The sequence below is a fragment of the Shewanella sp. 30m-14 genome (assembly GCF_052977125.1).
Genome location: NZ_JBRILW010000006.1, coordinates 115343 through 173013 on the forward strand (window position 1 = coordinate 115343; position 57671 = coordinate 173013).

General features: G+C 43.7%; 44 protein-coding genes (2 of these 44 running past the window's edge). 24 read left to right on the forward strand and 20 right to left on the reverse strand.

Annotated features, from left to right (window positions below; all coding sequences use genetic code 11):
- The 4 genes from ACVBIU_RS06580 to nrfD form a co-directional block, all read left to right on the forward strand.
- On the forward strand, positions 1–826 hold the 3' end of the coding sequence (locus ACVBIU_RS06580) for a sensor histidine kinase (protein ID WP_447163343.1). It extends 965 nt beyond the left edge of the window; the window shows 826 of its 1791 coding nt (coding positions 966–1791); the start codon falls outside the window, past its left edge; it ends in the stop codon at positions 824–826.
- A gap of 376 nt (positions 827–1202) precedes the next feature.
- Positions 1203–3479, forward strand: coding sequence for a thiosulfate reductase PhsA (phsA, locus tag ACVBIU_RS06585; protein WP_447163344.1), 2277 nt, complete (start codon positions 1203–1205; stop codon positions 3477–3479).
- Between the two features lie 12 nt (positions 3480–3491).
- Positions 3492–4064 (forward strand): 4Fe-4S dicluster domain-containing protein, encoded by a 573-nt coding sequence (locus ACVBIU_RS06590; RefSeq protein WP_447160097.1) that lies wholly within the window; start codon positions 3492–3494, stop codon positions 4062–4064.
- Positions 4061–5008 (forward strand): NrfD/PsrC family molybdoenzyme membrane anchor subunit, encoded by a 948-nt coding sequence (gene nrfD / locus ACVBIU_RS06595; protein WP_447160096.1) that lies wholly within the window; start codon positions 4061–4063, stop codon positions 5006–5008. The genes ACVBIU_RS06590 and nrfD overlap by 4 nt, the downstream gene beginning before the upstream one ends.
- A gap of 729 nt (positions 5009–5737) precedes the next feature.
- Here nrfD and ACVBIU_RS06600 read toward each other — a convergent pair.
- Positions 5738–6493: a DedA family protein gene (locus tag ACVBIU_RS06600; RefSeq protein ID WP_447163345.1), complete on the reverse strand. Its 756-nt coding sequence runs from the start codon at positions 6491–6493 to the stop codon at positions 5738–5740.
- 525 nt (positions 6494–7018) lie between these two features.
- On the opposite strand from ACVBIU_RS06600, the gene ACVBIU_RS06605 reads away from it, so the two are divergent.
- Positions 7019–7498: a DUF2127 domain-containing protein gene (locus tag ACVBIU_RS06605; protein ID WP_447163346.1), complete on the forward strand. Its 480-nt coding sequence runs from the start codon at positions 7019–7021 to the stop codon at positions 7496–7498.
- Positions 7499–7601: 103 nt separating this feature from the next.
- Here ACVBIU_RS06605 and ACVBIU_RS06610 read toward each other — a convergent pair whose 3' ends face one another.
- Positions 7602–10025 (reverse strand): PilZ domain-containing protein, encoded by a 2424-nt coding sequence (locus ACVBIU_RS06610; protein WP_447163347.1) that lies wholly within the window; start codon positions 10023–10025, stop codon positions 7602–7604.
- A 164-nt stretch (positions 10026–10189) separates the two neighbouring features.
- On the opposite strand from ACVBIU_RS06610, the gene radA reads away from it, so the two are divergent.
- Positions 10190–11563 carry a DNA repair protein RadA gene (radA, locus tag ACVBIU_RS06615; protein WP_447160092.1) on the forward strand — a complete coding sequence of 458 codons (1374 nt, stop codon included), beginning with the start codon at positions 10190–10192 and terminating at the stop codon, positions 11561–11563.
- Positions 11564–11823: 260 nt separating this feature from the next.
- Here radA and ACVBIU_RS06620 read toward each other — a convergent pair whose 3' ends face one another.
- Positions 11824–12189, reverse strand: coding sequence for a PilZ domain-containing protein (locus tag ACVBIU_RS06620; RefSeq protein WP_447160091.1), 366 nt, complete (start codon positions 12187–12189; stop codon positions 11824–11826).
- A gap of 175 nt (positions 12190–12364) precedes the next feature.
- Complete coding sequence (locus tag ACVBIU_RS06625) at positions 12365–12910, reverse strand: YgjV family protein (protein ID WP_447160090.1); 546 nt, start codon at positions 12908–12910, stop codon at positions 12365–12367.
- Positions 12911–13376: 466 nt separating this feature from the next.
- Between ACVBIU_RS06625 and ACVBIU_RS06630 the strand changes: the two genes are divergently transcribed.
- Both ACVBIU_RS06630 and ACVBIU_RS06635 read left to right on the forward strand, forming a co-directional pair.
- Complete coding sequence (locus ACVBIU_RS06630) at positions 13377–14618, forward strand: DEAD/DEAH box helicase (RefSeq protein ID WP_447163348.1); 1242 nt, start codon at positions 13377–13379, stop codon at positions 14616–14618.
- 386 nt (positions 14619–15004) lie between these two features.
- Positions 15005–16363 carry an NCS2 family permease gene (locus tag ACVBIU_RS06635; protein WP_447160088.1) on the forward strand — a complete coding sequence of 453 codons (1359 nt, stop codon included), beginning with the start codon at positions 15005–15007 and terminating at the stop codon, positions 16361–16363.
- Between the two features lie 143 nt (positions 16364–16506).
- Here ACVBIU_RS06635 and ACVBIU_RS06640 read toward each other — a convergent pair whose 3' ends face one another.
- The 4 genes from ACVBIU_RS06640 to ACVBIU_RS06655 all read right to left on the reverse strand — a co-directional run bounded on the left by ACVBIU_RS06640 (position 16507) and on the right by ACVBIU_RS06655 (position 22601).
- Complete coding sequence (locus ACVBIU_RS06640) at positions 16507–18255, reverse strand: GNAT family N-acyltransferase (RefSeq protein ID WP_447163349.1); 1749 nt, start codon at positions 18253–18255, stop codon at positions 16507–16509.
- Positions 18256–18301: 46 nt separating this feature from the next.
- A complete protein-coding gene (locus ACVBIU_RS06645) occupies positions 18302–19186 on the reverse strand; it encodes a UDP-2,3-diacylglucosamine diphosphatase (protein WP_447163350.1) in 885 nt (294 codons plus the stop codon).
- Between the two features lie 157 nt (positions 19187–19343).
- Positions 19344–20699, reverse strand: a complete 1356-nt coding sequence (locus ACVBIU_RS06650; RefSeq protein ID WP_447160085.1) for a YjiH family protein — start codon at positions 20697–20699, stop codon at positions 19344–19346.
- 357 nt (positions 20700–21056) lie between these two features.
- A complete protein-coding gene (locus ACVBIU_RS06655) occupies positions 21057–22601 on the reverse strand; it encodes a methyl-accepting chemotaxis protein (protein ID WP_447163351.1) in 1545 nt (514 codons plus the stop codon).
- A gap of 414 nt (positions 22602–23015) precedes the next feature.
- On the opposite strand from ACVBIU_RS06655, the gene ACVBIU_RS06660 reads away from it, so the two are divergent.
- Entirely contained in the window at positions 23016–23651 is a 636-nt protein-coding gene (locus ACVBIU_RS06660) for a DUF998 domain-containing protein (protein WP_447160083.1), read from the forward strand.
- A 33-nt stretch (positions 23652–23684) separates the two neighbouring features.
- Here ACVBIU_RS06660 and ACVBIU_RS06665 read toward each other — a convergent pair whose 3' ends face one another.
- Entirely contained in the window at positions 23685–24542 is an 858-nt protein-coding gene (locus tag ACVBIU_RS06665; protein ID WP_447160082.1) for a U32 family peptidase, read from the reverse strand.
- Positions 24543–24551: 9 nt separating this feature from the next.
- A complete protein-coding gene (ubiU, locus tag ACVBIU_RS06670) occupies positions 24552–25553 on the reverse strand; it encodes a ubiquinone anaerobic biosynthesis protein UbiU (RefSeq protein WP_447160081.1) in 1002 nt (333 codons plus the stop codon).
- A 132-nt stretch (positions 25554–25685) separates the two neighbouring features.
- Between ubiU and ubiT the strand changes: the two genes are divergently transcribed.
- Positions 25686–26198, forward strand: a complete 513-nt coding sequence (gene ubiT, locus ACVBIU_RS06675; RefSeq protein WP_447160080.1) for a ubiquinone anaerobic biosynthesis accessory factor UbiT — start codon at positions 25686–25688, stop codon at positions 26196–26198.
- 288 nt (positions 26199–26486) lie between these two features.
- Here the strand turns inward: ubiT and ACVBIU_RS06680 are convergent, their stop codons facing one another.
- The 3 genes from ACVBIU_RS06680 to ACVBIU_RS06690 all read right to left on the reverse strand — a co-directional run bounded on the left by ACVBIU_RS06680 (position 26487) and on the right by ACVBIU_RS06690 (position 31273).
- Complete coding sequence (locus tag ACVBIU_RS06680; RefSeq protein WP_447163370.1) at positions 26487–28241, reverse strand: pseudouridine synthase; 1755 nt, start codon at positions 28239–28241, stop codon at positions 26487–26489.
- A 238-nt stretch (positions 28242–28479) separates the two neighbouring features.
- Positions 28480–28737 carry a YfhL family 4Fe-4S dicluster ferredoxin gene (locus ACVBIU_RS06685; RefSeq protein WP_012156237.1) on the reverse strand — a complete coding sequence of 86 codons (258 nt, stop codon included), beginning with the start codon at positions 28735–28737 and terminating at the stop codon, positions 28480–28482.
- 568 nt (positions 28738–29305) lie between these two features.
- Positions 29306–31273 (reverse strand): alkyl/aryl-sulfatase, encoded by a 1968-nt coding sequence (locus tag ACVBIU_RS06690; RefSeq protein ID WP_447160079.1) that lies wholly within the window; start codon positions 31271–31273, stop codon positions 29306–29308.
- Between the two features lie 810 nt (positions 31274–32083).
- On the opposite strand from ACVBIU_RS06690, the gene ACVBIU_RS06695 reads away from it, so the two are divergent.
- From ACVBIU_RS06695 to nhaA, 4 genes are all read left to right on the forward strand, one after another.
- Positions 32084–33511, forward strand: a complete 1428-nt coding sequence (locus tag ACVBIU_RS06695; RefSeq protein ID WP_447160078.1) for a class II fumarate hydratase — start codon at positions 32084–32086, stop codon at positions 33509–33511.
- Positions 33512–33738: 227 nt separating this feature from the next.
- Positions 33739–34692 carry an FtsH protease activity modulator HflK gene (gene hflK / locus ACVBIU_RS06700; protein ID WP_447163371.1) on the forward strand — a complete coding sequence of 318 codons (954 nt, stop codon included), beginning with the start codon at positions 33739–33741 and terminating at the stop codon, positions 34690–34692.
- Complete coding sequence (hflC, locus tag ACVBIU_RS06705) at positions 34679–35674, forward strand: protease modulator HflC (RefSeq protein WP_447163352.1); 996 nt, start codon at positions 34679–34681, stop codon at positions 35672–35674. The genes hflK and hflC overlap by 14 nt, the downstream gene beginning before the upstream one ends.
- The gene (gene nhaA, locus ACVBIU_RS06710; protein ID WP_447163353.1) at positions 35671–37029 is read left to right on the forward strand and encodes a Na+/H+ antiporter NhaA; all 1359 of its coding nucleotides are present in this window, start codon (positions 35671–35673) and stop codon (positions 37027–37029) included. The genes hflC and nhaA overlap by 4 nt, the downstream gene beginning before the upstream one ends.
- A gap of 143 nt (positions 37030–37172) precedes the next feature.
- Here nhaA and trhP read toward each other — a convergent pair whose 3' ends face one another.
- On the reverse strand, positions 37173–38549 hold the full coding sequence (trhP, locus tag ACVBIU_RS06715) for a prephenate-dependent tRNA uridine(34) hydroxylase TrhP (protein WP_447160075.1): 1377 nt from the start codon (positions 38547–38549) through the stop codon (positions 37173–37175).
- Positions 38550–38837: 288 nt separating this feature from the next.
- Here trhP and ACVBIU_RS06720 point away from each other — a divergent pair, with 288 nt between their 5' ends.
- Entirely contained in the window at positions 38838–39680 is an 843-nt protein-coding gene (locus ACVBIU_RS06720) for an HDOD domain-containing protein (RefSeq protein WP_447160074.1), read from the forward strand.
- Between the two features lie 126 nt (positions 39681–39806).
- Positions 39807–41282: a putative bifunctional diguanylate cyclase/phosphodiesterase gene (locus tag ACVBIU_RS06725; RefSeq protein WP_447163354.1), complete on the forward strand. Its 1476-nt coding sequence runs from the start codon at positions 39807–39809 to the stop codon at positions 41280–41282.
- Between the two features lie 83 nt (positions 41283–41365).
- Here ACVBIU_RS06725 and ACVBIU_RS06730 read toward each other — a convergent pair whose 3' ends face one another.
- On the reverse strand, positions 41366–41842 hold the full coding sequence (locus ACVBIU_RS06730) for a thioesterase family protein (protein ID WP_447160072.1): 477 nt from the start codon (positions 41840–41842) through the stop codon (positions 41366–41368).
- Positions 41843–42306: 464 nt separating this feature from the next.
- Between ACVBIU_RS06730 and ACVBIU_RS06735 the strand changes: the two genes are divergently transcribed.
- The 4 genes from ACVBIU_RS06735 to ACVBIU_RS06750 all read left to right on the forward strand — a co-directional run bounded on the left by ACVBIU_RS06735 (position 42307) and on the right by ACVBIU_RS06750 (position 48091).
- Entirely contained in the window at positions 42307–42747 is a 441-nt protein-coding gene (locus tag ACVBIU_RS06735; protein WP_447163355.1) for an OsmC family protein, read from the forward strand.
- Positions 42748–43113: 366 nt separating this feature from the next.
- Complete coding sequence (locus tag ACVBIU_RS06740) at positions 43114–46167, forward strand: EAL domain-containing protein (RefSeq protein WP_447163356.1); 3054 nt, start codon at positions 43114–43116, stop codon at positions 46165–46167.
- 98 nt (positions 46168–46265) lie between these two features.
- Complete coding sequence (locus ACVBIU_RS06745; protein ID WP_447163357.1) at positions 46266–47603, forward strand: DEAD/DEAH box helicase; 1338 nt, start codon at positions 46266–46268, stop codon at positions 47601–47603.
- Between the two features lie 140 nt (positions 47604–47743).
- Positions 47744–48091: a DUF6176 family protein gene (locus tag ACVBIU_RS06750; protein WP_447163358.1), complete on the forward strand. Its 348-nt coding sequence runs from the start codon at positions 47744–47746 to the stop codon at positions 48089–48091.
- Positions 48092–48214: 123 nt separating this feature from the next.
- Here ACVBIU_RS06750 and ACVBIU_RS06755 read toward each other — a convergent pair whose 3' ends face one another.
- Positions 48215–49606, reverse strand: coding sequence for an endonuclease/exonuclease/phosphatase family protein (locus ACVBIU_RS06755; RefSeq protein ID WP_447163359.1), 1392 nt, complete (start codon positions 49604–49606; stop codon positions 48215–48217).
- Positions 49607–49922: 316 nt separating this feature from the next.
- Between ACVBIU_RS06755 and ACVBIU_RS06760 the strand changes: the two genes are divergently transcribed.
- The 4 genes from ACVBIU_RS06760 (at position 49923) to ACVBIU_RS06775 (ending at position 54487) form a co-directional block, all read left to right on the forward strand.
- Positions 49923–50264 carry a hypothetical protein gene (locus tag ACVBIU_RS06760; RefSeq protein WP_447163360.1) on the forward strand — a complete coding sequence of 114 codons (342 nt, stop codon included), beginning with the start codon at positions 49923–49925 and terminating at the stop codon, positions 50262–50264.
- Between the two features lie 241 nt (positions 50265–50505).
- The gene (locus tag ACVBIU_RS06765; protein WP_447160065.1) at positions 50506–51654 is read left to right on the forward strand and encodes a CobW family GTP-binding protein; all 1149 of its coding nucleotides are present in this window, start codon (positions 50506–50508) and stop codon (positions 51652–51654) included.
- A 158-nt stretch (positions 51655–51812) separates the two neighbouring features.
- Positions 51813–53129: an MATE family efflux transporter gene (locus tag ACVBIU_RS06770; RefSeq protein WP_447160192.1), complete on the forward strand. Its 1317-nt coding sequence runs from the start codon at positions 51813–51815 to the stop codon at positions 53127–53129.
- Positions 53130–53353: 224 nt separating this feature from the next.
- Entirely contained in the window at positions 53354–54487 is a 1134-nt protein-coding gene (locus ACVBIU_RS06775; RefSeq protein ID WP_447160064.1) for an energy transducer TonB, read from the forward strand.
- A gap of 68 nt (positions 54488–54555) precedes the next feature.
- Here the strand turns inward: ACVBIU_RS06775 and ACVBIU_RS06780 are convergent, their stop codons facing one another.
- The 4 genes from ACVBIU_RS06780 to ACVBIU_RS06795 all read right to left on the reverse strand — a co-directional run.
- A complete protein-coding gene (locus ACVBIU_RS06780; protein ID WP_447163361.1) occupies positions 54556–55125 on the reverse strand; it encodes a LutC/YkgG family protein in 570 nt (189 codons plus the stop codon).
- Between the two features lie 4 nt (positions 55126–55129).
- On the reverse strand, positions 55130–56503 hold the full coding sequence (locus ACVBIU_RS06785; RefSeq protein WP_447163362.1) for a lactate utilization protein B: 1374 nt from the start codon (positions 56501–56503) through the stop codon (positions 55130–55132).
- Between the two features lie 8 nt (positions 56504–56511).
- On the reverse strand, positions 56512–57255 hold the full coding sequence (locus tag ACVBIU_RS06790) for a (Fe-S)-binding protein (RefSeq protein WP_447163363.1): 744 nt from the start codon (positions 57253–57255) through the stop codon (positions 56512–56514).
- 392 nt (positions 57256–57647) lie between these two features.
- On the reverse strand, positions 57648–57671 hold the final stretch of the coding sequence (locus ACVBIU_RS06795) for an FAD-binding and (Fe-S)-binding domain-containing protein (protein ID WP_447163364.1). Its footprint extends 2796 nt past the window's final position; the window shows 24 of its 2820 coding nt (coding positions 2797–2820); its start codon lies off the right edge, out of view; it ends in the stop codon at positions 57648–57650.

Genomic DNA, 57671 nt, shown 5'->3' on the forward strand with positions numbered 1-57671 from the left:
TATCGCAACCCTATATCATCTGTGGATTGAATATCGTTTCCATCAAAAAAGTAGCTCATTGATAGAATCTGAGCGCCAGTTAAAGCAGCAAGCTATTGCCCTCGAAAGACTGCAAAGTGCATCGATTATTGGTGAGATTGGTGCAGGGCTTGCCCATGAGATTAATCAGCCTATTGCAGCCATTACCAGTTATAGCGAAGGCGGTATTATGCGGTTGCAGGGACGGCAGCAAGCAGATGTCGATGCTTGTATTGAACTGTTAGAGAAAATCCATAAGCAATCGACTCGCGCGGGGGAAGTAGTACATCGTATACGTGGGTTACTTAAGCGCCGCGAGGCGGTGATGGAGGATGTTAATATTCTCACCTTAGTGGAGGAGAGCGCCTCACTATTGAGACTTGAGCTTGCAAGGCGAGAGATCCAGGTTGCTACCCAAATTAAAGGCGAACCCTTTTTTATTACCGCTGACCGAGTTGGGCTTTTACAAGTGTTGATTAACTTAATAAAAAACAGCTTAGACGCGATAGCCGATTCTGATAATGCCCGCACAGGACAAATTAGTATAGTACTCGACTTTAAAGAGTCTCAAGTCAATATCTCCATCCTTGATAATGGTCCTGGCTTAGCATTAGAAGCCGATACCTTAATGGCAACCTTCTACACCACCAAAGTGGATGGATTAGGGCTTGGTTTAGCCATTTGCAGAGAGGTGATTAAGGAGCATGACGGGCATTTTGTGTTGGCTAATCGCTGTGATGAACAATCTGGCTGCGTAGCAAGAGTGCACCTGAAAAAGCGTGGCAGTGAACAGGCAGTTACTATTTAAACGTTAAATTTAGCTGCTCAGGCAAGCAGTTAATCCTATCTAATAGTACCAATGTGCGGTCTTTGGCTTTATATAAGCGAGCCGCACATTTTGTATTAAAAACACGTTGTAACCAGCAAAAAAGGTAAACTTTTTTACGGTATGTGGTTTACCACAATTTACAGTTTTTAGTCGCTGTGTTGGCGTAAAATTGAACTGTGAATTGCCTCACAAACACCAGCACCACATAGTCGGTATGTGGTTTACCACAATATTCAATCTCTGCAGGCTCAATAACAATGAGGAAAACCTTAGGAATGAGTTGATTGCAAATAGCGATTAACACAGGGCTTAATTCATCGCTCTCCTAAGGATCATTGTCATTGGGAGATTTAACATGAAACTAGATCGGCGAACCTTCATTAAAGGGGCCGGAGCCGGCACAGCGACTTGCGCATTAGCAACGCTTCCAGGCTCTTTGGCTGCCCTTGGACATTCTGAGCTGCAAGGTAGTGCAGAGTCTATCGCAAGTATTTGTGAAATGTGCTCAACCCGCTGTCCAATCTCTGCCCGAGTCGTAAATGGCAAGAACGTATCAATTCTTGGTAATAAGAACGCTAAATCATTTGGCGGAGCTGTGTGCGCCCGTGGTGGTGCAGGTCACAGCCAACTTTATGATAAGCAGCGTATTGTTAAGCCGCTTAAGCGTGTTGGTGAGCGCGGAGAAGGTAATTGGCAAGAGATTGAGTGGGATGAAGCCTACAGTATCATTGCAAAAAACCTCAATAAGATTAAAACTGAGCACGGCGCTGAAACCGTAGCCTTCTCATCAAAATCAGGCTCTCTATCAGGCCATCTGTTTCACCTAGCCAAAGCCTTTGGCAGCCCAAATACCTTTACTCACGCGTCTACCTGTCCGGGCAGTTATGTGATTGCGGCTAAAGCGATGTTTGGCGGCAAAATCAAGCGCGATTTAAGCAACTCTAAGTACATCATCAACTTTGGTCATAACCTTTACGAAGGCATTAACATGTCTGAGACCAGAGGCATGATGAATGCACAAATGGAAAAGGGCGCTAAGCTGGTGGTATTTGAACCGCGCTTCTCGATTGTGGCTGATAAAGCCGATGAGTGGTATGCGATTAAGCCGGGCACTGACGTTGCGGTTGCACTGGCAATTTGTCATACCCTAATCGCAGATGACTTATACGACAAAGCCTTCGTGGCGCAATATGTGTCAGGTTTTGACGAGTTTGCCAAAGAAGTTAAGGCTTATACACCTGAGTGGGCAGAATCTGTTAGTGATGTGCCAGCTGAAGATATTCGCCGCATTACTCACGAATACGCAGCCGCTGCGCCACATGCGTTAGTCGATTTTGGTCACCGTTCATCGTTTACAACAGAAGAGTTTGAGATGCGCCGGGCACTTTATGCCGCTAACGTATTAGTGGGTAATATCGAGCGTAAAGGCGGTCTTTACTTTGGTAAGAAAGCATCTAGTTATAACAAGTTTGCTGGTGATAAAGTCGCACCGACGTTAGCGAAACCAGGTGTTGATGGTATGCCAAAAATTGATGCTAAGCGCATTGATATGGTCGATGAACAGTATGCATTAACCTGGTCATCGGGTGGTATTTACCAGACGATTCTCGATTCTACTCTAGATGCGGTTCCATACCAGTTACGTGCGTGGGTAATGAGCCGTACTAACCCAATGCAAACCATGACAGACAGAGCCCGTATTGTTGAAACAATGCAAAAGCTCGACTTTATCGTGGCCTGCGATATCTATATCAGCGAGTCTGCCGCTTACGCCGACATTTTCTTACCCGAATCAACCTACCTTGAGCGTGACGAAGAGATCGCCGATAAGTCGAGTAAGAACCCTGCTTACTACGTGCGTCAGCGTGTGGTTGAAACCATTGGTGACACTAAACCTAGCTGGCTTATCTGGAAAGAGCTTGCGACAGCGTTAGGTCAAGGTCAGTTCTTCCCATGGGAAAATATGGAAACATTGCAGCTGTTCCAAGTACAGCGTGATGTGAATTTACTCAGAAAAATTAAAAATGAAGGTTTTGTTAGCTTCGGTAAGCCACTAATGCTGCGTGAGCGTGGCATGGTCAGAGACTTTGTTGCTGCGTACCCCAATGCAAAAGCCGTTGATGCTGATGGCACATATGCCAGCCAGTTAAGCTTTAAAACGCCGTCGGGCAAGATTGAGCTTAGCTCAGATAAAGTGGAGAAGATGGCGCCGGGCCGCGGGGTTATTCGCTACCGCGAAGTCACCATGAAAAAAGCCGACGAGTTGTTCTTTATTCAAGGCAAAGTGGCTGTACATACCAATGCGGGTACGCAAAACGTACCCATGCTGGCAAATTTAATGTCTGACAACGCGGTGTGGATCCATCCGATCACAGCGGGTCTGTTGAATATTTCAAGTGGCGACAAGATTCGGATCTATAACGATACCGGTAGCGAAGAAGGTCATGCCCTCGTGACACCAGGTATTCGCCCAGACACCGTATTTGCTTATATGGGCTGCGGCTCAAAGAATAAAGAGCTTGCCCGTGCAACCGGTAAAGGTGTGCATTGCGGTAACTTACTTCCTCATGTGACGTCTCCGGTAACAGGTATGAATCTGCATACTACCGGTGTCAAGATTGCCAAGATTTAATCGGAGTTAATTATGACTAAGCGTTATGTTCTCGTGCACGATGAAAACAAGTGCATTGGCTGCCAAGCATGCAACGTGGCTTGCCGCAGTGAAAACAATGTGCCTGAGTCGGTGACTCGAATTCAGGTCAGAATCGAGGGGCCGTACGGTAACTTCCCACACTTACATTTTAAATATAATCGTGTGTCTTGCGAGCAGTGTGAAAATGCACCTTGCGTTAAAGTTTGCCCAACGGGCGCGGCCTATGTGAATGATGATGGCATTGTTTCCATCAATGAAGGCAAGTGTGTTGGTTGTCTATATTGTGTTGCGGCTTGCCCTTATAAGGTTCGCTTTATTAACCCAGAAACTCGGGTGCCAGATAAGTGTGATTTCTGTAAAGAGACACGTTTAGCCCGCGGTGAAGAGCCTGCATGTGTCACCGTTTGTCCAACTCAAGCATTAACCTTTGGTGATGCCAATGACATGAACTCTGAAGTGCGTAAAGTGTTAGACACCAAACCGCACTACCAACAAAAGGTAAACCTAGGCACTGAACCGCGGGTCTACCGCATTCCTAGCCGTAAAGGAGGGATCAAAGCATGAACAATATCTGGGGTTCGATGGAACAATACGATCCGGTAGTGTGGAACTGGATTATCGCGGTGTACTTATTCATGGCGGGTTTGTCAGCTGGCTCTATGCTGGTAGCCATTGGACTTAAATGGTACAAGCAAAGTCGTGGTCAACCAACCGAAGGTTTACCTGTGATTAAGGCGGCAGCGGTCATTGGCCCAGTGGCGATCAGTTTAGGTATGGCGCTGCTGGTACTGGATCTGACTAAACCGTTTGAGTTTTATCACATCCTGCTTAACTACAACCTGACGTCAGTGATGGCATGGGGGGTGATAGCACTGCTGGTTTATATTCCGTTAGTGTTTGTTTTTGCAGCAATAGTGTTTGAAAAACAAGTGCTGCATTACGCACCTTGGCTTGCAGGAACATTAAAAGTTTGTCGCCAGTTGGAAAATAGCATTAATAAGCTGATTTTCGCCCTAGGTCTAGGTGTTGGGGTTTATACCGGTTTCTTACTTTCAGCCTTGATTAGCTACCCTATTTTAAACACGGCGGTATTGCCTGCGCTGTTTTTAGCATCCGCCTTATCAGTGGGCTCAGCGGGTAACATTTTGGTGGCGACCTTGTTCTTTAGTAAGAAAGAATCAGATTGTATCGAGCAGGTGCACCGTATCGAGTACCCAGTGGCCTTTAACGAAGCACTTTGTTTGGTACTGCTGTTTGTCGGGCTTAACTTTTCAGGCCCAGCGGCGCAAGCGGCAACAGCAGCAATTACAACAGGTACTTGGGCGAGTGTGTTCTGGCTTGGCGTAGTGGGCTTAGGTCTTGTGGTCCCCGTTCTTGCGAGTACATTAGCACCTAAGGCTTGGCGACATACTAAAGGCTTCTTGATCACGGTATCGTGCAGCACCATTCTAGGCGTATTAGCACTGAGACACTTTGTGGTTTACGCTGGCCAGAGTTATATCAGCTAACTAAAAGTCGTTAATTGTCCTTCAATTTGCTTAGGCCAATTGAATCGCACAAGCCCAAACATTCGTTTGGGCTTTTTAATTTAGCCCCTGTCATCGATAACCAAAAAACAACAGCCAAAACCTAACACCTGAAGGCTAGCTTTTATCTTCTAGCTTGGCTCTGACAAAACGGATAGCTGATCTTAAATAAGAATGGCTGGCCTCACTGAAAGTGGACTTTAACAAGGACGATTGAACAAGAAGCTTTGAATAAGGAAGGGTGCATAAGAAAAGATGAATAATAAAAGTTGAAAGAGTACTTTTAAAGGCGGTTGAAGGAGTATTTGGAGCCATCGCGGGGCATAGGGGGGGGAGCATTGGGGTTAGAAGAGTGAGTTTGGATTATTACGCTTCATGTCACACATTTGACCATTACAACAACACTTAGATTGGTAATTAGGTCAATACTTAGATTGCTACTTAGGATTAGTACTTAGATTAGTACTTAGATTAGTACTTAGGATTAGTACTTAGGATTAGCACTTAGGATTAGTACTTATTAGATTAGCACTTATTAGATTAGTACTTATTAGATTAGTACTTAGATTGGTATTTAAATATCAATCAGCTCCCTTTTGGGAGCTGTTTACATCAGTGCGCTTTGGCTGCTTATAAGGCAAATAATAACAATCTGCCTCCTGCGAAGGCGGACTCTGTCACACCTATGTTAAAGTTTATCGGGCAACGGGGTTATTCGACCGGGTTTTTCAACAAAGATGATTTTTTTGCTATTACCGTTTCTTGGATCTTTTCCTGGATTTTTTCTTGAAGCACGTCTGTCACTACTGACTTTTTAGCGCGTCTTTTCTTAATTAAAAAGCTGCTTAATAGACTGATGATTGCAACGCCTAAGGTAATCATAGGGGCGATAATGAGCGCCATAGTTACAAATCTCGCTATATTCTCAGGTAGATAAGATAGTGAGTAGCCAAAGCCCAATAATAGTGCACTCCAAATTGCAGCGCTTAGCCATGCAAAGTAATGAAAGTGAGACACCTTTTTAATGTGCAGCCCCATCATTAACGGCAGTAAAGGGCGAACGACAGGAATAAAGCGCGCGGTAAATAGGGCTAATAAACCATGCTTATTAAGCAAGTTATCTACCGTTTTCATGCGCTTTTCTGGGACGGCATCTATCCAGCGTTGAATTTTTGGTAGTTTATGTAGCCATCGACCTTGAATGAAGGCGACCCAGCTTCCCGTTGCGCCAGCGACAACTAATGCGGCAAACGCCATTGGCAGGCTAATAATGCCAGCAGCAGCCAAGCTGCCTGACAGGATCACTACGCTGTCACAGGGCATAGGCGCTGCAGGAAGCAATGCGCTTTCTAGCCAAATTAAGGTGAATATACAGAGGTATATCATGGCAGCACTGCCAGGGCTTTGCAGTAAAGCGAAGTCTTGCTGCCAAAGGGCAGTGATGACTGAGACAAATGAATCTAGCATTGTCGGTGTTCCTAAATGGGCCAAGTACTCAAGGCGGCAGCCAATTATTGCAATCGTTAGAGTAGGTTACTTAGAGTGGTTCATTAAGATTACTCTGTAAAGTGACTGACGAAAATGATTTTCAAAAGTGACTTAAGTGTATTACTAGTGTGGCGTTTTAGCGGACGATAAGGGTGGAGTTTTCTCCAGTCTTTATGCGCAACTCGCCTGAGTTAGCACTATACATCAGGATGTAATGGCGCAAATTAACTATTCAGCTTCATTAATAAAAATACATCTTCAGTTCATTATTAATTAATCATTAGTGATTAATTGTTCTATTTTTATAAGAATAGAGTGATAAAAGGTTGGTTTTAACCTGCACTGGCGAGGTGTGAGTGAATTATCATTCATCCGCCACAAAAGGCACTAAAATGGCGTAAGATTACAGTCTAATTTTCTATTATCCATGACCGCTAGTCCTTAATAACTGGCATTTATTCATCATCAGTACTTAGGGTCATTAGGTCACCAAGAAAGGTTACTATGTCATCAAGAACAGTCACTATGTCGTCAAAAAAGAAGGGGCTAAAAGCTGTCGCTCTACTTGAAGCCTCAAAAGGCCTGTTATCGGTACTGGTTGTATTTGGGCTGCATACATTAGCCGGGGACAATATTCAGCATTTTGTTGAGGCGCTGCTCAGCCACTCTCACTTAAATCCTGCCAATCATTTAGTACAAGAGGCCATTAGCGAGGCGGGCAAGGTGACTGCAAGTAATATTAGTTTGGTTATGGCCGGCGCTTTATTGTATGGGGCTGTGCGATTTATTGAAGCCTATGGCTTGTGGCACAGTTTAGTGTGGACAGAGTGGTTTGCCTTGCTTAGCGGCGGGATCTATCTACCATTTGAGGCCTACGAGATGTTCACTAAACCCAGTTTATTAACCGCTGCAATTTTAGTCATTAATCTTGTGGTTGTGGGTTACATGTACCGAGTGATTAAGCCTAAAAGCTTGATATCGTAAGGTTAGAATTGGGTGCACTTAAACAAATGCACCTGAAATAAGATGCACTTGGAATAAGGTGCACCTGAAATAAGATACATTTGGATTGAGATGAAACTGGAGGTTAACTTTCAGCGCTCAGCTCTGGGAACCGCAGTAACACTTCTTGAGTGATATCTAAAAGCTCGCCTACGCCTATGATGTTCCATAGTTGTTGTTCGAGTTTCTTGCCTTTGTGAGGGGCGTGAATCGCAATATATTCCAGTTCGCGACGTATGTAGTTTAAGTCGGGTTTCCCCGTGGCTCCGCGGTAAACTCGCAGTGCTAAAAACTCGCCTAGATGTTGGCTGCGCTGAATAAAGCTAAGCTGCTGCGCGTATTGAGGCATATCACTATCGCTAATGCAGCGGACTTTAATCTGTCCTTGAGACATACGTGAGATCTGCACCAGGACTTCAAAATGAGATAAACCATGCTGAGGCTTCATCGTGCGAATAGGCGTAATAAAGTCACGTCTTAATTTACCGTCATTTAGCAGCGGCGCTAAATCATAGGCGAGTGTATTGTCGCTTTGAGAGGCAAACAGGTTAGCAATATGGTTTTGCTGTTTACCTATCCCTAATGTCGAGATATAAGCCGACTTCACCGTGCGCTCAAGATAAAAGGGGACAGAGACCAGATTGCGCATGATGATATTTTTCATCCCATCGGCCAGCTCTTTCACATTTTGGTTATTTTCGGTGATTTTTTGCAGTTTGTCCCGATTGTGCTCAATCAAGCGGTTTAAAAACTCCACGCCGACATGAGGTGTATGGCCAACTTGCGCTGCTAGGTGCAAGGTGATGCCGTTTTTACGAGTACGGATCAGCCGATAAGGAAGTGATGCTAAAGATGTCTTGCCGGCCAGAGGTTGTAGCTTAGGAAAGCTGATTAAAATAGGCTCATCCAGATTGAAGTTTACAGGCTTTATGATGCTAAGTTTCATACCCCGGCTTGAAATGTCATCGGTACTTGCCACCACATTCAGCTTGCCTTGGCTAAGCAGTGCTGCGGTTTTAAAGGCAAAGCGTGACTCATTACGTCGTTCGCTAAATTGCAGTGAGATAAGTTTAATGGTGTGCGCAGATATTTTCTTTTGCCCAAAGATTTTTAGCTCATTAACATTAGCTTGGTTATCTGTGTCTTGGTTGATTTTGGCCCAGCTCTGATATAATTCACTCGCCTTACTGGGCGTCATATCAATGATCTGTAATACATGGCTAAAAGCACTCAGTTGCGTTTCTGTTAGCGCTGAGTAGCGCCCTTCATCGCCGGGTAAAATACTGGCTTTATAAGATTGTTGATGATCGATAGTTTGTTTGCTGACTTTAAATATTTTAAAGCTAGGCTTAGTCGCCGCAAAACTTAAAAATAGCGCTAACAGACCACGAGAATTAAGCTCTGCCAAGCTCGCTGAATAAAAGAATTTTGCGCCTTGTACAGTGAAGGTGAAGCAGAAGAACTGGCTATGCTGGTTATCATCAGCCGAATCTATAATGCGCTTTAGTCTATCTGGCGTGAGAAAGCTGCTTAGTTGGCTAATGTCCTCTTCATCTTTGAAATATTCGCTAATGGCCTGGTTATCACGGCTCAATAGTTTATGGCTGAGTACCAATTGCGAGTCGAGATTAGCCTCTGGGTTTGCCTTCGTTGCAACAAATAACGGCAGATGGGGTAGGTGCGGTAGATAATGACGCTCAAAGCCAAGCCCTTTAGTGGTCGTTAATACGTCATTAACATCGACTTTGTAACGGAACTTATAGCCTCGGATCAGCTTTTCTAGCATATCGGCTAAGGCATCTGTGCCTGATAGCCGTTTCAGTCTAAGCCAGCTGTACTCTTGATTGTGCTCTACGTCGACAATTTGATAGTCCACGCCTTGTTGCAGATCTTGATGATAGTACTCGTCGCTTAGCTCAAGCAGCTTAACCCGAATAGGCATATTGGTTTGTAGGCTATGTTTTGCCTTCAGGCGGATGCGTGCGCCGCCCACAGAGAGATCGACAGTAATACCATCAAGATTGAGGTGGCCTTGAGTCACATTGATGCGCATGCTGTAGTTCATCCGCTCTTCACTGCGGGCAAAGTAGCTGCCTAATACCACACCATCGGCGACAAACGGCGATGAATTTACAACGGGCTCATTTTGACCCGATCGTCGCTGTTTAGTAATTCGTTGTTTATGGCTATCAATGACTTGCTCATACACTCCTAAGGTGTACTGTTCGCGATAAAGGGCGAGGGCTTCTAAAAAGCTTTCTTTCGCTGGCGCATCGAGGTAGTGCTGCTGCTGTGCAAAACTAAATATTTCACATTCGAGTTCAGTTTTATTGCGTAAGTCGATTTTTCGAGTACAACTGGAGGCGAGTCTATTGAGCTCCATTTTGAGCAAAAAGCGTGTTGAATTGGTTTCATCAACAGTAAGCTGTTCGAACAGTTCTGAGAATTCCGGTTCCATTAATAGGGGTTTTAACTGCTCAACAAGTGCTTTGTGCAAATCTAAAGTCATTAATCACTTCTTTTGGGATGCTAAAAAGACCAATGGCTGGTAGGCTCATGGACCAATATTTGAGGGGAATATTCTCTATTCCCGCTATCTTAAATAAGTATCGGCCAATATTGGCGTTACTTTACTGATTTTATACGATCTAAAAATGCGATCTAAAAAGAGTTATGGCAAAGAATAAAACAGCTTACGTATGTAATGAGTGCGGTCAAGATTTCCCTCGTTGGCAAGGACAGTGTAGCGCTTGTCAGGAGTGGAATACCATTAGTGAACTTAAAATTTCTGCATCTAAGCCTGCGCGTAGCAGCGTCTCTGGTTATGCGGGCTCTGTTGGCGGTGGTTCAAAGAAGCTAAAAGAGATTGAAGAGTTTGAAGCGCAGAAGATGCTGACCGGTATTGGTGAGCTCGATCGTGTGTTATGCGGCGGTTTAACCACAGGCTCAGTTAATATTATTTCTGGCGATCCGGGAGCCGGTAAAACCACGATTTTGTCGGATTTAGTCTCGCGTATGTCTCAGTTAATGCCGTCACTTTACTGCACTGCCGAAGAGTCATTATCTCAGTTTAAAAACCGTGTTAATCGTCTTAAGTTAGATTGCAATGAAGACAATTTATATTTAATGGCTGAAACCAGCGTTGAAGCCATTATTGCAGAGCTTGAAGAGAAAAAAATTAAGTTTGCGGTTATCGATTCAATTCAAGCAGTGGTTACCGATTTAGCCAACGGGAGCCCAGGCTCACCGTCACAGGTTAAAAGTAGCGCTCAAGCGCTAACTCAGTATTGTAAGCAAAATAACGTGACCATGTTTTTAGTCGCGCACGTCAATAAGAATAATGAAACCGCCGGCCCACAAACACTGATCCATATCGTCGATTGTTTAACGCATATCGAGTGTAACGACGGACAGATCCGCACACTGAGAGCGAATAAAAACCGTTTTGGTGATGTGGATACCGTCGGTATTTTTAAAATGACCGAGCGCGGTATGATAAGTGTTGATAATCCAAGTGAGATTTTTCTTTCAGGCTCAACTACCGAGTCGCCAGGGGCTGCTATCACCTGCATCCGTAAAGGCAATCGAAATCTGTTACTTGAAATCCAGTGCTTAACGACAGAAACTGAAGCTGAGTTTCCACAGCGAGTTTGTGTCGGTTTGAATATGAACCGCATTAAGATGCTGACAGGGATCTTGCGTAAACATACTAAGACCAAAATTTTCCACGATACCTATTTTAACTTGGTAGGTGGCCTTAAAATTGATGAGTCAGAAACCTGTATTGATCTGGCTTTGGTGACGGCTTTACTCAGTAGTTTAAATGACTTTGTTGTCCCGCGAACGACCTGCATTATGGGGGAGCTCAGTTTAAACGGCGACGTTCGCCCCATTGATAGCGGTGTACCAAGGGTTAAAGAGGCGGTTCAACATGGCTTTACAGAAATCTATATTCCATTTCGTAATTACCATAAATCAATGGAAGGTTCTGGCGCTAAGATTATTCCGGTGAAGACTATCCATGAACTGCTTGAGCTGATTAATTAGCGGGGCTGATTTTTTGAGTAGCGGATTTTGATTAGCGTATTTGAGTAGAGTATTTTGGCTGAGTCTTTGCGCCAGTACTAAAACATTAAAGTACTAGTACGTTAAACTACTAAAATAAAAAACAGCAAAAAAAACGCCGCATGATTTGCGGTGTTTTAGGTATGAAAGTCAGTATCTTGCCTTGTCGTGGCTGGAGTGTAGAGTCGCCGGATTACGGATTACGGATTACGGATTACGGATTACGGATTACGGATTACGGATTACGGGTTATTTGGCACGAATAATCGTTCTAATTCTCTATCTAGTAATGCGGCATCACCAAGGTTGAGCTCAAGCAACCGTCGTAGATGGCTAATGCTCTCAACATCAATGTGCTTGCAAGCTAGCCCAAGCTGTTGGTTTTCTTGGTGCACTATCTGCACTTGCATCTGCAATGTGATTTCAGAGTCAGGAATTAAAATCTCGAGTTTCGCGCACTTTATATTCGGCTCCCACTGGGTTGGCTGCTCGATGAGGGCGCCATTAAGGCTAATATCTAATAGCTTGGTTCCCCAGCTGCAATCATGGCTAATGAGCTTAACATCTGTGGTAAATAGTAACCGCGAAAATAACCGTCTTTCATCCATATCGATCCTTGACCCTTTAGCATATTGAGTTGCTGCGACGCGAATATTGCTATGTTTGTATTCATGATCTATGGGCGTAATCATAAGCTACAAGATTATTCTTGTACAAATTTGTCGCCAACAAACTTGCGGACACTAAGCGTTAGCGTTTTTAAATACTCGTGAGTTAACGTATTTAAGCCGTTTGCTCACTGCGATATTGAGGTTGTCTATGGGGTAATAAGCCGTGTGTTAAAATCGCTACGGTCACTAGCTGGTATAACATTCCAGACCAAGACAAAAGGTACACAGAAAGCGTTAAGTTAAGCAGGTTGCTAAGTAAAATAGCACAGCGTAATTTTGTACCGCTTGAATAAAATAGCGCAAAACTCATCATTACAGCGCTGGCAACAGTGCACCATTCGCTCCAGTGTTCGGCCCATATAACGCCTTGTAGAATCGCAATGCTTGAAAACAGCACAGGCAGAATCATCTTAAAGTAACTATCCCGGCTTGAGCTATGTCGACACGTCGCAAAGCGCACAGCATTAACAAGTTGATTGAGCATGCCCAATGTGCTGCCAAGTAACCCTAAGTGGATTGCTGTGAGACCAGATGCGATGAGGCTGCCTGATAGCAATTGTTGATCATTTTTTTGAGAGTTGGCCCACCAACCAATGGCCATTGAAATAAAACCTAAAGCTTGGACCCAAAGTAACCCTTGATGTGATAATTCGAACACTAAACTGCAAAACCTAAAAGACATTAAAAAACGGATTGCTATTGTCGTTTTTTTGCGCAGGGAAACTGTGATCTCAAGTGGCTTACTCGGATTTATCGGTGCAGTTTTATAGCGACTTGTGAGCCAGATCGCTTAAAATCTGTTCAGGCTAAACCTGTCATATTCAAATAGGACGTTAATTGATAGCTTATCAATAAGCGGCAAAGGTAAAATAGCGGACTCACTTTTGCTCGATAGCTAATATGGGCTTTCGGTGTAACGGCTTGAAGTCGCAATTTGAGGCTAGCTTTTCGGTCTTAGGCCGATGGCGTTCATTGAGCACAATTGTTTTAGAATGCAATAGCACTTGTAAGTGCAAGTCGCCACCTACGAGAAATTGTTTGCTATGTTTAATGCTCTGGCTTGTTTCAACACTGAGAAGCCTGCAGCACTGTAATATTTATGTTTTAAATCAAGGAATACCGACGTGTCATTTTCATCTCTGCCTTTAAGTGAAAAACTGCTTAGTGTGATAGCACAAAAAGGTTACCTGCAGCCAACAGCCATCCAGGCTGAGGCTATTCCTGCTATTTTGGCTGGCCATGACATAATGGCAAGTGCCCAGACTGGGACCGGAAAAACCGCGGCGTTTACCTTGCCTTTACTGCAGCGCTTAATCGATAAAGCCTCCAGCGAGGAACAGAGTATAGTCAAACAGGCCTCGGTGCTGGTATTGGCGCCAACTCGTGAACTTGCGGTGCAGGTTAATACCAACGTTAGTCAGTATGCGGTTAATACCGATATTACTAGCATGGTGATATATGGCGGTGTGAGTATTGATGCCCAGGCGACAAAACTTGCAGCAGGTGTAGATGTTATTGTCGCGACTCCCGGGCGATTACTGGATCATGTGCGCCGTGGGACACTCAATTTATCCGGTATCGAATACTTGGTATTTGATGAAGCTGATCGCATGTTAGACATGGGATTTATGGATGAAATTAATGCGATTTTAAAGCAACTGCCAGCTAAGCGTCAGACTCTATTATTTTCAGCCACTTTTAGCTCGGCCATTTTTGACTTGAGTAAAAAGTTACTCCAAAAGCCGATTAGAATAGAGGTCGATAAAGCCAATAGTGCCGCAAGTAGTATCGAGCAAGTGGTTTTCGCTGTTGATAGTGAACGTAAAACAGAGCTTTTGTGCCATCTGATTAATAAGAACGCGTGGCAACAGGTGCTGATCTTTAGCCGTAAAAAGCAAACGGCTGACCTTATCGCGCAAAAAATGATAGCGGCAGGGATCGAGGCTAAGGCGTTTCATGGTGACTTAGGCCAAGGCGCCCGCGAGCAAGTACTTAATGACTTTAAACAAGGTAAGGTTAAAGCGCTAGTGGCAACCGATGTGGCAGCCCGTGGCTTAGATATTGTCGAGTTAAAGGTCGTCGTAAACTATGAGATCCCATTTGTAGCCGAAGACTATGTCCACCGTATTGGCCGTACCGGCCGTGCAGGCAATACAGGTAAAGCAATAACGCTCTACAGTGAAGATGACGCCTTGCTGCTAGAAGAGGTGGAGTCTGTATTAGATAAACGCTTGCCGCAGCAATGGTTAGAAGGGTTTGAGCCCGACTTAACTAAGCTTGAGCCTATTACGCGCAAGAACAGTAAAGCCGCTCAGCGCCAAAGAGCAAAGAAGCGTGCGTTAGGCGCTAATAAACGTCGCCGATAAGCAGTCGTGCTATTTGGCATGAATGAGTAACACTAACAATTAAGTCTTTAGTGTTACTTTTTACCTTTTAGCGCCCTCGACCTGAAAAGCCTTCATATGAATCGCGATTGGCATATTTTTTGTTGATACGAATCAAAAATCTTCTTTGTGAACTATTTCCCCGTTGTTGATTGCTGTAAACTCCGCGCCAACAACGGCTGTGTTGGTAAAAGTAAATTTTACCAGGCATATTGCTTGCAGGTCACTTTGTGTAAATATTCGTTTTAATATACATAAGGTGGATCTCTCACCCGACATTTTTAGTCGGGGCTCTTCCTGCCATAGCCAAGTGGCCAATTGAACTCAATTGGTTAACCCTATTTAAGAGATCAAAAGGTATCACTACTATGAAGTCTGAACAGACTCTTGCAAGCTCTGCTACTCCTACCGATTCTGTTTTGGATCGCTATTTCAAAATATCAGCCCGTGGAAGCACATTAAGACGTGAAGTGATCGCGGGCTTAACGACGTTTCTTGCTATGGTGTATTCGGTGATTGTCGTACCGAATATGTTAGGTGCTGCGGGATTCGACACTGGTGCAGTATTTATCGCCACCTGTTTAATTGCGGCATTTGGTTCCTTGCTAATGGGCTTGTGGGCAAACCTGCCAATGGCTATCGGCTGCGCAATTTCACTGACGGCATTTACCGCCTTTAGCATGGTGCTTGGCCAGGGGATCTCAATCCCGGTCACGTTGGGCGCTATCTTCTTGATGGGTATCGTGTTCACTCTTGTGAGTGTCACAGGTGTTCGTCAGTGGGTACTGACTAATCTGCCTAAGGGCATTGCTCACGGTACAGGCATTGGTATCGGCTTATTCTTATTGCTGATTGCCACCAACAGCGTGCAATTGATTGTTGCCAACGATACAGGTTTACCTGTTGCGCTAGGTGATATCCATAGTCTCCCCGTTATCGCGACCATTATCGGTCTGGCAGCAACCATAGGCCTTGAGCGCCGCGGCATGCCGGGCGGTATTTTGTTGGTGATTATTGCACTGTCGGTATTTGGATTAGTATTCGACCCAAGTGTTAAGTATCAAGGGCTTTTTGCTTTTCCTGATCTGATGTCTGATGAGTCGCTTATCGGCCAGCTTGATATCATGGGCGCGTTAAATCCAGTCGTGTTACCGATTGTTCTGGCATTGGTGATGACCGCTATTTTTGATGCAACAGGTACCATTCGCGCCGTAGCTGGTCAAGCAGAGCTGCTGGATGACAAAGACAATATTATTGGTGGCGGTAAGGCGTTAACCTCTGATTCTGTAAGCAGTATCTTTGCAGGTGCCGTTGGCGGCGCTCCAGCTGCTGTTTATATCGAGTCTGCTGCGGGTACCGCAGCTGGCGGCAAGACGGGTTTAACGGCCACGATTGTAGGTGTGTTATTTCTGCTGATGATGTTTCTTGCACCATTAAGCTACTTAGTACCGGCATACGCCACAGCGCCAGCGCTAATGTATGTGGGACTATTGATGTTAAGTAACGTGACTAAGCTTGATTTTAACGACAAAGTCGATGCTATGGCCGGATTAACCTGTGCGGTATTTATCATTCTTAGTTGTAACATTGTGACAGGTATTATGCTGGGTTTTGTGACCTTAGTTATTGGCCGACTATGTAGTGGTGAATGGCGTCAAATAAAGCCGGGCGTACTGGCTATTACCGTTGGTTTAGTGGCATTTTATATGGGCGGCTGGGCTATCTAGCTTAAACGAAATAGAGTTAACCTCCATATTAACTGACGTCAAAAAGCCAGTCCTTGTTGACTGGCTTTTTTGTCTCTTGTTAGCCCCACAGAGTTAAATTAGTGGGTTAAGTTCACAGGCTAAATTAGTCGCTAAGTTAAGACTCATTTTATCTCATCGCCAAGTTGTAACTCTGGTCGGTGGCAATCCAAGTAGCGACTACGTTTCTTAGCGGTAAGTTTGTGAGTGTCAACTAACACTAAGCCATCGATACAATCACCAAATTCGACATCAATGCCAAAATCGAGAAACGTTACCCCACCTTGAGTGCACAGCTCACCATATTGTTTAAAAAGTGTTGGAATGGCGCTGTCCATGCTTGCCATTGTTAGCTTTAGTTGTTTAAAGCCCTCTGTGTAGTCTAAATGAGAGTAGCCTTGTTCAAGCTCTATTTCGCGGTTTACACCAAAAGTAAATGGGCTGTAGGAGTGAGCGAGTGCTTGCTCGCAGGCAAACTGGGTTTTATAAAAATGGATCAGACGCTCTTTGGCGCGCTCCGGAATTTGATCGCTCAAGGAGACCGGTCCAAATAGATAGCGGTATTGTGGATTACGAACTAAAAATGCGCCAATGCCAAACCATAGGTAATCTAAGCTACGCTTACCCCAATATTTAGGCTGCACAAAACTGCGACCAAGCTCTAATCCTTGCTCAAAGTAGGGCGCGAAATTATCGTGATAATTAAATAGAGACTGACTGTATAGGGCATCTTCCCCTTGCAGTTGATGCACCTCTTTAGCGCCGGCAAAACGATAGGAACCTACGATTTCGAGTACACTCGGATCCCACAAGACTAAGTGCTGATAATAGGCATCGTATTTGTCGGTATCACGGCGCTTACCACTGCCTTCGCCAACGGCACGAAAGGCGATTTCTCTAAGGCGGCCAATTTCACGCATAATTGGACTGCTTTGTTTATGTTGATACAGATAGATTTTTTTATTGTCTTGAGTTTCACCGAGCAGCTCACATTGATGTAATGCCGCCACCAGTTCTGCACGTGGTTCAGGATGGGCGATGGCATTTTGAGTGCTAAACAAAGGGCTACGGTTTTTGCCTATGCGATAGAGGTGGTTTTTCAGCAGTTTCACTTTGGTTTTTAACGGAAAGTCGGTGCTGTTTACGACTTCTTTGGGGATTAGCTCGCCGATACGAATGGGCATGGTTTTCTTAGCTTGCTTAAACATCTCTTTGATCAAGAGTAAGCTTGCTAACGGTTTGTAGATCATTGATGCACCGTAAAAAACAGCCGAATTTTTAGCGTCAGCATACATGGGCAATAATGGCGCTTGGCAAGCTTTGGCTATTTTAACAAAGCCTGAATGCCAGTGAAGATCCACTACACCACGGGGGCGTAAGCGTGACACTTCACCTGAGGGGAAAATTAATACCGCTCCCTCATTTTTAAGGTGTTGATGGATATTATCTAGATGTAGCTTTGGGGTTCCGCCCGTCATATTGCGTACTGGAAGCAGTATCGAATGCATGGGTTCGAGTGCCATTAATAACTCGTTGGCAACCACTTTAATATCGGGTCTGACCTTGCTGATGAGCTTTATCATGGCAAGGGCATCGAGGGATCCAATAGGGTGGTTGGCATAAATCACTACGCGACCTTCATGGGGGATATTTTCAATCTCGCTGTTTGGTACAGAGTAATTAAAGTTAAAGCTGGCAAGTACTTGCTCAACAAAGTCCACCCCTTTTAAATAAGAAAACTGTGTAGCGATAGCGTTACACTCTTTTTCGTTTAATAGGTAGCGCAGCATGGCTTTAGTCGGTGTTGATAACCAGGGGGTTTTATTAATTTTTGGCAGCTTTTGTTCTACTACATTGTCGACGGTAAATATCATGAGTTCACCTAAATTGAGTTCACTTGATTAACTTCGCTTAACTGGCTTAAGCAACACGCTGCTGGGTAGCGGCTTTCTGGTTATCGTCAAAAGAGTAAGACTGGATCAGTTCAGCCTCTGCAGTGGTTTCATTCCATTTCAGTAGTTGAATGTCGCCTTGTAGAGATTCAGCTATTAAGGTGCAGTTCTCCACCCAATCACCATCATTGGCGTAAAGGATCTGCTGGTTGATGCACAGGGCAGGTTGGTGAATATGACCACAAATAACACCATCGACACGCTTGCGTTTAGCGTAGCGCACAACTGCAGCCTGATAGTCGTTAATGGCTTGCTGGGCTTTATTGATACGTAGCTTGACGTAACTGGCTAAGGACCAGTATGGGTAGCCAAACCACGTGCGCAGCTTGTGTAGCCCACGGTTTAGAAGCAGTAAGAGGTCATATAGGTGATCGCCCAGCTTTGCGTAAGCGCGGCCTATGCAAACTTCTGAGTCAAACTGATCGCCGTGCAGCATAAGCAACTTTCGGCCAGTAACTCCGGTGTGGATATATTCGGCCGCAATGGATAAATCCCAAAGGTGAAAACCATTATATGGCTTTAATACTTCATCGTGGTTACCTGGAATATAAACAATGTTGACCCCATCTCTAGCCATTTTCAGCAGTTGTTGCAGCACGAGATTATGGGATTCAGGCCAATAAACCCGTCGCTTCAATGCCCAAATATCAAAGATATCGCCAACAAGGTATAAAGACTCAGTCTGCATGTGTTTAAGTAACTGTAAAAGGTACTCAGCTTTACAGTCTTTGCTGCCTAAGTGCACATCAGATAACCATACGGCATTGAAACTCGGCTGAGTCGTTACGGGGGGGATCGGGCTGATTGATGAGGTGGAGGTTAAGCGTGTTTTTTCTCTGGGCTTATTGCTCATTGGCTTGCCATGTAAACGATGACTTGTAGTTAGACTAGAACGGCTTATTGACTGGTTGATGAACGATTTGTGGCGAATTTATGACAAGAATTGGCTACGGTGTAAAGCACAAAAAAGGAGCGATAATTCGCTCCTTTTTTACTTAATGTCGTGAGAGTTAGAAAATAAGGTGAGCCACACCTGCAATAACAGGTAGCGTCACTAATGTTCTAAGAATGAACACGACAAACAACTCAAGGAAGTTGACCGGAATTTTACTACCAATCAATAATGCACCCACTTCACTCATGTAGATAAGCTGAGTCACAGACAAGGTTGCGATAATAAAGCGCGTCATATCTGATTCAATAGAACTGGCTAAAATTGCAGGGATAAACATATCTGCAAAGCCAACCATAATCGTCTTTGACGCGGCTGTTGCTTCAGGAACTTGTAATAGCTCAAGCAGTGGAATGAAAGGCATTCCTAAGTATTCAAAAATTGGGGTGAATTCGGCAATCATTAAGGCGATAGTACCAATGCCCATTACCACAGGGATCACGCCAAAAATCATATCAACGACGTTCTTCACGCCATCAATCAAAGTGTGCTTAACACCGCCAGCTTGAGACGCTTTATTAAGTGCCTGATGCAAACCCCAAGTAAATACGTTATAGCCTTCAGGGATCATTTCATCATCAGAGTGACGAGGCGTCTCATCAATATAGATGTCTTTCTTCCAAGAAAGTGGTGGCAGTTTAGGTACCACTATCGCGGCAACAAAACCGGCAAGACACACCGTGAGGTAGAAAGGGACGAACAAATGCTCCAATTGAACCTGAGAGATCACAACGAGAGAGAAGGTGATTGAAACCGCTGAGAAAGTGGTACCAATCACAGCCGCTTCTCTTTGGGTATAGAAGCGAGCCTCATATTGCTTGGTGGTCATCAAGATCCCGACGCTACCGTCGCCTAACCATGACGCCAGACAGTCGATAGCACTACGACCTGGTAGGTTAAAGATAGGGCGCATAACCTTGGTTAACATGGTGCCCAATAACTCAAGAAGACCAAAGTTCAGAAGTAGTGGCAGCAACATACCTGCAAATAAGAATACTGAAAACAGCACAGGTAATAGGTCATTTAGAACCAGCGCCCCGGTTCCGCCTGAGCGTATGGCCTCAGGGCCAACACCAAAGAAGGTTAGCGTGATAAAGATTGCGCCAAGTAAACGCACCACTAACCAGATAGGGCTGACGTTAAATAACGAGTTAAGAAAACGATGTTTAACAATAAATTGTGGCTGAAACACTTTGGTCAGAAGCGAAGCAATCGCTGTGAAGATAACCACAAATGTCACCATTGCGACGATTACACCGCTCAATAGATTCTGTAATCCTTTCGAGATGATCGCGATAGGGATCGTGAGGGCATCTTGATAACTGATTGGCATCATAAACAGCAATAGACCAATCAAAGATGGCACGATAAATGTGAGTATTGTTTTAATATTGTGGGTTTGTTTTTCTGACACTTTAATTAACACCCTAAATAACGAGATTTTGCTTAATGACAATAAACAGACGTCTATGCATAAACAGATAAGTTATTGAATATCCATTCAACTGTTAGTTGGCGAGCGAACCGCCATAAAATATCTTAATAACACCATTCTATTATTATGTAGTGTAATTCACTACGGGCGAATAGTTATTAGCTCAATATGATTATTTATATTGTATCGGAAGTTTGCAAAAAAGCACAAAACTTTTTTGCGGTTAACTCTTTTTAAAACAAATGTTTGCAAATGATGCGCAGATGTTAATTTGTCGTGTGCTGTTTTCGCCGTCACGTTTATTTTGTGACGGCAAAATGGGCTTTTGCAGAAGGTTTAACTAAATGTTTTTCTCAAAGATTTTGCTTTTTCTGCATTGAACTTTAACTCTTTAACAGAGGCCTCAACTAGATTAACCGCGCATAGGTTTTCACTCGATGCCTGGCTAATTTGAGTGATATTTTGGTTAATCTCACCAACAACTAAGGTTTGTTGCTCGGCCGCAACCGCATTTTGTACCGCTAAAGCTTGAATTTCTTTCATTGATTGATAGATGGTATCGATTTTATTAGCAGATTTTTCGGCATCTTCGCTGCATAATAATGCTTTAGATTTACTGTTATCCATCTGCTTTGACCATTCGGTTAGCATGGAAAACATTTTATCGACGCTTTTCGATATGCTGGTCGTTGATTGCTGAGTGCGACTCGATAGCGCTCTGACTTCATCGGCAACCACTGCAAACCCTCGACCTTGATCTCCGGCGCGGGCGGCTTCGATTGCCGCATTAAGTGCGAGCAAGTTAGTTTGTTCTGCAATGGAGTCAATTTCAGACATCGCACTGGCAACGCGTTCAGCTTCTTTATTTAATAGGTGGGCATTTTCTGCTGCTTGAGTAACAGAGTTTGAAAGGTGATTAATGCTGACGGCATTTTGCTGCATCATTTCGCGGCTATCGTGACAAACTTGATAGGTTTGCTGAATGCTTTCAGAAGTTGATTGGGTATTTTTAGCGACTTCGCTAATTGTCGATCCCATCTCTTCGGTGGCACTGGCAATAAGTTCTATCTGCTGGTTCTCAAGATTTAGACCTACATGGGTTTGCTGTGCCGCAGCTATTAGCTGGCTCGCAATATCTTCAATATGCTCGGCATTGTCTTGTGAACGACCAAGCACGCCTTGTAGCTTGGCATCTTTCATCATAAGTTGAAAATCGAGTAAAGATGAAGTGTCACGACCACAATAGATAAAGCGGCTGATAGAGTCGTACTCTTGTTTCATCTTCATTAATCTTGCAGGTACTTTAAACGCCTCGTCATAAAAAATGGCCAGGTTGACGGCCATTAAGACGATGCCTGCAATGATGACCGCCCAGCCCCATATTGCACCGGCAATCAATAGCCCTGTACTTGCACAGATTGCTGAGAGCAATCTCTTATTGGCTAAGCTGATGGGGTCATCGACACGTTTACCTTGATTGAGACGCTGGTAGATTTCTGTGGCTTTATTGGTGAGTTGGGGGCTTGCCGCCATGCGAACCGATTGATAGCCGATGAGCTGACCTTTTTCAAATAAGGGCGAAACAAATGCATCGACCCAATAGTATCGACCATCTTTACAGCGGTTTTTAACCACGCCGCGCCAGGATATACCCGCTTCTAATTTCCCCCACATCTCTTTAAATGCTGCTTTGGGCATGTCTGGATGACGAACCATATTATGATTGTTGCCGATAAGCTCTGTTTCACTAAAGCCTGACACTTCAATAAACCTTTGGTTTACGTAGGTGATAACACCGCGTCTATCAGTGGTCGATATGAGTTGATCTGTCGGGGTTAACTTAACTTCCTGATTAATAAGGCTTACCTGTTTTCTTGTCATTATTATTCCGAGTGACAGCAAAAAGCATCGCAATTCCACAGCAATGCATTAACACAATGTTGTAGGGTATCTCATTAATACACTTGTTTAAATTGTCGGATGTAATTTTTTGTATATCTTTTTGAATAACAAGTTTGTTGACTGATTTAAGCTAACTTTTTGGGTTTAAAATCTTTTTATCCTATGATTTTTGGATTGTTTTTAGCAAAGAGCTTGATATTCTGTTTCACAGGCTATAAAAATAACAAATGCGTTACATTCCTGTGTCATAAATGTTTATTAAAACTCTGAGCTAGACCTCGTTACAGTAAACCAATTCGATATACATTAATAAACGTTAATAAAGAGGTTAATTAGGTAACTATGCTCGTTAATAAATACAATAAAGTGTCAAGGTTAGCGTTTAGGTTTGGCATGCTGGGTATTTTTGGCCAAGTACTAGGCCTAGTGCTATCTATTGTGATGTTCGAGCACTTTGACGGTCAGGGATATAGCTTTTTAAACCACACATTGAGTGAGCTAGGCAGTTATGGACACTCTCGCTATGCCGTTATCGTCAATGGTGGGCTGTTTTTTGGCGGCCTGTGTGTAGTGCTATTTTGCTTACTGAGCCTGCAACTTGGCGACTCAGTTTGGCGTTACCCTTTTTTCATTAGTCTTGGGCTGACCTATTTAGCCTTTGCTGCGACAGGTCTTTTTCCGATTAATGTCTACCACCTACATATTATCGCGATCAAATACTTCTTTATTTTTGGCTGCTGTAGTCTGGTGTCTTACATCGGTTTTCAATTGATGGCGAAAGAGGCTAGATTCTCTATTTTGACCCAGATAAGTGCATTGGTTGCATTTGTGTCTATGAGTGCATTTCTGTTACTGCCTCTACTTAGCTTGGATTTAACAGAAGGTGATGGCGCATTTTATAATGAGATGCTACTCGCTCCCTTTCGCCCTGAAATGTGGTGGCCCGCCGTCGTGCAATGGATTGGCGTAGCCACCTTCTTAACCTGGAGTGCCTTGGTGATTAAGGATCTGAAAAAAACCTTTCATTAGCACAATGGGGTTAACTCATTTTCAAATTGTTGCTTATAGCGCTGGAACTTGGCTAAATCCGGCTGATTGATGCCAATAGCCGTTACAAGATGAGTCCTTATCCGCTATTGGTTGCAGCAAGATATTTTCTGCGATTTCTATGCTCTTTAGACTATGTGGCGATACTCTAAAATAGTCGACTCCCATCTGTTTCATCTGCTCAACTTCATTGGATAGATCAATTAAGCTTGCTGATTGGGTTTGAATACCGTTAAGCCGAAGCAGAGGTTGATCATCCATGGTTTGTGCGAGTAACCCTTTAGAGTGGGACAAACACACGATTTGGCAATCATCTTTTTGCAGTCCCAACTGGCGAGCGGTAAAGCATCGTGCAGAGTGAGCCAGTGGCAAATAGCCATGACCAAAGACTTCCACTTCAAAAGGGATAGGCTTTTCCGTTTCGATAACGTTGGTTAACCACTCTTTAGACAGTTCAATCGGCATCACAAAGCGTTGCATGCCCCATTGATGCAGTTTCTTTAGCGTTGCAAAGTTATAGTTGTTGACGGTTGGACCACAAACAAAGGGTAAGTTACGCTCTTTGGCTGCTTGCACCGCTCCCATGTCATTGGCTTCGATAATAAACTCACCATTATCGACATGTTTTTGTAGCTCGGTATATTCAGATGGCGCCTCGAGCAGCGCAAGCGTTGAAAGTACCACTTGTTTGCCAGACTCTCTGAGCATTTGAGCTAATGCTAAATAATCTGCAAACTTAAGCTGTCGACGGCGACTACATACGGTTTCGCCTAAATAAATTAAAGGGATATTACTTTGTGCAACCTGCTGATAAAAAGCATTAACTTTTTCTTTTTCCCAGCAATATTGCAGTGGTCCGAGTGACGTTTTCATCATTAATCCTTATTGCCAGTTACGCTCATAAGCGCCAAGAGTAGTGGTTTGTCCCTCAGATACTTTTGCTAGCGCCTGATCCCAAGACTGCTGCGTTTGGTACTTTTCAGGTGCAGACATATAGCTGTCGATAGCTGCACGCCACACCTTAGTGACTTGCTCAACATAAGCTGGGCTACGCTGGCGTCCCTCAATTTTAAGCGATACCACATTGGCTTTAGCCAGCTCTGGCAGCAAGCTTAAAGTGTTAAGGCTGGTGGGCGATTCAAGAATATGACTTGGCTTACTGTTTTCAGCTGTGGTGTAACGGCCCTTACAAACAACCGGATAGCCCATCTGCTCATCTAAACCTGATTTATCGATTAATACATCGTTTAGCAATGTCAGCCGATCACTGCCAGACTCCTGCCAACGTACGTGCTTAGCGGGTGAACATGAGCCGCCAGTGTTGGGCGATTGTCCCGTGACGTAAGAAGATAGGTGGCAACGGCCTTCGGCCATAATGCACAGGCTGCCAAAGGCGAACACTTCTAAATCGACGGGTGTCACTTTGGCAAGATCGCGTACTTGCTTCATTGAAAGCACTCGCGGCAATACCGCACGTTCAATATTAAACTCTTCTTTATACAGCTTCAGTGCACCTAAATTAGTTGCACTAGCTTGTACCGATAGATGCAAAGGAAGGTGAGGGTAGCGACTGTGTGCATAATCGAGTAACGATAAATCAGCCATGATTAACGCATCGACACCGGTGTCAGCAGCAAGATCAATCGCTTGATACCAGCGACTTTCTTCACCAGGCTTGGGAAAGGTATTGATGGTTAAAAATATCTTTTTGCCACATTTCTTAGTGTATTCGGCGGCTTGCTGTAACTTCTTAGGTGTAAAGTTCAATCCGGCAAACGAGCGCGCATTGGTGTCGTCTTTCAGGCCCAGGTAGACCGCATCTGCACCTGAGTTTAGGGCGGTTTTCAGTGAAGCGAGATTTCCCGCGGGGCACAGCAGTTCCATGTAGTTGCTCCAAAAATAATGAAACAGGAGTTTAAAAGGGAATGAAGATCAAATTTTTGATGTAAAACAGGTTTGTGATCATAAAATCTAGGTAATATTCCTTTCTTTGCCACATTTTGGATACATTTTTACATGCAAGGTTTTCTTCCTCATAAGTTAGCGCAACAAATACTCGAAATTGGGCCTAAAGTTATTGCTCGCCCATTAGCCATTGTGCCGTTTGCGATGAAGGCTGAGCTACTAAAACGCATCTTAGGTTTATTACTTTCAGAGCAAGCTGAAGACGATGAATTGAGCTTTTTAGCGGGCCGTTGGGTTGCGATTAATATTGAAGATTTAGGGTTAACTTTCGAAGTGACGTTTGATGAATGTTGGCATGTACGACCGCAACAAGATGCTGAAGTGACGTTTACTGGTCAATCTAAAGAGCTGTTATTAATCGCGGCGGCTAAGGAAGATCCAGATACACTGTTTTTCCAACGTAAGCTTTGCATTGAAGGCGATACCGAGCTTGGGCTCGAGGTGAAAAACTTACTGTTAAGTGTTGAGTTTGATGCTATGCCTGCTGCCATTAGAGTGACAATTGAAAAGTTGGCGCAGGCGCTACAAACTTTACAGGCCAAAGCACAGCCGAGCTTTGCATAAATGACTCACTTTTTAGCGCTCATTCGTTAGCGCTCATTCGTTAGCGCTATTTGTTAGGGCTCTTTGTTTGAACTTATTCATTTAAAACTGTTTAAGTTTATTTGTTTGAGGCGATTTATTAGAGCCGATAAACCAAGCTCTGGGTTAGATGTGAGTTAAGCGTTCGAGTTTTGGCTTAAGGATTTAGAAACTATTTCGATCAGCAGATTAGAGAGCGGCATAGATAACGTCATAGATAAGCATGTGGGTTAAACATTTAGATTAACCCACATCATCTCAAGCAAAAGATTAAGCCTCTAAGCTAAAGTCGGCGTTGACCTCAAAGGTTAAGCGCTCCTTAGTCACAGGATGATTAAGTACCAACCTTTGGGCATGGAGGTGTAATCGATTCGCTTTGCAGCCATAAAGGTCATCGCCAATGATGGGCAGATGTAAGCCATCATGGTGGGCACAATGCACCCGCAGCTGGTGTGTCCGTCCCGTGTGAGGGTACAGATATAGCATGGTGTGTTTCGCGCTGCGAGATTTTACCTGCCATAGGGTGTGGGCATGCTTACCATGCTCATAGCACACCAATTGGCGCGGTCTGTCATCGAGATCTACCCTAAGAGGCAGGCTAATCTCCCCTTGATCACCTTGTACTTGGCCTGCTACCTGTGCCACGTAACGTTTCTCAACTGTTCGTGCAATAAACTGCTGCGCCAGAGACTTATTGGCGTCACGGGTTAGCGCGATGACCATAAGGCCCGAAGTGGACATATCTAAGCGGTGCACAATCAGCGGACCTGTCGCCTGAGGAAACATCGATTTCATGCGAGCATAAACAGAGTCAGTCACATTCTTACCCGGTACTGATAGAAACTCGGCAGGTTTATTAACCACTGCCATCGCTTCATCTTGGTATAAAATCTCGATAGATTTGCCTTCGGCAGGATTGGTGAGTAAAGGATTGGCATCCATCTCAATGCCTGCAAGCATGTGGCTTAAAATGGGTTGGCACTTTCCCTGACAAGAACCATAAAAGTTTTTATGCTGCTTGATCTCAGACTTTGGTGATGCTCCCCACCAAAATTCCGCCATTGCCAATGGTGTATAGCCTTGACTAAAGGCAAATTGCAGCAGTTTAGGCGCAGCGCACTCACCAGCACCCGCTGGCGGTTGCTGCGTAGGGCTATCTTTAAAGATCTGGTTGAGATCTTTAAGCTCGCCAGCTTGATTTAAAAATTGATACTGGGCAAAGATCTGTTGTTGTAAACGGTTAGACTGCTGGGCGCGCGTCGCTTTTATTTGAGTTATTTCATCAAGCAGACTATTGAGTTGGCTTGAAACTTCATGGCATCGACTATCCCAGTCCTGTTTTACCGCCTTAAGCTTAAATTTCTCGGCGACACTCTCTTTACCTAACTCAATATTAAGCTCGTTAAGTACAGCTTGATTCTGCTCTTTTTCAGCGCAAGCACGGCGTAATTTGCGCACTTTGCGATTTTCAATAATTTGCGCTCGTATAGCCTCTAACTCGCCCTCAGCCTGAAGGCGTAATGTGGCTAATTCAGTGGTTAATATTGAAATATTAGGGTTACTTTCAGCGACTTTGAGCTGCTCAGTTAACAGGTTAAGTGCTTGCATCCCGGCATGAAAAAAGCTTTCTTCGGCCAACATATCAAAAACCGGTGGTACAAAGCCATTGAGTAAGTTTTGCTCGGCTAATTTTCCAGAAAACGCGGCTAAATAACCAAGCTCCCCGCTTTTATTACGAACGAGTAATACTCCAAACATCTTGCCAATAGCTTCGGTTTTATCATCGCCTAAACCATTATTTGAATGATTGTCTAAACTATTGTCTGAGCCATTCTCAAAACTATTATCTAAACCAAAGTTATGCTGCCAGTCTGTTTGCGAACTTAAATAGGTTTGCAACTCTTTCGCGGCCAACAAACACAGTGGGTGTGGCTGGTAGTAAAAGGGAAAGGTAAAACGTTTTGGCAGCTCATAGCTATCGATAGGTGATTTGAAAGCGGTAAAGCATTGCTGAGCTGAGTACATGGGCATTTAACAACTTTTGGCAAGGATAAACGAGCGCTAAACTCAATTAGGTTAACTTGAATCAACCTAATTTAACTTAAGTTAAATTGAGCTAGCACGGTAATGAGTGAGGCGAGATTTTACGCTGTCATCTCAATGAAGTCATTAGTCGGCGGACGTTTTTACGTGATACTTAATTGACTCGCCCAAAAACAAAAATGGAGCCATTAGGCTCCATTGTTAATCAGTAACACTAGGCTTATTCGACAGGCTTACCTGTGATGATGTGGTATTTAATTAATAGCTCATCATCTGATTCTTTGTGGTCTGGGTCAACAGCAATACAGTCGATAGGGCAAACCGAGATACAGGTTGGCTTGTCATAATGACCGACGCATTCGGTGCAAAGTACAGGGTCAATCTCATAGATCTCTTCACCCATAGTAATCGCCTGATTTGGACATTCTGGCTCACACATGTCACAGTTGATACAGCTGTCGTCGATTAATAATGCCATCTAATTAATATACCTTATAAAAATCATTCATAATAAGCGCTTACGTACATTCCTTATGAGGGTAATTGCTTTTCTTTTTCCCGGTTAACAGCGGATTATTTACGTTGATTTCACTATGTAAGTGACACAAATAGCAACACAAACTTAAGCCTAGTTTGGGTGATATCTAGTGTGTCATTAGTGAAATTTTTTACCGAATATTACCGAAAAAAGAATGGAAAAAGTCTCTTGAGGTCAAGTATATCACAGGGTGTGGACAAACCTAGCTTATCTGATTACAAGATGGCACTCGTGAAGTGGGCAAGCTAAATGGAAAGCTAAATTAAACAGCTAGATTAAACAGCTAGATTAAATAGCTAAATGAAAAAGCCATCAGCCCAGATATGCTGGTTCACACATCTAACGCATACATATCGCTTTTTCATTTAGCTTACACTCATAAAGCGTGTGTTACGGCAAAAAACACTGCTAGATCCAATAACAAGATAGCAGTGCTCATAGAAGCGCTAAGGACGAAAAACCTTCATCCTTAGCTGTTCAACTAAGGTGCCTAAGATGACCTAGCACCTTATGGCGTAACCACGTTAAACCAGAAATTGAAATCATCTAGCATAGCGAGAAACGCTTTAAACTGCTGTTTGTCCCCAGTGATCTTCACATCGCCGTTTTTAATCGCCTCATCAAAGCTGAGTTCTTTCAGTTGAATACTGTTCATCGTTTTCATTGACATCTCTAGAGCCACATCGGGGTTATCGACTTGATTTTTACTATGATGCAGCACTGCATTTTCTAATGTCAGCGTGTACTTGCTGTTAAGGTCGGTAAAATCAATATTGATATTGAGTAACTTACCTTCAGCTTTGCTTGAATCAAGCCTTATCGCTAAGAAGTCAAACAGCATTTCTGGTGTCATCGCTCTAATGGTATCAGGCGTTGCAGTTTGCGTACCTCCAGCTGATGGTACGCCGTTTCTCAGCTCATAAGCACCTTGTAAATACACTGAGCGCCAAGGGCCTGATTCAGCTTGGTAGCCAAGCTGCTCAAAAGCATCGGCTAACAGCTCTTTAGCTGCTTGATTGTCAGGATTAGCAAATACTGCATGCTTCATCACTTCTGCGACCCAGCGATACTCTCCTTGATCAAATGAAACCTGTGCTTTCTTGAGCACCGCGGCCTCACCACCCATAAACTCCATATACTTTTTTGCAACCATTTCTGGCGGTAGGTTATTGAGGTTCGAAGGGTTACCGTTATACCAGCCCATATACCTTTGATATACCGCGCGACTGTTATGGCGTAAGGTGCCGTAATATCCGCGCGTTGGCCAATTTTGCTCAAGCTCCGCAGGGAGCGTTATCATTTCGGAGATCTCTTCACCTGTATAGCCTTGGTTCATTAGGCGAACAGATTGGTCATGGGTAAATTTGTAGATATCACGCTGCTTTTTAAAGTATGGAATGATATTTTCACTATCCCATACTGGCCAGTGGTGACTTTGAAACTTCACTTTAGCCTGGTTCCCCCAGGTATCAATGGTTTCGTCCAGAAAGCTTGACCAGATCAATGCATCTCGCACCTGAGCGCCACGTAGGGTTAGGATATTGTGCATGGTGTTAGTGGAATTCTCAGCCATCCATAGTGCTTTCATGTCTGGGAACCAGGTATTCATCTCGGCTGGTGCTTCACTACCTGGAGTGAGCTGAAACTCCATGTTAACGCCATCAATGTTGAGCTTTTCACCGGTTTTTGTGATCTCATGACTTGGCAGTAATAGGCCCGCAAGCCCTGTTGACACCGTCATTCCTAGGCCACCATTGACACCTCCTTTAGCATTACGAGGCAGTAAGGCACCGTACATATATACTGCGCGCCGCCCCATAGCGTTACCTGCAATCACATTCTCTGAAACTGCATGTTCGGTAAAGTGCTCGGGCGCAATAATTTGTACCTTGCCTGAGGCAACATCTTCTGCCGTTGCAATCCCGGTTGCGCCGCCATAGTGATCGATATGACTATGGCTATAGACGATAGCAACAACGGGGCGCTCACCTAGTTGTTCATTGATAAAATCAAGCGCGGCTTTGGCTGTCTCGGGTGAGATGAGAGGGTCGAAGACTATCCAACCTGTTTTGCCTTTAATAAAAGTGATATTGGTTAGATCGAACCCGCGAATTTGGTAAATATTGTCAGTGACTTCAAATAAACCATGTTGCATTACAAGTTGAGAATTACGCCATAAACTAGGGTTCACAGTATCAGGGGATTCTTTATCGATACTGATATAGTTTTTATATTGTTCTAGATCCCAGACGATGTTGCCCTGTGCATCTTTAATGGTGACCGTGTCGGGTTTGGCGATAAACCCACGCTGCGCATTGATAAAATCTTGTTTGTCACTGAAGGGCAGTGCCTTAAGGACGGCAGCATTTTCTGTTTTGGTAAATTCGGTTGCGGGTTTTGATTGTGTCGCTGCGATACTCGAGTTAGATAGCACCAGAGAAAATGCGACCAGTAGGGGAAGCTTGGATCTATTCATTACAAATTCCTTTTATAACGGATAACGGAAAGCTATTTAAAAATGTGCACAAAGTATAATCAACTTAGCCGGAAGTGATTGAATTATCAATGGCTAATGTAGCTTAGTCTTCTCTATCGTGACTTTTTGGGAAAGGGATACATATTTGCAGTTTAATGGGGGGCGGTCTTTTTTATTCTGAAGTAAGCCAGAGCATTAATCTAAAGCATTAATAAAAATAGGATATTAATTTAGAGCATTAATCTAGGGTGTTACTCGCATGATGTGGACTCGGGGTGCTTGGCCTTGTGGCAATCTCCCTTGTAACACGCTTAAGCCCGCTCACCATCTATCTGTGAACGGTGGCTGCCCCGATTAATGGCTGAACATACAATTGTCTTGTTCAACATTGGGGGCAATTTCGGGCAGTAAACAACAAGCCCAAGACTTGCTTTATTTGGGTTACTCTCCCATCCTCAGCTATAAGTGATAAGTGATAAGTGATAAGTGATAAGTGATAAGTGCTAAGTGCAAGATGAGACTCTATCGACTGTACCTGTAAGTGATTAGTCGTTACTAGGTGCTCACAGTGAGTCGTGTTAGGTGAAGTACAGGTAAACATAGGCCTTTATAGCGCTTAATGAGTTTCCGTTAAGAGGTTCATCATCATGAACTCCGCGCTACCAACACGTAACGGCGACAATGCGACCTCATACAAACAGATGGACATAATTTAGTTAAGTCGTTTTGGTCATAATCCAAATTAGTGTTAGAGGTTGGCTGCAATATTGCTGAGTATTTTTTGATGCATCAAAACGAGAGTGGTTAAGTATGAGGAAAACATCGAAAAGAAACACGTCAGAGCAGGTTGGCTTTGCAAAAATTAACGTCCAAAAAGGTGCTTTGTGGGGCGAGCAAACACAGCGCTCGCTAGCATTTTTTAACATTGGAAGTCAGCATTTTGATCTAGGCTTCATTAAAGTGCTTGTTAACATTAAGCGTGCTTGCGCTGAAATAAATTACAGTCACTCCTTACTCTCGGCTAGCCAACACAGTGCAATCTTATTTGCTTGCGATGAAATTATACAGGGTGACTATGGCGCTCAGTTTCCACTTTCTATTTGGCAGACAGGTTCTGGTACCCAGACCAATATGAATGTCAATGAAGTGATAAGTCGCCTGGCTAGTGACCATTTAGTTGCTGCAGAGCTTAATGGTCAAGCTATAGGGCAGCCAAGCAACAGTATTCACCCTAATGATCACGTCAATTTATCTCAATCTTCTAATGATGTGTTTCCCACTGCTATGCATATTATCGTGGCGCAGCAAACTCAAGATGTTCTTTTACCTGCCATAGACTTACTTGAGTGCGAGTTCTCCTCAAAGCAAAATGAATTCAAGGGGGAGTATACAGTTGGACGAACACACTTAATGGATGCGCTACCTATCAATGCCAGCTCCTGTCTATCGGCATATGGGAGTCAACTTACTTTTGCAAAGCAAGCGATACAAGAGAGCCTGAAGGGTTTATATCAATTGGCGCTAGGGGGAACGGCGATAGGTTCTGGATCGAATGCTCCGCCATTATTTGGCCAACAGGTCATCAGTTTACTGGCTAAACATTATCGTCAGCCATTCATGCAATCAGCTAATTTGTATGCTGCAGTATCGGGTGAGGATGCGTTATTGCGCTACAGCAGCGCCCTTAAGCAATTAGCTGCAGTATTACAGAAAGTCGCAAATGATTTCCGCTTACTCGGCAGTGGGCCACGTTGTGGTTTAAACGAATGGCTATTGCCCGCAAATGAGCCAGGGAGCTCAATCATGCCTGGTAAGGTTAATCCCACTCAATGTGAGGCATTAAGCATGGTGTGTTTGCAAGTATTTGGCAACGACCTTACGGTATCGCTAGCGAGTTCCAATGGACAATTACAACTGAATACTTACCGCCCGGTAATTATCCATAATGTATTGCAAAGTATAGAGCTGTTATCTGACGCTATGGTGTCTTTTGCTAAAAATTGCGTGCGAGGGCTACGGCAGAATCTGGTTCAAATTGACAAGAATATGTCGAACAATTTATCTGTCATAACATTGCTAATGCCCATATTGGGATATGATAAAGCGACGCAAATTGTTCAGACTGCAGCACATAGGAATATCACTCTCGCTCAAGCGGCTGAATATCTAAATTTGATGGACCAGAAACAATTCCAATTGTTATTACAAAAACAACTAGATGAAATGTTGCCTAAGTAGTGACAAGTTTACAAGTCAGCCGCCTAGCTTGATAAATCACCTAAAGTGAACCAGACTTTACTATGACAAGATTTTCTTGCCATAGCCTCAAGGTCACAATCATGTCGTCACCTAATGACCCTCTCCCACCTGAAGACAGTTCAGACAATGCCGCTCCCTATAGCAGCTTTGTAAAAAGCGTAAAAAACCATGCGATAGAGACTCAACAGTTTTTCACCCGCAGCGGTATGAAAAATGTGCTCTTAATCGCATTACTTTTGATTATCGTTACGCTCTTTTGGCAGGCTGTTTATACCGTCCCTAGTGACTCTGTCGCAGTTGTGCAGCGTTTTGGTAAGTTCCATTTAGAAATACAACCGGGTCTACACTTCAAATTTCCTTTAGGTATTGATAAAGCGACGATTGTTCCGGTCAAGCGACAGTTAAAGCAAGAGTTTGGTTTTACTACCCCTGGAGCCAGAGATCCCTTTCAAGGCTCCGTGGAAGCCGACGGTGAGCTAGAAACGCAGATGGTTACCGGTGACTTAAATGCGGCATTGGTTGAATGGGTCGTTCAGTATCGTATAGCCGAACCTATCAAGTTTTTATTCGAAGTACGCTCCCCTAGCGCCACGCTACGTGATGTCTCTGAGTCCGTTATGAGAGAAGTTGTCGGTGATCGTACTGTGGATGAGGTAATTACTATTGGCCGACAAGAAATTGAATCTGAAGCGCTCGATAAAATGCAGGCGCTGACGACCAAATATGCCATGGGGATCAATATTGATCAGGTGCAGCTTAAAAATATTAATCCTCCTAAACCGGTACAGGAATCGTTTAATGAGGTAAACCAAGCCCAGCAAGAAAAAGAAAAGCTGATTAATGAGGCTCGTCGAGATTACAACAAAGTCATTCCTTTAGCTGAAGGTGAAAAGGATCAGCGGATCCGTGAGGCTGACGGCTACCGCCTGAAAAGAATTAATGAAGCACAAGGTGATGTTGCTCGATTTAATGCGTTATTGGGACAGTACAGTAAAGCCCCTGAAGTGACACGTCAGCGGATTTACATCGAGACCATGCAGACGGTGTTGCCCGCTATTGAGTCAAAAATCATCATTGATGAACAAACTCGCAATGTTTTGCCTTTTTTAGATCTTAAACCTAAGCAAGACAAACAGGGGTTGGCTCATGAAAAAGATTAGTTCAGCGGTTGCCTTTATTGTCATCGTTTTTAGCTTGCTTGCTTTGGTTGGTTCGCTTTATACGGTAAGTGAAGTAGAGCAGGTGATTATTACCCAATTTGGAAAACCGGTAGGAGAACCGATAACTGACGCGGGGCTCAATATAAAAATCCCCTTCATACAGGAGGTTAACGCTATCGATAAACGCGTACTAGAGTGGGATGGTGATCCGTCCGATATGCCAACTAAAGATAAACTTTATTTCTCAGTCGATTTATTTGCGCGCTGGCGAATAACCGATCCATTACAGTATTTTTTGCGTTTACGTGATGAGCGCAGTGCTCAGTCGCGACTTGATGACATTTTGGGGAGTGAAACACGCAATGCGGTAGCGAAGCATGAATTGATTGAAATTATTCGTACCACAAAAAATAGGCAGCCTTTAAGGGATGGTCAAACGATAGAGGCTGTGAGCGACTTAACACTAGGGAATTTAGTGCCGATCACCAAAGGACGTCAGGTGATTGAAGAGGAAATATTTTCCGCTGCGACAGATAAAGTCCGAGTGTTTGGTATTGAGCTATTGGATATTCGCTTTAAGCGTATTAACTATAACGCCAGCGTAAGACCTAAAATTTATGATCGTATGATCAGTGAAAGACGTCAAATTGCAGAGCGCTTTCTTTCTGAAGGATATGGAGAAGCGGCGAGGATTAGAGGTAATCGTGTCCGTGACCTAAATAAGATCCAATCTGAAGCTTATCGTGATGTGGAGGAAATTCGAGGCTCTGCTGATGCCAAAGCGGCAGAGATATATGCGCTGGCGTATAACCAAAGTCCTCAAGCGGTGGGTTTATATGAGTTTACGCGCACAATGCAGTCTTATCAGTCAATCATGGCTGAAAATACGACTTTAGTCATATCCACCGAGAGCGATTTATTCAAGTATCTAAAGGGAGTATATCCACCAGAGGCGATAACATCCGCACCTAAGCAACAATGAACAAAAAGCAGTTCCAACCCGATGAGCGCGGTCACCCCACCCAACTTCCTAAAGAGTATGTTGACTGGATAACCCAGCCGATAACCCGATTTTTGCATATTGAAGCCGCTGCTGGCACGGTGTTGTTGTTTTTTACCCTAGCGGCTTTAGTGCTGTCTAATTCTATATGGGCTGAAACTTTTCTGTCATTGTGGGACGTTCCTGTTGGTATCACTGTGGGAACAATCGAATTTACACGTTCGCTGCGCGAGTGGATCAATGATGCATTGATGACCTTGTTCTTTTTCTTAATTGCACTGGAGCTGAAGCGAGAAATCATATTAGGGGAGCTAAAAACACCGCGTTTAGCGATGCTATCTATCAGCGGAGCTGTTGGTGGTATGTTGGTTCCAGCCTTGCTCTATTTAAGTCTTCAATTAGATCAGCCTGGCCAGTATGGCTGGGGGACTGTGATGGCAACCGATACCGCATTTGTTATTGCTTGTCTCACGTTACTTGGCCCTCGTATTCCGAAAAGTTTACGGGTCTTTATGCTCTCACTGGCAATCATTGACGATATTGGCGCCATCATTGTGGTGGCCGTAGGTTACGGTGAAGACATTCAGTTGCATTATATTGGGCTTGCCGTGATTGGATTCGTGCTGGTTAAAATTATGGCAGTGCTCGGGGTCCGCAATATCATGTTGTATTTTCTTGTCGGCGGGGCTATCTGGCTTGTAGTCGATGCTTCAGGAATGCACCCTACTGTGACTGGAGTGATATTGGGGTTGATGACTCCGACTAACCGTTGGGTAAGCGAAGCACGTTTATTGACGATAATAGAATGTGTTGTGCCATCTCACTCGATAGGAAAACAGGGGGTTTTTGGTGTAAAACGTAAAGTGCTCAAAACGGCTGAAGCGGCGACCAGAGAAGTACTTTCTCCCGTTGAACGTTTAGAGATGTTACTTCACCCCTGGATTGGTTTTGTCGTTATGCCTTTGTTTGCATTCGCTAATGCAGGTATCCCAATTTCTCTTTCAGAAATATCAGCTTCGTTGTTTACTGCTGTTTTTGTTGGTCTCGCAGTGGGTAAACCTATCGGCATTATCTTATTCTGCGGCTTAACAGTATGCACTGGTCTAGCGATAAAGCCGCCGGAACTTCATTGGTCATATCTTTTTGCTGGTGGCATATTGGCCGGAATTGGTTTTACCATGTCGCTATTTATTGCAAACCTAGCGTTTAATCCAGTTCTCATCAATGATGCAAAGCTTGGGATCTTGTCTGCCTCGTTATTCTCGGCATTAATGGGAATGGCATTATTAAGCTGGCTATTAAAGCGCGATACTAAGAACAAGCAGCAGGGGAAGTAGGGCACTAGGAAAGGAGTCGAGGGTTAAAGAGAAATGTAGATTGGCCCTATTTAGCAGCTCAATAAAAGTATTTAGCTGTTAAGCGAAAGCATTTAACAGCTAATTAAAAGACAGGCCCTAAACAGGGCCTGAAACACCCGATATTAAGCTGGAGTGTCGCTCGGTTGATGTGGGTTACGAGTATCTTGACCTTGTGGCAAGTTACGCAGTAACACGGCTTTTTCAAGCTCAACACCAGCTGGTACGTCTAGGAATACAAAGTGACCTGAACCTAGACCGGCCTCAACACTTTCACCTTTACGGTTAATTAGGCTATCAACTTTGATGGTTAAGTTACCCTGTGGCGTCATCACTTCAACGCTGTCGCCCACTAGGAACTTGTTCTTTACATCCACTTCAGCAAGGCCCGCTTCATTACGAACGCCGGTAAACTCACCAACAAACTGCTGAGTATCACTGATTGAATAGCCATAATCGTAGTTTTGATATTCATCATGTACGTGACGACGTAAGAAACCTTCGGTATAACCTCTGTGCGCTAGACCTTCTAGGTTGTGCATCAAAGTACGGTCAAAATCTTTACCTGCCGCAGCATCTTCAATCGCTTGACGATAAAGCTGGGCGGTACGTGCAACATAGTAGAAAGATTTAGTACGGCCTTCGATTTTCAGTGAATCTACGCCCATTTTTGTTAGACGATCAACATGCTGAATCGCGCGTAAGTCTTTAGAGTTCATGATGTAGGTACCATGCTCATCTTCAAACGCTGGCATGTATTCACCAGGGCGACCTGCTTCTTGTAGCAAGACGATTTGGTCAGATGGCTGACCTGCGCCTAATGTTGGCGTTTCAATCTGTACGTCTGGGTTAACGGCAATAATGTCACCGCTTTCATTTTGCTTAGCCTCATGAACATCGTACTTCCAGCGACAAGCATTGGTGCATGTACCTTGGTTAGGATCACGCTTGTTGATGTAACCAGAAAGCAGGCAACGGCCAGAATAGGCCATGCATAATGCGCCGTGAACGAACACTTCTAGTTCGATATCAGGGCAACGTTGACGAATCTCTTCGATTTCATCAAGTGATAGCTCACGCGAAAGGATCACACGCTTAATGCCTTGTGATTCCCAAAACTTAACCGATGCCCAGTTAATGGCATTAGCTTGCACTGATAAATGCACCACTTGATCAGGAAACGCTTCGCGTACCATCATGATAAGACCAGGATCTGACATGATTAACGCATCAGGCTGCATCGCAACCACAGGCTCCATATCTTTGATATACGTCTTAAGCTTGGCGTTATGCGGCGCGATGTTGCTCACCACATATAGCTTCTTGTTTAAGCTATGGGCTTCTTTAATACCCGCAGCTAAGTTTTCCATCTTAAAGTCGTTATTACGCACGCGAAGACTATATCTTGGCTGGCCGGCATAAACAGCATCGGCGCCATAGGCAAAGGCGTAACGCATATTTTTTAATGTACCAGCAGGGGACAATAGCTCAGGTTTAAACATAATAGCTTCTCTGTTAACGGATAAGGGTTCGACAATCGGCCGCGCATTTTACTTAATGCAGCAGGGCTAATGCAAGAAAGTCAGCCGCACATAATAATTGGATTTGAGTGGATCTGAGTCATTTATTATAAAACCTTGTGATCTATGCGACATTTTTCGAGCGGTTTTACTGAAAATGTACCATCTGATTAAGTATTGACCCATTAAAGTGATTTTGCACGTAACTAAAAGCGTTCTACTGATATACTCGAACCGCTGCAAATTAATACGGTTTATAAGGGAGTTGAGATGTCTACAGAACATCAAGTATTAGTTGGTTTATTAAAAAAATTAAAGTCAGACTCTTTGGTGTTACCGACCTTGCCTGAAGTGGCGATGCGAGTACAAGAAGTGGTGGGCCAAGAAGACGTTAGTCTAAAAGATGTCGCGAGTATTATCGGTCAAGATGCGGCAATTTCTGCCAGAGTTATTCGCATCGCAAATAGTGCTATGTATAGCCGTGGGGTTCCTGCTGATAACGTCAATGCAGCAATCAATCGTATTGGGTTGATGCAAATTAAATCCATCGTGACATCGGTCGCGATGGAGCAACTTTTTATTTCAACCAACCAAATGGTTTGGGAAGTGATGGATGAGGTATGGAGTTCATCCATTGATGTGACTGCCGCAGCATGCGCGATGTTGCAGAGCTACAATGCTAATCATCCGGGTAGCAAGTTAAACATCGACACGATGACGTTAGCAGGCCTAGTGCATAATATCGGCGCGTTACCGGTACTAACTGAAGCTGAAGCACAACCTGAGCTATTTAATAGCATAGAAATGCTACGAGCATTAGTGAAAAAGCTGCAAGGCCCACTTGGGCGCGCGGTACTAAAAAGTTGGGAGTTCTCACCCGATGTAATGCAAGTGGTCGAGCGCTGGGCAGATTTGACCTATAACTCAGAAAAGCTGAGTTACTTAGACTTTATTCGCGCGGCGGCCTTCTATACAGGAGAGCTTAAGGCTGGCGTGGACTTAGAACAAAGAATGGGATTTTTTATCGAGCGTGGTTTACCTGTGTCGACTGAAGAGTTAACTGGTGAACAATTTATTGAAGCATACCAATCAATTAAAGCAAGTTACGAATAATACCTCTGTTTAAACCAAAATTGATATTGCAAGTTAAACTATAGTGGTGGCTGGCGCTGGAGTTACGGGTCACTATAGTTTATAACTTAATAACTCAAACTCAATTAACGGTTAAAGTACTCATTGATGGACAGTTTTTGGATGATCTCCATTGTGTGTTTGTTGCTACTCATTTTATTAGTATGCGCACTTTGGCGGCAGCAAAAACTTCGTCATTTTGTTAATCAGCTGCGTAAATCTTTTGAGCTACACGGCTTTACTTTTCCCGCTAACAACTCTTTATCGGCGCAGCTGAGTGGGCTATCTGACTCTGTGGGAAAGTTACATATTCAGAGTCTGCAAGCCGTGCGGGATAAATTGACAGACCTTGATAACCGTTTAAGCATGAAGCGTAAAATGGCTGAGTTAATGCCATTAGATAAAGGCAGCCTGGTTCTTTTGGATATCTATCGCTTTCGTTACGTTAATGATCTGTTTGGCTTTAATTTTGGCGATGAGCTACTAAAGCAGATGGCGGCAAGAGTAAAAGATTTATCTCCCGATGGGTCTTTGATAGCAAGAATGAATGAAGATGAATTCCTCATTTACTTCACCAGCGCAATGTCGCCACTACAGCTACAGCAACTGATTGATAAGTTACAGCTCCCTTACGATATTTTTGGCAGTATCATTACCACTAGAGTACAAGTGGGCCATTTAGCTTTGGAACCCTTTCATAGTGATATCAGCACTATGCTGCGACGGTTAGATTTAGCGCTTAAAAAAGCTAAGACTCATGATGTTGCCTTATCTGAATATCTATTGGGTGATGATGCGGTGCAGCTTAGAGAAGTCTCCATTATTAATAGTTTGGCAAAGGCGTTGCGTGATGGCGAGCTTTATATGGTTTATCAGCCAAAGCAGAGTTTTCCTAAAGGAGACTGCCAGCAAGTTGAAGCATTAATGCGTTGGCAGCATCCACAACTAGGTAGCATTTCACCGGCCGAGTTTATTCCACTTGCAGAGTATTCCGGTATGATCGATATCGTCAGCCAATGGGTACTCGATGAGGTGTTTGCCCAGCAGGCATTATGGCACCAAAATGACATTAAACTTCAGGTGGCGGTCAACCTGTCGACGCAAGACTTACGTAGCGCATCTTTGATAACAGGTATAGAAGCGAGGCTAAAGCAGCATCAACTCGAGGCGAGCGCCATCTCGATTGAAATCACTGAAAGTAAATTGATGCAAGATCTCGATGGTGCTGTCGCAACGATTAACCATCTGCGTCAGCTTGGCGTCGATGTTGCGATTGATGACTTTGGGACTGGTCATTCTTCTTTAGCTTACCTTAAGTACTTACCTGTCGATGAAGTGAAGATTGATAAAGCCTTTTTGGATGATTTAGAAATTGATGCAAGAGCCCGGCATATTATGGATACCAGCATCCGTTTGGCCAAAGGGTTAGGCTTTAAGGTCACTGTAGAAGGGGTCGAAACCGAAGATATTTTACAGTTATTACTGGGTATGGGAGTGGATAAAATCCAAGGAGATATTTTTTCTCAACCGTTAAAGCCAAAAGAGCTAGAGTCACGTTGGCCTAAATTAAGTGGTATAGGCTAGTCATACCAAGCTCAACAAGTTGTCGATAAAGGTGAGTTTGTGGAACATTACCCCACCTTTATATCCTACAAGTTAGCCATCCTCTACAAGATAACAGCTTCAGCAAAGGCCTCACTCAGGCGTTCAATGAGTAATAGTGGCATGGGGCTGAGTTGACGTTTCTTGTTCATGCACACCATCTCAATTTGCGCGGTTACCGCAGGTTTCTTACCGTTTGGACGCCAGATCTCTTGTAACCATACGGTGCGATATTTACTCTCGAAGTAGAACTTGGTTCGAATATCAATAATATCAGCAAACTCAACACCATCATGGCAGAGCATATCGCTGCGATAGACTGCAAAACCTAAGTCATGTTCATCCCATAAGCTGGCCAAGCTATTTGCTCCAATAACGTGTTCTCGGGCGCGTTCGAAGTACTTTAAAAAATTAGGGTGGTAGACCACGCCTGAAAAATCGGTATCTTCATAATAGATTTGTACAGGAAAGTGATAAGTTTTACTTTGCTGAATAGGCTTAGCGTCATTGGCTTTAGGGGGGATAGCGTTAGGGTGCGACATAGTTATTTAGTGGAGTCTTTGATGCTGTAGGGTATTGGTAGACAAGCTTAACATAGTCTTTGGTTTGGCCAAGGAGTATTGGTAAACAAGCTTAACATAGCCTTTGGTTTGGCCAAGGAGTATGGGTAGACAAGCATGACATAGTTTTTGGTTTGCCAAGGAGTATGGGTAGGCAAGCATGACATAGTCTTTGGTTTGGCCAAGGAGTATGGGTAGACAAGCATGACATAGTCTTTGGTTTGGCCAAGGAGTATGGGTAGACAAGCATGACATAGTCTTTAGTTTGCCAAGGAGTAAATTCACTAAATGTACAAATTGTGAGTTTTATTTGAGTTTTCAGCAAAACATCCATTAGAATAATCTTATTGAGTTGCTTATTGAGTTGCTTATTGAAAAGAGCTTTTTTGAAAGCCTTATCACTGAAAATAGTCTCATCAAGAGACATCTAATGGAGTTATATTAAGATGGCAGAGAAGATCATTGAACTAAAAACACATATGGGTGAAGGCTGGAAGATCACTAGTCAAGTAAGAGAACACCTACTGGTAATCGATCAGCCGACAGCGGGTAACGAAGGGGCAAACCCTTTGGAGACGTTTATATTTTCATTGGCAGGTTGCATCTCTACCATAGCTAAAATGGTCGCTAGAGAGCAAAAAATCAAGCTTAATCAATTTGATGTGTCGATTCAAGCTCTGCTAAATACAGCGGGGTTACTGGGGCAGGATTCACCGGATCCGGTAGGCTTTAAGCATATTGATATTAATGTTGAAGTCGATGCTATGCTCAATGGTGAGCAGCTCACAAATGAACAAAAAACTCAATTTCTTGATGCCGTTTGTCATCGCTGTCCGGTGCATGACAATCTGTTAAATCCAACACTGGTAACCCATCAAGCAAGCTAATGAGCTGCTGACTCGTTAATCACCTAACGAGTCAGCATATATTCCTACCTATCTATTTATCTATGTCATTAAACCTGCTAATACCCATGAAGCATTAAATTCAACTCAAATCAAAATAAGTAAAGGGTTAACTAGACTTTAAATTTGGGGTGTTTTTGTCTATCTTTATAAAATAACAGATAAAAATATTCGTATTTAACGCTTTTACTTAAGTCTCATATTCAGTTTGATTCAATCTTGCAGCTTAGGTTAAGGTGGTATGGAGATACTCGATAGTTATTCGGGTTAGCCCCTATGTTTTTGTTAGACTTTTATATAAAAGTCGTTATTCCAGTGGGACTCATTTTCAAGGATGAATAGCTTCTTATGGATCAAAATTTAACACTTTCTCTTATTCAAAACGCCGCATTGCTATTGGCTATAGTGCTTGTGTATGACGCCTTTCCGCGAAGCAATAAGCGTGAGCTAGACTTGATGTGGCGAGTGGGTATTGGCCTGCTGGTTTCAGTTATTACTATCTCGGTTATGCTAATGCCTTGGCAATACAGTGAGGGCGTTTTCTTTGATTCAAGAAGCGTCATTTTAAGTCTTTGTGGCTTATTCTTTGGTGGTATTCCCACTTTAGTCGCAGTCACTATTAGCAGCTTATATCGATTTAGCGAAGGCGGGATTGCACTATGGTCTGGTATTGGCACCATAGTGACATCGGGTCTGATGGGCTATTTGTGGCGTAAGTACCGTAATGGGCCGATAAGTGATATCCACTTTATTGAGTTATTTGCCTTCGGTCTTATCACAAGCAGTATAATTTTACTTTGGGGGCTGACCATGCCCACAGAGATAGCTGTTAGCTTATTAAAGCAGATCACACTTCCGTTCTTGATTATTTTCCCGCTGACGACCGCAGTACTTGGCATGCTCCTGTCACGCCGTATAGAAATAGATCGCGATCAAAAAATTAAGTTACAAGATCATCTGTTATTTAAGTCGCACTTTCAGACCGGCAATATGGGGATTGCCATAACTAGCCAAGAGCATCAATGGATTAAGGTTAATCCTAATCTGTGTGAAATGCTTAAATATACTGAGCAGGAGTTGTTAGGTTTATCTTGGCCAGAGTTAATGCTTAAGCAAGATTTCCACCTCTATAAACACCACTTTAATCAGATGTTGGAAGGTGAGATTAACGAGTTTGAACTCGATATTCGCCTTATTTCAAAAGATGAAGCTCTGGTTTACACCCATATGACGGTAGCCTGTCAAAGATCACAATCTAAAGTTGAATTAGTCATTACAGGCTTGCTGAACCGAACATTACAAAAAGAAGCCGAGATGGAAAAGCTCGCGAGTCAGGAGCAGCTAGGCTTAGTTCTCGCCAGTAGTGAGTTAGGTTTTTGGGATTGGGATATTCGTCGTGACGTAATCGAACGAAATGAGCACTGCGCTGAGCTGCTAGGTTGTGATGTCGATGCCTTAAATAAAGATCCGAAACGGTGGTTGAATGCTATTTATCCTGAAGACCGAGTGGAGGTATTAAAGTCGATTGATGCGCACTTAAGTGGTGAAACTGAGCAATATAAAATGGAATACCGCATCCATAGTCAAAATAATCAGACTTTGTGGATCTTAGATACCGGTAAGGTAATGAGCCGTGATGAAAACGGTAACCCGATAAGAATGTGCGGTATCCATACCGATATCACCGACAGGAAACAAGTTGAAGAGTCATTAAAGCTAGCCGCGTCAGTGTACAACAACAGCAGCGAAGCGATGAGTGTACAAGATGAGCAAGGTGTGATTCTCAATATCAATGCCGCATTTACCGATATTACTGGCTACAGTGAAGCAGAAATTAAACAGCAGAATATTAAGATCCTCCAATGTAATCGTAATAATCGTAGTGCCTACGAGCAGATGAACCTAGCCATAGAGGAGCTCGGTCGCTGGCAGGGGGAGGTGTGGCTGAGGCGCAAAAATGGTGAAGAGTTTGTGGTTTGGTTAACGCTTAATGTCTTATTTGATACTAAGGCACAGACTCAACGCAGAGTCGCGCTGTTTTCTGATATCACAGAAAAAAAGCAAGCGGAGCAAATTATCTGGAAACAGGCCAATTACGACCCGTTAACAGGTCTGCCGAACAGGCGTATGTTGCTAGATTATCTGAGTGCAGAAATCCTAAAGTCAGACAGCCGTGAGCAACATTTTGCGCTAATGTTCATCGATTTAGATTACTTTAAAGAAGTAAACGATACCTTAGGGCATGACATGGGGGACACCTTACTCGCTGAAGCGGCAAAGCGTCTTAAAGCCTGTATAAGAGAAACTGATGTGGTGGCTAGATTAGGTGGTGATGAGTTTACTGTGGTGCTGTCGGGGATCTCCGATATTAAAGGGGTCGATAAAGTCGCGAAACAGATATTAGCGCGCATCGCAGAGCCTTATTGTTTAGGTGAAGAGACTGCATATATTAGCGCCAGCATTGGTATTACACTTTATCCCGATGATGCTGAAACCATTGAAGGCTTACTCAAGCATGCCGATCAAGCTATGTATGCCGCAAAGGATGAAGGCAGAAACCGCTTTCATTACTTCACACCGTCTATGCAGCGGTACGCTAAACATAGAATGCGTTTAATTCAAGATTTACGTCATGCCATTGCCAATCATGAGTTTGAGCTTTTTTACCAGCCGATTGTTAGTTTGCAGCAAGACGATAAATTAAAGGCTGAAGCCCTCATTCGCTGGCGTCACCCTAAACGCGGCTTAGTTTCTCCCATCGAGTTTATTGCGGTAGCAGAGGAAACAGGGCTTATTATTGAGATTGGTAACTGGGTTTTTCAGCAAGCCGCTAGGCAGAGTGCACGATGGCGGGACAGGTTTGGTGTCGAGGTGCAGATTAGTATTAATAAATCTCCGGTTCAATTTAGAGATGAGGGAGAAAGCTTTGAGTCCTGGGCTGCTCTGCTAAAGACATTGAAGTTAACTAATAATAACATCTGTATTGAGATCACTGAGGGCTTATTGCTTGATGGCAACAGTGCTATTTCCGCTAAGCTTGCACAATATCGTGAGTCAGGTATACAAGTGTCGTTGGATGATTTTGGAACGGGCTACTCTTCACTGGCATACCTTAAGAAATTTGAGATAGATTACTTGAAGATTGACCAATCTTTTACCCGGAATCTTGACAGCAATAGTGACGACTTTACATTATGCGAAGCGATTATTGTGATGGCGCATAAATTGGGTATGAAAGTGATTGCCGAAGGCGTCGAGACTGACTACCAACGTAAGGTGTTAACCGATGCTGGCTGTGATTATGGCCAGGGCTACCTATTTTCAAGACCCGTCCCGGTTGAAGAGTTTGAACAAAGCTTTATTGAGGCGGCATATAAAGTAACAGAAAAAAGTACGGCCTGATTTCGGCTATTTACTTTGATTGCTATAATCTCACGCAGTATTTTGCTAGACTCCGCGCTCACTTTTATTCCCTGTACTCTTACAGTATTGAGCCTACCATGAACTTTGATGCATTCGATTTACATTCCAAAATATTAGATGCAGTTTCTGCGCGCGGTTACCAGCAATTGACTCAAGTTCAATCGCAGGTATTACCTGTAGCGATGGAAGGCAAAGACATTATGGCCTGCGCGCAAACCGGAACCGGTAAAACCGCTGCGTTCGCCTTGCCGTTACTTAATACGTTAATCAAGGAATATAACCTCTTTACTGAAGAGAGTGCAGGAGCTGCACATCAGTCGAAGGTTAAGGTGTTAGTGCTTACCCCAACCCGTGAACTTGCGATCCAGGTTGCCGACAATATCACGGCTTACGCTCAGTTTTTGCCATTCAAAACAACCGCTGTTTATGGTGGTTCAAATATGAACCCACAGCGCAAAGCGCTGCAAGCGGGTGTCGATATTTTAGTGGCGACGCCAGGGCGCTTGTTTGATCATATTGGTCAGTTTGGTTTAGATCTGTCGAACGTCACTCATCTGGTTGTTGATGAAGCTGACCGCATGTTGGATTTAGGCTTTGTTCGTGATATCGAAAAAGTTAAAAAGCTGGTGGCGGCAAGGCACCAAACGCTATTTTTCTCTGCCACTTATAGTGAAGCGGTTAAAACGCTAGCCGAGAAAATGTTGTTAGCACCTGAGTGGATTAATGTGGCGACGTCGGCCACGGCAAGTCTGATCACTCAAGAAGTTTATTTGGTTGATAAACGCCGTAAAGCCGAGTTACTTTCAGAGCTTATTGGTCGCAATAACTGGCAACAAGTATTAGTGTTTGTCAGCACTAGAGAAAGTGCTGAGCATTTGCACGCTGAATTAAAGCTTGATGGCGTGAAAAATGCGGTTTTCCACGGCGAAAAAACGCAAGGTGCGCGCAACCGTGCATTAGAAGAGTTTAAAACTGGTAAATTACGTGTCATGGTGGCAACCGATGTTGCTGCTCGTGGTCTAGATATTGAAGCACTGCCTTTAGTGATTAACCTAGAGTTGCCTTTTGCCGCTGAAGATTATGTGCATCGCGTTGGTCGTACTGGCCGCGCAGGTTTAGCTGGACGCGCGATTTCATTTGTATCGCCGCAAGACAGAGAAATGCTGCAAGAAATCGAACTGTTAATTGAGCAGACTTTACCTTGTATTACTTTACCGGGCTACGAAGAGGGGGCCGCTTTGCCTGCTCGTTATCGCGATGTCGTGGTTAAGCCTGTTAAAGAGAAAGGTCATAACAAACGTAAATATGAAGATAAAAACCGTACTGCAAAAAACGCAGTAGGGAAAAGCAATATTCGCGGCGCAACCTCAGGAAAAAGTAGTTACGGTCGCTCGAAGGATAAAGCTAAGAAATAGTGCACATATTGCATAATTTACTCTAATTTAAAGTGAACATATCTAGCGCTAGAATGTTCACTTTTTTATGGGCTAAAGTTTGTCTTTGCAACAGGAAGTGAAAATATATAGAAAGTGTCAGCGCTTTTGATGAGGTAAGAATGGAATCTAAATTATTGAAGATAAAACTTAAGCTTGGCTCTAGAGAAAAGCTAGACAATTTGATCTGCTATATGCGAGAAAATATTGAATTCCCTAAGAGTGAGATGGGTCAAAAAGGCTATTATTGGGACAGTGTTTTCTATGAATCATCTCGAGATCATGAGCATATTTATATCGTCATCAAATCAGTCAACTTTGCTCAAATAATGCTGGACGAATCGATGCTGCTCCATACACCATTTAGAGAGGTTTATGAGAAGTTTAGGCAAGAGTGCTGGATGGATGAACCTTATACTGACATTGACGCAACCGCTTGTTTTAACTCGTCGATGCAATTTTCTATTTAGTTGTAATTTCAATTAATCCGCGAAGAGACACAAAAAAGCGTACAGTAGATAAACTCGACTGCACGCTTTTTATTTTATTAATCTAAGGTGTAATTGCTAGCCAATCAGCAATTACAGACTCAATTAGAATTCAGCTTTGATCCATACTAGGCGGTGATCAGAAGAAATATCTTTGCCGTTGCCGTATTTGCCGACACTATCATCATTCATTAGCATATAGCCATCTTCGAAGCTTGCTGGCCAGAATACACCTGAGTCAGTGATGTTGAGATCGTTAGATGGAATGGCGTGGTCAACACGTAGGCCAAATGTGCTGGTGATACGATCTGGGTAAAGACTATCACCACAATCACCTAGTGCCACACATTCCGTTGAACCTAGGCTGTTTGGCGCGTAAACACCATCAGTCGCTAGTACATTTACACGATTGTGGTTCATCAGCTGCTGAATTGATTCTAGGAAGCCATCACCATTTTCTGGGTCGGCATTAAGATCGCCCATGACCACGAAAGATGCATCTAAACCTAAACCACCTTTAACACCCGCATCATCGTAAATGTAGTCAGCATTTGATACATAGTCGCTCCAGAACTTGATTTCTGCACTATTTAACAACTTGTTGTTTTCTGTGACGGTATCAAATACGGGTGGCGTTGGGTGAGACAGAAGTAGGTGAACCACTTTCTCGCCGTCTGCTGTAGGGATAAGGATTGGTGCATCAACGTGGTTTTTAGAAGATAGTGGTTTTTCTGCCCACGCTTCAGCTGTGTACCATTCATCACCACACTTCATGCCTGCTGGGATAGGGTTCTTATCATCGTCGCAATTAACGATAGTAGGATTTGTTTCACCCGGCATATCTTTCCATTTAAAGTCTTGGAAAGTACGGATGTTAGCTGTGTCGATTGGGTACTGTGATAGTAGGCCAAACGCATATTGACCGTGGTAGAAACCAAAACCCCAAGCGTCACCAGGTAGTGCTACCTTGCCATTACGGTCTAAATCAAACTCACTTAACAGACCTGTATTGGTTGAGAAGTTTTCAGCATAAGCGAATTGGATCGGCTCAAGCATCTTCTGTTCGTCAGATGTAGTACCTAGCGCATTTTGTGGCACAGCTAAATAATTAAGGCGGAAACCTTTAATCGCATCTTGGTTTTCACCAAGGCCGTCGTTGTTAAACTCACCCATCATGATAACGGCTGGACGCTCAGTTTGGATAATAGCGGCAACGTTACGGATTTGAATAATTTTTTCGACAACTTTTAGCTCATCAGCAGATAATTCATCGTCAAACCATTTCTGCATTAACGCTTCTTGCTCAAGTGCAGGGATCTGCATCTCAGTGACTAGCTGTTCGAAAGTACTACGATCAAAAGAAAGATTATAAGTAGCGAACTTAACCGTTGTTGGCTCTGTTGGCTCTGGTGGATAAATATTAGTTGTTTCGTCATTACATCCTGCTAATAACGCAACAGAGATCGCAGCAGCTGCTGCAGTTTTAAGTAATTTCATGTTTTTGACCCATCAATTGTAATTATAATAACGAGCTCATTTAGTTGAGCTTCGCTGATATTCTATACAGCTGTACATTGCATGAAAATGAATCTCGGCAAAAGTAACGTCTGAGTGATGGTTTTATCAGCTTAAGTTGCCGGCGTGGTTGCTTTTTGTTGGGCTCGTGTGTTTACTGTGTAAATGCCATGTATCTCGCTAGGTTGGTGTTAGCTGTTGGTTGTTTAGTTGTTGCTTATCTAATTGCATCTTAATTTGTTTTTAAGATGAATATGATCTGATAGTGTAATGGCATTGATAAAATAGGAGTGTGTAAGTGAGCAGAACCCTTAGGATTAATATAATTGTTGCTGCCATTTTTCTATGTGGTTGCTCTCAATTAGATCACAGGCCACAAGGCGACAAAATAGCTGTAAGCCCTGATAACGCCGATAGTTTTTATGTTAGAACTCAGGTTCAACCATGTGATTATCCATGGTTTAAAAAAGTAGAACAACAGCTACAAACTGGCGATGGTCAAGGACACGGCCCAGATCTCGGCTCCATGGAATGGCGCTCGGTGATAGAATTTAAATTGGGTATTGGCGGTGATGATTCTATTGTTAGTGTCGATTCTGATTTGTGGTGTGACTATATCGATAAGCAGTATATCGACTAATACTGTTTTAATGAGCACAGCTTTAACGAGCAATAGCTTTGATTAGTAGCGCTTGAGGAACACTTCCTAGACAAGTATTGGCTCTATGAATCTTGATTAGCTAAATAGCACCCGACCTGTTTCCATTAAATATCAGCCATCTTTATCTCAACATAATATGATGCCAATATACGGGTATGCGTGACATTCACGCGCATTAACGATTAGAATCTTTGGCTATTCGATAGATAGAGTTCATGTCATGATCCAGAAAATTATTCCTACTAATGTCATCACCGGTTTTTTAGGTGTCGGCAAGACTTCCTTTATCAAAAACTTGTTACAGCATAAACCTAAAGGAGAAGTGTGGGCGGTTCTGGTGAATGAGTTTGGTGAAATAGGTATTGATGCAGGCTTACTCGATAACGGCAACGAACAGGTGCAGATTAAAGAGGTGGCGGGAGGGTGTATGTGCTGCGCTGCGGGCTTGCCTATGCAGGTGGCAATAAACCAGTTAATTGCAAAAGCCAAACCCGATAGGTTACTGATTGAACCTACAGGCTTAGGTCATCCTAAAGAGGTGCTTAAGGTATTAACTCAGCCACATTATCAACACGTTTTGGCGATGAAGGCGTGTGTGACCTTAGTCGATGCGAGAAAACTCAATGATAGCCGTTATACCGAACATGAGATCTTTAATCAGCAGCTGCAAGTTGCGGATGTTGTCATAGCCAGCAAGACCGACTGTTATCCAGTCACTTTGATTGACTCCTTGATTGACTATTTAGCTGTCATTAACGGCTCTCTTATTAATAGCCCCGTTATTAGGGGCTCGAACGAAGAAGGTCAAACGACCTCAAGCTTGCCCGTTATTCCTTGGAGCTTAAAGCAAGCTGATGAGAGTCATGCATCGATAATGTCTTTGCTTGAAGGGGCTCACCAAAACAAGAGTGCGGCTACGGAGCAGGCACTAAAATCGCAAGAAGCATTACAAGCACTATCACCAGAAGTATCGGCCACTCAGGCGCCGCGCCTGATGGATATCCACTATAGTCCGCTATTTTCAGAGGCTGCAACTAAACAGCGTGTTGAATTTAATGATCGTGGCCTCCTTTGCATGAGCAATCAAGGGGAGGGTTTTTATAGTTGCGGTTGGGTGTTTGACCCAAGTTATGAGTTCGACTTTGATCGGTTGCTGGCATTAATAAGCAACTTACAGGTCGCGCGCATTAAAGCTGTGATGATCACCGAAGAGGGGATTGCGGGTTTTAATGGTGTCGATGGTGAGTTATCAATCGTTGAGCTTGATGATGCAATGGACTCTCGAATTGAGCTGTTGTCGATGTCAGCCATTGGCGCAGCCGATTTAGAAAAGGCGTTATTAGGCGCTGCGACTCGACTGAACGGCTAAATCCATTGGCGGCTTAAGGCTCAGTATTAGGTAGCAGTACTACATGTTTAGTGCTTAGTACGAATATAAATACCCATCAAGAATAATAATTAGAGAATATCATGACTCAACCGACACTCACTGCGGCAGAGCCAGGACGAAATAATCTGGACTCACCTATGGTGACAGAGCCTATCGCTAAGCTATTTTGGCGCTATAGTATTCCGACAATTCTATCCATGCTAGTGACAGGTATTTACGTCACCATTGACGGCATGTTTATTGGCCACTACTTGGGTGAGGTTGGTCTAGCGGGCATGATCTTAGCCTACCCGATAGCGGCAGTGCTTTATGCGATAGGGGCGACACTGGGCATGGGCGGCGCAGCGTTAGTATCAATCCATCAGGGGCAAGGTGAGCCCCATATTGCACGGAAAATATTGGGAAATACGTTCAGTTTGTGTTTGATATCGGGACTGATTACTACAGTATTAGGCTGTTACTTCTCTAAAGATATCCTCGTGATGCTAGGCGCAGAGGGAGAGATTCTGCGCAGTGCCGATGATTATCTGTTTTGGTATTTTGCCTTAGGCACATTCCCCATCGTGTCGATGGCGTTCACTACATTACTGCGAAATGATGGTCGTCCCGGATTTGTAACCTTAGTTTTAATCTTAGGTGGTGTGCTCAATACGGTACTCGACTGGTTGTTAATCGTAGTGTTCCCCTATGGGTTAATGGGCGCGGCGATAGCGACCATGATCTCCCAAGCCGTGACTGGTGCACTGTGTTTGCAGCACTTTTTTTCGAGTCGAACCGAAATTGGCATTAACCTTGAACAGATGAAGCTGAAGTGGGATCACTGCGTTAATATCATTCGTGTCGGCACGCCAAGCTTTTTAATGAATATGTACCTGACCGTGGTGTTGACCCTACACAATGTGGCATTTCTGGCAGTGGGCACGCCGCTGCACGTGGCGGCATTTGGTGTGGTGAGCTATACCGAAGCGTTTTTCTACCTATTATTTGAGGGCATCGCTTTTGGCGTGCAGCCTATTCTCAGCTTTAACGCGGGCGCAAAGCGCTTTGATAGGGTGAAACAAGCACTGAAGATGGCCTTTTCAGTGACCTTAGTTTGTGCAGCGTTAGGGCTTATCTTTATCTATTCGGTACCGCAATTGTTTGTGTATATTTTTGCTGGTGATAATGTCTTGCTCACGCCGATAGCAACCGAAGGAATGCGTTGGTATTTCTGGGGCTTGCCGATGGAAGGCTTATTGCTTGTTGGCGCATCTTTCTTCCAAGCGATTAACTACTCCAAAGAAGCATCTATTTTAACGGGGGCAAAACTGATCCTATTCGCTGCCATTTTATATCTATTTGCTTGGGCTTTTGGCGTCACAGGTGTGTGGATTTCATTGGCGACTTGCAGCACGATGTTAGTCATTTGGATGGCATGGATTATGAGACGAACCCACAATAAGCTATTGGCCTAAATCTTTATATATTTAAATATGATGTTTTATGCCGAGGGTTGGGACTAAGTTACTCGTGTTATAAAGGGGCTCGCTCAATCATTGAGCTCGTGTTGCTAGTATGTTAGTTTTACTGCAAATGTGATGCTAGTGGCGTGGCTTGTTCAGCACTTAAAATGGTATGGATAAAGCTGTACCATTTGTAGAACGCATATCTCAACATATTAATGAAACAAGGATTTTTCATGTTTACAAAGCCGAGTGCGAATAAGCGTAATATTATTTTTGCGGCTGTTTTTACAACCGCAGTCAGCTTTTGCTCACCTGTTTTCGCTTCAGAATTTAGTGATGCTTATTCAGCTTATAAAGTTGCAGTCACCGCTGAGAATCAATCTGAAATAGAGCTTTATGCATTACAGTCTTATGAGCTAGGCAAGGCTAAATTTGGTGCTGATAGTATTAATAGCGCCACACTAGCATTAAATGCAGGTAACGCATTAATCGCAAATATGCCTAAACAAACCTTTGAGGAGCAGGTCAAAGCTCAACCGAAAAAGCGTCAGCCTCAAGCATATGGCTTGTTTGAAGAGACATTAAAGATCTACAGTAAGCATTATGGTGAAGAGGCTATAGAGCTTATTGATCCACTTTTGGGTCTAAGTGACGCCAGCAGTCAAAAATATGCTCGTGAGTTTTTGGATGATGCCTTAGATATTGCCGAGGACTCTGATGATGCAATGTTAATCGCCGATACCAAAATGGCCTATTTTGAACGTTTGGTTAACTCTGGTTATTACACCCGCAAAGTGCGTAATTACGCTTTTGATGCACAAGAAGCTTACAGTGAACTATTGCCTGAAAATGCAATGAAGCGCGTACTCACTAGCTTTAGGGTTGGTAACGTACGCTTTGCAGAGAAAGATTATGATGAAGCTGAAGCGCTATTTTTAGGCGTTATCACGCAATTTCAAAAGCTTGATTATAATCATCCATACGAGTTGGCAGCTCATGCCAAATTAGTACAGATTTATGAGCTTGATGGCGAAAGTGAAAAATCAACTCAACACTGTATCGCGATTGGTAATATGAAGCCGTGGAAAGAGGATATTGAGCCGACGCCACTGTTTAGGAAGCACCCTGATTATCCGCTTTCTTACTTGAAAGCAGGAAAAAGCGGTAACACGAATATGAGCTTTACCATAGATAAAATGGGCTTTGTTAAGGATGTTGTAGTGATAGAGTCTAACGGTGGTAGCAAGTTTGAAACAGAATCACTGATAGCGTTAAAGCAATGGCGCTATGCCCCCAAATTTATTGAAGGTGAAGCGGTTGAGGCAAAAGGGGTTAAGGTTAAATTGGAATACTATGTTGAGAAATAGCCTTACCTCGTAAAGCAAAGCCCTAATATCAATTAGGGCTTTTTTGAATCTGCATAATGCTGGTTAGGCTAAACCAAATATACGTTAAGGCTACACGCACCATGAGCACCTACAACCAATGCTTGCTCAATATCCGCAGTCTTAGAAGGCCCAGCGACAAAAGTACCAAACTCTCCAGAATCTAACGTAATACGGCTAGCCGCTTGATGCATATTAGCCACAATGGTTTTTTCATCTAGTACGAGAAACAGATTCTCACAGATAAAGGGCGTGACGCGGTGGCCAAGGTTTTTGTTATTAACCCAAATAGCCCCGTTTTCGGCCACGCCTAAATCTCCCGGGATCACCGCATAATCGATATCTCTTAGCTGGTGGGCAGTATCGGTCACCTCGCGGTTGCCTTTAATACCATCAAGCATAGAGATGATCTGCAGTCCTTCTGCAATATGTGCATCCACCTGCGTCTGCAACTTAGCTAAACCGCCTTCGCGGTGCAAGGTGCCGGCAACCATATTGAGGCTAGTCTCAAATTGACCCACTAAATCATCGATGCGCGGCGCGATATTGATAATCGGCATGGCTTGAGGTGCCATAGCTGCGCTCTTTAGCGCGTTAAGGATGTCGAGTTTACTAGACATTTTATTATCCTCTGTTCTTCTTAAACCAAGCTTCGAAGCTGGAGTCTGGTGCCACTGGTAACTCGCGGTATTTGCCCCAAGCGCCAGAGAACGGCTTTAATAAACTTCCCGGTAGAATGTTGAGCGCAGTGCGCGCGATACTCATCGAGCAGTTGAGTGCGGTTTCACTGGCCATAAATTTGCCCACGAGTGGCATATAACTGGCTTTACCATAAGGCAGTTTTCCGGCTTCAGCTTTAAGGCGGCGATGATGGTGAATGATTTTATCTAGTGGCACCTTAGTTGGGCATACATAAGAGCAGCTGCCACACAAGGTACAAGCCCAAGGCATGGAGTTGGTATCATCACACTGTGATCCGACGGCGATACCGATTGGCCCAGGAATGGTGTAGTTATAGCTGTAACCACCACTGCGGCGATAAACAGGACACGTATTAAGGCAGCCACCACAGCGAATACATTTAAGTGATTCAGCTAAAATTTTGTCTTTGAGCATATCAGTACGGCCGTTATCGACAATAATCACGTGCATCTCGCCGCCATCTTGTGGGCCGCGATAAAAAGAGCTGTAAGTGGTGATCGGCTGACCCGTGGCATTTCTTGCCAAGGTGCGTAGCAAGACTGCGGCGCTATCGATATTGGGCACGATTTTGTCTATGCCCATAGAGTGCAGTTGCAGCTTAGGTAAGTTAGCGCCCATATCGGCATTACCTTCGTTAGTACACACAACGACCGCACCTTTATCGGCAATGGCCATATTAACGCCAGTCATTGCCGCATCGGCTGACAGAAACTGCTCACGCAGGTGTGCACGGGCTGCGCGGGTTAGGTAAAGCGGATCTGAAGCGCCGGCATCAGTGCCAAGTTTGTCGTGGAATAGATCGCCCACTTCCTCTTTTTTCAGATGGATAGCCGGTACCACAATGTGTGATGGTGGTTGGCCTGCAAGCTGGATAATACGCTCACCCAAATCGGTATCAATCACTTCAATGCCATGCTGCTCCAAATATGGATTCATGTGGCACTCTTCGGTGAGCATTGATTTAGACTTTACTAACTTTTTAACCTCATGCTCAGCTAAAATCCCATGCACGATACGGTTGTGCTCAGCGCCATCTTTGGCCCAGTGCACCTTAATATTATTCTTTAGACAGTTCTGCTCAAACTCTTCTAAATACTGCGCTAAATGCGTCAGCGTGTGCAGTTTCATGTCTGAACCGATTTGGCGCAGTTGTTCCCATTCCGGTAGGCTGCCTGCAGCGCGGTCACGCTTTTCTCGTAGCATCCAAAGCGCTTTTGAGTGCCAATCAACCCGTGATTCGTCTTTACAGAATATCTCGGCTTTATGGGCATGAGTTGCTGATGTTGAAATCGACATATCTTCTCCTAAAGCGCTGCGTTAATGACTTGAGCGATATGGCGAGTCTCAATCGGCAGTTTCTGCCGTCTGACCATGCCATCGATGTGGAGTAAGCAAGATGGATCGAATCCAACGGCATACTTAGCGCCTGTTGCTGCATGAGCCTGCGCTTTATCTTTGCCCATTTTGGCCGATACAGCACCTTCATCTAGGGCAAAAGTACCACCAAAGCCACAGCATTCATCGCGGCGATCTGGATAGACAATCTCTATTTCTGGAATGGCGGCGAGTACCGCTTCGAACTTGTTCATACGTGGGCCCATCTGCTCGCTGGGGGTGGCCAAGTCAAGCATGCGAATACCGTGACAACTCATCTGTAGGCTAATTTTATGTGGAAACGGTTTAGTAAAGGCTGGAATAGGGGAGACGTCGTGAAGAAACTCAGTTAGCTCATACAGTTTGTCAATGACAGCCTGCGCTTCAGGGCTTGAATCAAACTCATGAAAGTTTTCTTTAGCCGCTACAAGGCAAGAAGCTGCAGGGCACACGATGGCATCACACTCAACATCTTTGAAGGCATTGAGTAGTTTCATGGTGGTTTTCTTGGCTTCGTTATAACAGCCTGAATTTGTCATTGGCTGACCGCAGCAAGTCTGACCTTTTGGCAGTATGACTTGGTGGCCGAGTTTTTCTAATAATTCTAAAGTGGCGATCCCCACTTCAGGAACCATTTGATTCACTAGACACGGTATGAAAAGAGCTATCTTCATTGTGTTTTCTCTTCTATTTTGCAGACATAGTTAGCGACTTTTAACTGTAGGAAGTAACCGTAAAAAGTAACCGCAAAAAAGTCGGCTTAAAAAGCAGACTTTATTTTAAATGGGCACAGGCCTATATTTATTCACACATTAAATATAGGCCGATAACCTTGTAAAAAGTAGTGCTAATTTAGCAAATAAACTTAGGCATTTTTGCAAAAATGAAAATATGCTATCTATTTGTATAGTAAGGGTAATAGTGGGTTTTACTGCTGAGTTTGCAATATAGAAAGCTAAAAGTGGTTAGGCAGTTAGGCAGTTAAGCAGTTAAGTGGAGTGGATTGAGTTTGATTAAAAAGTGAGGGGCAAGCTGCCCCTCACTTTTTACTAAAGAGTCGCGCTATTTAGCGGGTACACTCTTCTAACAG

What these genes read in the sequence shown, in the direction of transcription:
- phsA (WP_447163344.1), top strand. Translation starts at nt 1,203, where the DNA reads ATGAAACTAGATCGGCGAACCTTCATTAAAGGGGCCGGAGCCGGCACA.
- ACVBIU_RS06590 (WP_447160097.1), top strand. Translation starts at nt 3,492, where the DNA reads ATGACTAAGCGTTATGTTCTCGTGCACGATGAAAACAAGTGCATTGGC.
- nrfD (WP_447160096.1), top strand. Translation starts at nt 4,061, where the DNA reads ATGAACAATATCTGGGGTTCGATGGAACAATACGATCCGGTAGTGTGG.
- ACVBIU_RS06600 (WP_447163345.1), bottom strand. Translation starts at nt 6,493, where the DNA reads ATGCTAGATTCATTTGTCTCAGTCATCACTGCCCTTTGGCAGCAAGAC.
- ACVBIU_RS06605 (WP_447163346.1), top strand. Translation starts at nt 7,019, where the DNA reads ATGTCATCAAGAACAGTCACTATGTCGTCAAAAAAGAAGGGGCTAAAA.
- ACVBIU_RS06610 (WP_447163347.1), bottom strand. Translation starts at nt 10,025, where the DNA reads ATGACTTTAGATTTGCACAAAGCACTTGTTGAGCAGTTAAAACCCCTA.
- radA (WP_447160092.1), top strand. Translation starts at nt 10,190, where the DNA reads ATGGCAAAGAATAAAACAGCTTACGTATGTAATGAGTGCGGTCAAGAT.
- ACVBIU_RS06620 (WP_447160091.1), bottom strand. Translation starts at nt 12,189, where the DNA reads ATGGATGAAAGACGGTTATTTTCGCGGTTACTATTTACCACAGATGTT.
- ACVBIU_RS06635 (WP_447160088.1), top strand. Translation starts at nt 15,005, where the DNA reads ATGAAGTCTGAACAGACTCTTGCAAGCTCTGCTACTCCTACCGATTCT.
- ACVBIU_RS06640 (WP_447163349.1), bottom strand. Translation starts at nt 18,255, where the DNA reads ATGATATTTACCGTCGACAATGTAGTAGAACAAAAGCTGCCAAAAATT.
- ACVBIU_RS06645 (WP_447163350.1), bottom strand. Translation starts at nt 19,186, where the DNA reads ATGAGCAATAAGCCCAGAGAAAAAACACGCTTAACCTCCACCTCATCA.
- ACVBIU_RS06655 (WP_447163351.1), bottom strand. Translation starts at nt 22,601, where the DNA reads ATGACAAGAAAACAGGTAAGCCTTATTAATCAGGAAGTTAAGTTAACC.
- ACVBIU_RS06660 (WP_447160083.1), top strand. Translation starts at nt 23,016, where the DNA reads ATGCTGGGTATTTTTGGCCAAGTACTAGGCCTAGTGCTATCTATTGTG.
- ACVBIU_RS06665 (WP_447160082.1), bottom strand. Translation starts at nt 24,542, where the DNA reads ATGAAAACGTCACTCGGACCACTGCAATATTGCTGGGAAAAAGAAAAA.
- ubiU (WP_447160081.1), bottom strand. Translation starts at nt 25,553, where the DNA reads ATGGAACTGCTGTGCCCCGCGGGAAATCTCGCTTCACTGAAAACCGCC.
- ubiT (WP_447160080.1), top strand. Translation starts at nt 25,686, where the DNA reads ATGCAAGGTTTTCTTCCTCATAAGTTAGCGCAACAAATACTCGAAATT.
- ACVBIU_RS06680 (WP_447163370.1), bottom strand. Translation starts at nt 28,241, where the DNA reads ATGTACTCAGCTCAGCAATGCTTTACCGCTTTCAAATCACCTATCGAT.
- ACVBIU_RS06685 (WP_012156237.1), bottom strand. Translation starts at nt 28,737, where the DNA reads ATGGCATTATTAATCGACGACAGCTGTATCAACTGTGACATGTGTGAG.
- ACVBIU_RS06690 (WP_447160079.1), bottom strand. Translation starts at nt 31,273, where the DNA reads ATGAATAGATCCAAGCTTCCCCTACTGGTCGCATTTTCTCTGGTGCTA.
- ACVBIU_RS06695 (WP_447160078.1), top strand. Translation starts at nt 32,084, where the DNA reads ATGAGGAAAACATCGAAAAGAAACACGTCAGAGCAGGTTGGCTTTGCA.
- hflK (WP_447163371.1), top strand. Translation starts at nt 33,739, where the DNA reads ATGAAAAATGTGCTCTTAATCGCATTACTTTTGATTATCGTTACGCTC.
- hflC (WP_447163352.1), top strand. Translation starts at nt 34,679, where the DNA reads ATGAAAAAGATTAGTTCAGCGGTTGCCTTTATTGTCATCGTTTTTAGC.
- nhaA (WP_447163353.1), top strand. Translation starts at nt 35,671, where the DNA reads ATGAACAAAAAGCAGTTCCAACCCGATGAGCGCGGTCACCCCACCCAA.
- trhP (WP_447160075.1), bottom strand. Translation starts at nt 38,549, where the DNA reads ATGTTTAAACCTGAGCTATTGTCCCCTGCTGGTACATTAAAAAATATG.
- ACVBIU_RS06720 (WP_447160074.1), top strand. Translation starts at nt 38,838, where the DNA reads ATGTCTACAGAACATCAAGTATTAGTTGGTTTATTAAAAAAATTAAAG.
- ACVBIU_RS06725 (WP_447163354.1), top strand. Translation starts at nt 39,807, where the DNA reads ATGGACAGTTTTTGGATGATCTCCATTGTGTGTTTGTTGCTACTCATT.
- ACVBIU_RS06730 (WP_447160072.1), bottom strand. Translation starts at nt 41,842, where the DNA reads ATGTCGCACCCTAACGCTATCCCCCCTAAAGCCAATGACGCTAAGCCT.
- ACVBIU_RS06735 (WP_447163355.1), top strand. Translation starts at nt 42,307, where the DNA reads ATGGCAGAGAAGATCATTGAACTAAAAACACATATGGGTGAAGGCTGG.
- ACVBIU_RS06740 (WP_447163356.1), top strand. Translation starts at nt 43,114, where the DNA reads ATGGATCAAAATTTAACACTTTCTCTTATTCAAAACGCCGCATTGCTA.
- ACVBIU_RS06745 (WP_447163357.1), top strand. Translation starts at nt 46,266, where the DNA reads ATGAACTTTGATGCATTCGATTTACATTCCAAAATATTAGATGCAGTT.
- ACVBIU_RS06750 (WP_447163358.1), top strand. Translation starts at nt 47,744, where the DNA reads ATGGAATCTAAATTATTGAAGATAAAACTTAAGCTTGGCTCTAGAGAA.
- ACVBIU_RS06755 (WP_447163359.1), bottom strand. Translation starts at nt 49,606, where the DNA reads ATGAAATTACTTAAAACTGCAGCAGCTGCTGCGATCTCTGTTGCGTTA.
- ACVBIU_RS06765 (WP_447160065.1), top strand. Translation starts at nt 50,506, where the DNA reads ATGATCCAGAAAATTATTCCTACTAATGTCATCACCGGTTTTTTAGGT.
- ACVBIU_RS06770 (WP_447160192.1), top strand. Translation starts at nt 51,813, where the DNA reads ATGGTGACAGAGCCTATCGCTAAGCTATTTTGGCGCTATAGTATTCCG.
- ACVBIU_RS06775 (WP_447160064.1), top strand. Translation starts at nt 53,354, where the DNA reads ATGTTTACAAAGCCGAGTGCGAATAAGCGTAATATTATTTTTGCGGCT.
- ACVBIU_RS06780 (WP_447163361.1), bottom strand. Translation starts at nt 55,125, where the DNA reads ATGTCTAGTAAACTCGACATCCTTAACGCGCTAAAGAGCGCAGCTATG.
- ACVBIU_RS06785 (WP_447163362.1), bottom strand. Translation starts at nt 56,503, where the DNA reads ATGTCGATTTCAACATCAGCAACTCATGCCCATAAAGCCGAGATATTC.
- ACVBIU_RS06790 (WP_447163363.1), bottom strand. Translation starts at nt 57,255, where the DNA reads ATGAAGATAGCTCTTTTCATACCGTGTCTAGTGAATCAAATGGTTCCT.